General features: G+C 61.3%; 53 protein-coding genes (2 of these 53 running past the window's edge). 37 read left to right on the top strand and 16 right to left on the bottom strand.

What is annotated here, in order from left to right:
• Together AAC029_RS02500 and AAC029_RS02495 are read left to right on the top strand one after the other, a co-directional pair.
• On the top strand, positions 1–1297 hold the 3' portion of the coding sequence (locus tag AAC029_RS02500) for a 2-oxoacid:acceptor oxidoreductase subunit alpha (RefSeq protein ID WP_339743603.1). The gene continues 533 nt to the left of window position 1, outside the view; only the last 1297 of its 1830 coding nucleotides appear in the window; the start codon falls outside the window, past its left edge; its stop codon occupies positions 1295–1297.
• Position 1298: 1 nt separating this feature from the next.
• Positions 1299–2351: a 2-oxoacid:ferredoxin oxidoreductase subunit beta gene (locus tag AAC029_RS02495; protein WP_339743601.1), complete on the top strand. Its 1053-nt coding sequence runs from the start codon at positions 1299–1301 to the stop codon at positions 2349–2351.
• A 103-nt stretch (positions 2352–2454) separates the two neighbouring features.
• On the opposite strand, the gene AAC029_RS02490 is transcribed toward AAC029_RS02495, so the two are convergent.
• From AAC029_RS02490 to metK, 3 genes are all read right to left on the bottom strand, one after another.
• Complete coding sequence (locus tag AAC029_RS02490) at positions 2455–3633, bottom strand: DUF3644 domain-containing protein (protein ID WP_339743599.1); 1179 nt, start codon at positions 3631–3633, stop codon at positions 2455–2457.
• 1575 nt (positions 3634–5208) lie between these two features.
• The gene (gene ahcY, locus AAC029_RS02485; protein WP_339743597.1) at positions 5209–6618 is read right to left on the bottom strand and encodes an adenosylhomocysteinase; all 1410 of its coding nucleotides are present in this window, start codon (positions 6616–6618) and stop codon (positions 5209–5211) included.
• Between the two features lie 81 nt (positions 6619–6699).
• Positions 6700–7866 (bottom strand): methionine adenosyltransferase, encoded by a 1167-nt coding sequence (metK, locus tag AAC029_RS02480; protein WP_339743595.1) that lies wholly within the window; start codon positions 7864–7866, stop codon positions 6700–6702.
• Between the two features lie 268 nt (positions 7867–8134).
• Here metK and metF point away from each other — a divergent pair, with 268 nt between their 5' ends.
• The 10 genes from metF to tkt all read left to right on the top strand — a co-directional run bounded on the left by metF (position 8135) and on the right by tkt (position 21337).
• Positions 8135–9046, top strand: coding sequence for a methylenetetrahydrofolate reductase [NAD(P)H] (gene metF / locus AAC029_RS02475; protein ID WP_339743593.1), 912 nt, complete (start codon positions 8135–8137; stop codon positions 9044–9046).
• Entirely contained in the window at positions 9043–10104 is a 1062-nt protein-coding gene (locus tag AAC029_RS02470) for a homocysteine S-methyltransferase family protein (protein ID WP_339743591.1), read from the top strand. Before metF ends, AAC029_RS02470 begins: the two co-directional genes overlap by 4 nt.
• 12 nt (positions 10105–10116) lie before the next feature.
• On the top strand, positions 10117–12774 hold the full coding sequence (metH, locus tag AAC029_RS02465; protein ID WP_339743589.1) for a methionine synthase: 2658 nt from the start codon (positions 10117–10119) through the stop codon (positions 12772–12774).
• 87 nt (positions 12775–12861) lie between these two features.
• Positions 12862–13680: a TIGR00282 family metallophosphoesterase gene (locus tag AAC029_RS02460; RefSeq protein ID WP_339743587.1), complete on the top strand. Its 819-nt coding sequence runs from the start codon at positions 12862–12864 to the stop codon at positions 13678–13680.
• Positions 13681–13992: 312 nt separating this feature from the next.
• Positions 13993–14262 (top strand): hypothetical protein, encoded by a 270-nt coding sequence (locus AAC029_RS02455; RefSeq protein WP_339743585.1) that lies wholly within the window; start codon positions 13993–13995, stop codon positions 14260–14262.
• Between the two features lie 268 nt (positions 14263–14530).
• On the top strand, positions 14531–15616 hold the full coding sequence (locus AAC029_RS02450; protein ID WP_339743583.1) for a mannose-1-phosphate guanylyltransferase/mannose-6-phosphate isomerase: 1086 nt from the start codon (positions 14531–14533) through the stop codon (positions 15614–15616).
• A 93-nt stretch (positions 15617–15709) separates the two neighbouring features.
• A complete protein-coding gene (locus tag AAC029_RS02445) occupies positions 15710–16471 on the top strand; it encodes a YebC/PmpR family DNA-binding transcriptional regulator (RefSeq protein WP_339743581.1) in 762 nt (253 codons plus the stop codon).
• Positions 16472–16505: 34 nt separating this feature from the next.
• Positions 16506–17660 (top strand): AGE family epimerase/isomerase, encoded by a 1155-nt coding sequence (locus tag AAC029_RS02440; RefSeq protein WP_339743579.1) that lies wholly within the window; start codon positions 16506–16508, stop codon positions 17658–17660.
• Positions 17661–17743: 83 nt separating this feature from the next.
• On the top strand, positions 17744–19297 hold the full coding sequence (gene pgi / locus AAC029_RS02435) for a glucose-6-phosphate isomerase (RefSeq protein ID WP_339743577.1): 1554 nt from the start codon (positions 17744–17746) through the stop codon (positions 19295–19297).
• 57 nt (positions 19298–19354) lie between these two features.
• On the top strand, positions 19355–21337 hold the full coding sequence (gene tkt, locus AAC029_RS02430) for a transketolase (protein WP_339743575.1): 1983 nt from the start codon (positions 19355–19357) through the stop codon (positions 21335–21337).
• 68 nt (positions 21338–21405) lie between these two features.
• On the opposite strand, the gene AAC029_RS02425 is transcribed toward tkt, so the two are convergent.
• The 4 genes from AAC029_RS02425 to AAC029_RS02410 form a co-directional block, all read right to left on the bottom strand.
• Complete coding sequence (locus AAC029_RS02425; RefSeq protein WP_339743573.1) at positions 21406–22593, bottom strand: cupin domain-containing protein; 1188 nt, start codon at positions 22591–22593, stop codon at positions 21406–21408.
• 134 nt (positions 22594–22727) lie between these two features.
• Entirely contained in the window at positions 22728–23408 is a 681-nt protein-coding gene (locus AAC029_RS02420; RefSeq protein ID WP_339743571.1) for a hypothetical protein, read from the bottom strand.
• A gap of 95 nt (positions 23409–23503) precedes the next feature.
• Positions 23504–24199, bottom strand: a complete 696-nt coding sequence (locus AAC029_RS02415) for a hypothetical protein (protein WP_339743569.1) — start codon at positions 24197–24199, stop codon at positions 23504–23506.
• Between the two features lie 112 nt (positions 24200–24311).
• Positions 24312–24653, bottom strand: coding sequence for a hypothetical protein (locus tag AAC029_RS02410; protein WP_339743567.1), 342 nt, complete (start codon positions 24651–24653; stop codon positions 24312–24314).
• Positions 24654–24946: 293 nt separating this feature from the next.
• Here AAC029_RS02410 and ruvC point away from each other — a divergent pair, with 293 nt between their 5' ends.
• The 16 genes from ruvC to AAC029_RS02330 all read left to right on the top strand — a co-directional run bounded on the left by ruvC (position 24947) and on the right by AAC029_RS02330 (position 38770).
• The gene (ruvC, locus tag AAC029_RS02405; protein WP_339743565.1) at positions 24947–25456 is read left to right on the top strand and encodes a crossover junction endodeoxyribonuclease RuvC; all 510 of its coding nucleotides are present in this window, start codon (positions 24947–24949) and stop codon (positions 25454–25456) included.
• Positions 25453–26100 carry a Holliday junction branch migration protein RuvA gene (gene ruvA, locus AAC029_RS02400; protein ID WP_339743563.1) on the top strand — a complete coding sequence of 216 codons (648 nt, stop codon included), beginning with the start codon at positions 25453–25455 and terminating at the stop codon, positions 26098–26100. The genes ruvC and ruvA overlap by 4 nt, the downstream gene beginning before the upstream one ends.
• Before the next feature lie 55 nt (positions 26101–26155).
• Positions 26156–27211 (top strand): Holliday junction branch migration DNA helicase RuvB, encoded by a 1056-nt coding sequence (gene ruvB / locus AAC029_RS02395; RefSeq protein ID WP_339743561.1) that lies wholly within the window; start codon positions 26156–26158, stop codon positions 27209–27211.
• A gap of 4 nt (positions 27212–27215) precedes the next feature.
• Entirely contained in the window at positions 27216–27674 is a 459-nt protein-coding gene (gene ybgC, locus AAC029_RS02390; protein ID WP_339743559.1) for a tol-pal system-associated acyl-CoA thioesterase, read from the top strand.
• 273 nt (positions 27675–27947) lie between these two features.
• Entirely contained in the window at positions 27948–28616 is a 669-nt protein-coding gene (tolQ, locus tag AAC029_RS02385) for a protein TolQ (protein WP_339743557.1), read from the top strand.
• 3 nt (positions 28617–28619) lie between these two features.
• Entirely contained in the window at positions 28620–29054 is a 435-nt protein-coding gene (locus AAC029_RS02380; RefSeq protein ID WP_339743555.1) for a biopolymer transporter ExbD, read from the top strand.
• A 10-nt stretch (positions 29055–29064) separates the two neighbouring features.
• On the top strand, positions 29065–29904 hold the full coding sequence (locus AAC029_RS02375) for a hypothetical protein (protein ID WP_339743553.1): 840 nt from the start codon (positions 29065–29067) through the stop codon (positions 29902–29904).
• Positions 29905–29928: 24 nt separating this feature from the next.
• On the top strand, positions 29929–31290 hold the full coding sequence (gene tolB, locus AAC029_RS02370) for a Tol-Pal system beta propeller repeat protein TolB (RefSeq protein ID WP_339743551.1): 1362 nt from the start codon (positions 29929–29931) through the stop codon (positions 31288–31290).
• 130 nt (positions 31291–31420) lie between these two features.
• The gene (pal, locus tag AAC029_RS02365; RefSeq protein WP_339743549.1) at positions 31421–31936 is read left to right on the top strand and encodes a peptidoglycan-associated lipoprotein Pal; all 516 of its coding nucleotides are present in this window, start codon (positions 31421–31423) and stop codon (positions 31934–31936) included.
• A 163-nt stretch (positions 31937–32099) separates the two neighbouring features.
• The gene (gene ybgF / locus AAC029_RS02360) at positions 32100–32978 is read left to right on the top strand and encodes a tol-pal system protein YbgF (protein ID WP_339743547.1); all 879 of its coding nucleotides are present in this window, start codon (positions 32100–32102) and stop codon (positions 32976–32978) included.
• On the top strand, positions 32975–34318 hold the full coding sequence (gene tilS, locus AAC029_RS02355; RefSeq protein WP_339743545.1) for a tRNA lysidine(34) synthetase TilS: 1344 nt from the start codon (positions 32975–32977) through the stop codon (positions 34316–34318). Before ybgF ends, tilS begins: the two co-directional genes overlap by 4 nt.
• Before the next feature lie 93 nt (positions 34319–34411).
• Positions 34412–36298: an ATP-dependent zinc metalloprotease FtsH gene (gene ftsH / locus AAC029_RS02350; RefSeq protein ID WP_339743543.1), complete on the top strand. Its 1887-nt coding sequence runs from the start codon at positions 34412–34414 to the stop codon at positions 36296–36298.
• Positions 36299–36433: 135 nt separating this feature from the next.
• A complete protein-coding gene (locus AAC029_RS02345) occupies positions 36434–36916 on the top strand; it encodes a hypothetical protein (RefSeq protein ID WP_339743541.1) in 483 nt (160 codons plus the stop codon).
• Positions 36917–36960: 44 nt separating this feature from the next.
• A complete protein-coding gene (gene folP, locus AAC029_RS02340; protein WP_339743539.1) occupies positions 36961–37785 on the top strand; it encodes a dihydropteroate synthase in 825 nt (274 codons plus the stop codon).
• Entirely contained in the window at positions 37782–38429 is a 648-nt protein-coding gene (locus tag AAC029_RS02335; protein WP_339743537.1) for a glutathione S-transferase family protein, read from the top strand. Before folP ends, AAC029_RS02335 begins: the two co-directional genes overlap by 4 nt.
• Positions 38426–38770 (top strand): multidrug efflux SMR transporter, encoded by a 345-nt coding sequence (locus AAC029_RS02330; protein ID WP_339743535.1) that lies wholly within the window; start codon positions 38426–38428, stop codon positions 38768–38770. The genes AAC029_RS02335 and AAC029_RS02330 overlap by 4 nt, the downstream gene beginning before the upstream one ends.
• Here AAC029_RS02330 and AAC029_RS02325 read toward each other — a convergent pair.
• The 4 genes from AAC029_RS02325 to AAC029_RS02310 all read right to left on the bottom strand — a co-directional run bounded on the left by AAC029_RS02325 (position 38767) and on the right by AAC029_RS02310 (position 42557).
• Positions 38767–39969, bottom strand: coding sequence for a Xaa-Pro peptidase family protein (locus tag AAC029_RS02325; protein ID WP_339743533.1), 1203 nt, complete (start codon positions 39967–39969; stop codon positions 38767–38769). The two genes, AAC029_RS02330 and AAC029_RS02325, sit on opposite strands and share 4 nt — an antisense overlap.
• 68 nt (positions 39970–40037) lie before the next feature.
• The gene (locus AAC029_RS02320; RefSeq protein ID WP_339743531.1) at positions 40038–40802 is read right to left on the bottom strand and encodes a cupin domain-containing protein; all 765 of its coding nucleotides are present in this window, start codon (positions 40800–40802) and stop codon (positions 40038–40040) included.
• An 85-nt stretch (positions 40803–40887) separates the two neighbouring features.
• The gene (locus AAC029_RS02315) at positions 40888–41547 is read right to left on the bottom strand and encodes a TetR/AcrR family transcriptional regulator (RefSeq protein ID WP_339743529.1); all 660 of its coding nucleotides are present in this window, start codon (positions 41545–41547) and stop codon (positions 40888–40890) included.
• Positions 41547–42557, bottom strand: a complete 1011-nt coding sequence (locus AAC029_RS02310; RefSeq protein ID WP_339743527.1) for an RluA family pseudouridine synthase — start codon at positions 42555–42557, stop codon at positions 41547–41549. The genes AAC029_RS02315 and AAC029_RS02310 overlap by 1 nt, the downstream gene beginning before the upstream one ends.
• A gap of 98 nt (positions 42558–42655) precedes the next feature.
• Here AAC029_RS02310 and AAC029_RS02305 point away from each other — a divergent pair, with 98 nt between their 5' ends.
• Positions 42656–44359 (top strand): alkaline phosphatase D family protein, encoded by a 1704-nt coding sequence (locus tag AAC029_RS02305; RefSeq protein WP_339743525.1) that lies wholly within the window; start codon positions 42656–42658, stop codon positions 44357–44359.
• Positions 44360–44363: 4 nt separating this feature from the next.
• On the opposite strand, the gene AAC029_RS02300 is transcribed toward AAC029_RS02305, so the two are convergent.
• From AAC029_RS02300 to folE, 3 genes are all read right to left on the bottom strand, one after another.
• Entirely contained in the window at positions 44364–45677 is a 1314-nt protein-coding gene (locus AAC029_RS02300) for a type II toxin-antitoxin system HipA family toxin (RefSeq protein ID WP_339743523.1), read from the bottom strand.
• Entirely contained in the window at positions 45674–46027 is a 354-nt protein-coding gene (locus tag AAC029_RS02295; protein WP_339743522.1) for a helix-turn-helix transcriptional regulator, read from the bottom strand. The genes AAC029_RS02300 and AAC029_RS02295 overlap by 4 nt, the downstream gene beginning before the upstream one ends.
• Before the next feature lie 135 nt (positions 46028–46162).
• A complete protein-coding gene (gene folE / locus AAC029_RS02290; RefSeq protein WP_339743520.1) occupies positions 46163–46762 on the bottom strand; it encodes a GTP cyclohydrolase I FolE in 600 nt (199 codons plus the stop codon).
• Positions 46763–47009: 247 nt separating this feature from the next.
• Here folE and cysS point away from each other — a divergent pair, with 247 nt between their 5' ends.
• The 7 genes from cysS (at position 47010) to AAC029_RS02255 (ending at position 53855) form a co-directional block, all read left to right on the top strand.
• The gene (cysS, locus tag AAC029_RS02285; RefSeq protein ID WP_339743518.1) at positions 47010–48401 is read left to right on the top strand and encodes a cysteine--tRNA ligase; all 1392 of its coding nucleotides are present in this window, start codon (positions 47010–47012) and stop codon (positions 48399–48401) included.
• Complete coding sequence (locus tag AAC029_RS02280; RefSeq protein WP_339743516.1) at positions 48401–48697, top strand: hypothetical protein; 297 nt, start codon at positions 48401–48403, stop codon at positions 48695–48697. The genes cysS and AAC029_RS02280 overlap by 1 nt, the downstream gene beginning before the upstream one ends.
• 67 nt (positions 48698–48764) lie before the next feature.
• Complete coding sequence (locus AAC029_RS02275; RefSeq protein WP_339743514.1) at positions 48765–49217, top strand: iron-sulfur cluster assembly scaffold protein; 453 nt, start codon at positions 48765–48767, stop codon at positions 49215–49217.
• A 199-nt stretch (positions 49218–49416) separates the two neighbouring features.
• On the top strand, positions 49417–49740 hold the full coding sequence (gene yidD, locus AAC029_RS02270) for a membrane protein insertion efficiency factor YidD (RefSeq protein ID WP_339743512.1): 324 nt from the start codon (positions 49417–49419) through the stop codon (positions 49738–49740).
• On the top strand, positions 49737–51671 hold the full coding sequence (thrS, locus tag AAC029_RS02265) for a threonine--tRNA ligase (protein WP_339743510.1): 1935 nt from the start codon (positions 49737–49739) through the stop codon (positions 51669–51671). Before yidD ends, thrS begins: the two co-directional genes overlap by 4 nt.
• Positions 51672–51693: 22 nt before the next feature.
• Positions 51694–52902 (top strand): O-antigen ligase family protein, encoded by a 1209-nt coding sequence (locus AAC029_RS02260; RefSeq protein ID WP_339743508.1) that lies wholly within the window; start codon positions 51694–51696, stop codon positions 52900–52902.
• Positions 52902–53855 (top strand): glycosyltransferase family 2 protein, encoded by a 954-nt coding sequence (locus AAC029_RS02255; protein WP_339743506.1) that lies wholly within the window; start codon positions 52902–52904, stop codon positions 53853–53855. The genes AAC029_RS02260 and AAC029_RS02255 overlap by 1 nt, the downstream gene beginning before the upstream one ends.
• Here AAC029_RS02255 and AAC029_RS02250 read toward each other — a convergent pair.
• Positions 53846–54769, bottom strand: coding sequence for a hydroxymethylglutaryl-CoA lyase (locus AAC029_RS02250; RefSeq protein ID WP_339743504.1), 924 nt, complete (start codon positions 54767–54769; stop codon positions 53846–53848). The genes AAC029_RS02255 and AAC029_RS02250 overlap by 10 nt on opposite strands.
• Positions 54766–56775, bottom strand: coding sequence for a glycosyltransferase family 39 protein (locus AAC029_RS02245; RefSeq protein ID WP_339743502.1), 2010 nt, complete (start codon positions 56773–56775; stop codon positions 54766–54768). Before AAC029_RS02245 ends, AAC029_RS02250 begins: the two co-directional genes overlap by 4 nt.
• A gap of 103 nt (positions 56776–56878) precedes the next feature.
• Here AAC029_RS02245 and AAC029_RS02240 point away from each other — a divergent pair, with 103 nt between their 5' ends.
• Positions 56879–57408, top strand: partial view of a glycosyltransferase family 2 protein gene (locus AAC029_RS02240; protein WP_339743500.1) — the 5' portion only. The gene runs 205 nt beyond the window's last position; the window shows 530 of its 735 coding nt (coding positions 1–530); its start codon is at positions 56879–56881; its stop codon lies off the right edge, out of view.

Here is a 57408-nt window from a genome sequence, read left to right as displayed (position 1 = left end):
GATCGAACCGAATATGACGGCGATCAATCTCGGCCTCGATTATGTCCGTGAACACCATCCCGACCCGTTGCCGCTTCGCGTTCAGGCGATGGACGCGACCAAGGGCATGGTGCTGATCGACGGCAACACGGCTGCCGGTCTGGGCTGTGTCTACGCCGGCGCGACCTTCGGCGCCTGGTATCCGATCACGCCGTCAACCTCGCTGATGGACGGTTTCAAATTCTTCTGCGAGAAATTCCGCGTCGACGCCGAGACCGGCGAGAAGAAATTCTGCATCGTCCAGGCCGAGGACGAGCTCGCCTCAATCGGCATGGCCGTTGGCGCCGGCTGGAATGGCGCCCGCGCCTTCACCCCGACCTCCGGTCCGGGCATCTCGCTGATGAGCGAGTTCATCGGCTTTGCCTATTATTCCGAAGTGCCGGTGGTCTTGTTCAACGTCCAGCGCGCCGGGCCCTCAACCGGCCTGCCGACGCGCACCCAGCAATGCGATTTGACCCTGTGTGCCTATGCCAGCCATGGCGACACCAAGCACATCATGCTGTTCCCGGCCAATCCGTCGGAATGCTTCGAGATGGCGGTGCAGTCCTTCGATATCGCCGAGCGCTATCAGACGCCGGTCTTCTTCATGACCGATCTCGATATCGGCATGAATGACTGGATGATCCCCGAGCTCGACTGGGACGATGCCTATGTCCCTGATCGCGGCAAAATCCTCTCCGCCGCCGAGCTGGAAGAATTGCCGAAATACTATCGCTATGAAGACCGCGATGGCGACAATATCCCCTATCGCACCGTGCCCGGCGTTCACCCCAAGGGCGCCTATTTCACGCGCGGCTCCGGCCATAACTGGAAGGGCGGCTATACCGAGGACGCGGTCGAATACAAGGAAGTGCTCGACCGGCTAACCCGCAAGTGGGAAGATTCCGCCGACGCAGTGCCCGGCCCGATCATCATCGAGGCGGCGCAGAAAACCAGCCGCGCCATTATCTCGGTCGGCGGCTGCGATGGTGCCGTGCGCGAGGCGCTCGACCGTCTGGCTGAACGCGGCATCCACCTCAATTATCTGCGCGTGCGGGGCTTCCCCTTTAGCGCCGAGGTCGAGGCCTTCATGGACAGCCATGACGAGATTTACGTCGTCGAGCAAAACCGCGACGCCCAGCTTCGCGGCCTGCTGATCAACGAAACCTCGGTGCCCAAGACCAAGCTCATCCCCGTGCTCGATTATGCCGGCATGGCCGCCAATCCGGCTTTCATCATCGAGGGCATCACAACGCACCTCGTGGCCGAGGAGGCCTGACATGACTTCAATGTCAAAACCGCTGATCGAGAAGCATCTGCCGCGCAACAAGCTCGGTCTGACGGTGCGCGATTATGAAGGCTCGATGTCGACCCTGTGCGCCGGCTGCGGCCATGACTCGGTCACCGCCGCCCTGGTCCAGGCCTTCTGGGAACTCGATCTGCCGCCCCACAGCGCCGCTAAGGTCTCCGGCATTGGCTGCTCGTCCAAGACGACGGCCTATTTCATGGGCCAGAGCCATGGCATCAATTGCGTCCATGGCCGCATGCCCTCGGTCGCGACCGGGGCCAATGCCGTCAATGGCGATCTCCACTATATCGGCATCTCCGGCGATGGAGACAGTTTGTCGATTGGTTTCGGCCAGTTCGCCCACGCGATCCGCCGCAATCTCAACATGCTCTATGTCTTGGAAAACAATGGCGTCTACGGCCTCACCAAAGGCCAGTTCTCGGCTTCGGCCGATATCGGCACCAAGTCCAAGAAGGGTATCGCCAACGAGCAATCGCCGATCGACCCCTGCGTCCAGGCGCTCACCCTCGGCGCCGGCTTCGTGGCGCGCGCCTTCTCCGGTGACAAATCTCAATTGGTGCCGCTGATCCAGGCCGGCCTGATGCACAAGGGCTTCGCCCTGATCGACGTCATCTCGCCCTGCGTTACCTTCAATGACCATGCCGGCTCGACCAAGAGCTATGCCCACACCTTCAAATACTACCACCCGCTGATCCACACCGATTTCGTCGCCGAAGCCGAGGAAATCACCGCCGATACCAGTGAAGGCGGCACCATCACCGTCACCATGCATGATGGCGGCATTCTGAAACTGCGCAAAACCGCCGATGATTACGACCCGCGCGACCGGGCACAGGCGATCGAGACGCTATTGCTCGGCGACCGCAGCGGCGAGATCCGCACCGGCCTGCTCTACGTCAACGAAGACATGCCCGACATGCACGCCGCCAATCATCTGCCGAAGATACCGCTCAACGCGCTGCCGTATGAAGCGCTGAGCCCGGGCAAGGCGGCGCTGGCTAAGTTGCAGGGGCGGTGGCGGTAGGGGGATAGGCGCAACTACGTCATTGCCACGAGGTTGATAGCAACTGCCTGCCAGCAGTTCCCTAGATGTATAGCGTTTGTGCAATCTCAGTCGCGCAAACTCACTAAGTTTTTGGCTTGTGTCGTTTGAGTTTTTCAAATTCTTCATCGTTTGACGCGATGGAAATGAGCAATTCGACCCACTTATCCGAGTACGTGTAATCGCCATGGGCAGTGTGGTATTGGCAATAATCTTTCTTTGTCGCCTTCGGCTTCTTGGAGCCTGATGCGGGGCGTGCCCCAAACTTCTTCCAGGCGAGTTGGTGGTGGTGGGAATTAAATGTTGTATTTCCAGCCGCTTTAACTCGCGCAACCACATCATTCGGCTTATACGGCCACAAATCGTCACTCACGACCTTCGTTGTCAAGAATGTTTGCCTATTCAGCCCGTCGGGGTTGTTTTCGTTGAAGACGATGTTGGAATCGCCTTTTACTGCCTTTTCGAACGTGAAGTTTACTTTAAACTTATAGGCGGCGCCTTCGTTGCCGTTTTCATTTGCCGCAGCTGAGACCGCAGCATCAATCGCCTCGATCTCCGGGCTTATGTCGTATTTTTGCAGTTTGCTGAGGCCGTGTAGGTCCATTTTGCTAAATTGTATTGCAACGGACAGTTCATCGTTCAAGCCAACTTGTTCGCCAAATAGCTTCCGAAGTGCTTGGTCAAAATTCAGGCAATTCGCCTGAAAAATAGGCCAAAAATTTCTTCCAAGAGAATTCAGAGTAGTGTGTTCAACTTGGTCCCGGAGTTCTTTAGTGGCTATCAAATTCTTTTTTACATCTTCTGATAACGGGCAGTCATGTCGTGCAATCATCTGCCCTAGAAGCAAGCTTCTGCCGTCGTCAATAATATTAATCGATTTTCGAATATAGAACTCATGTAATAAATAGGTCCACGCGATTTGACTAATTACGGGAAACAGCTGAATCTTAAAAAGAAAGCTGGGGCTATTAAAGATTTGAACCGCTGCAATCATCGCCTCTCGGGCACGGTATACCCGTTCGTCGTCAATCGGAGATAAGCCAGTCCGTAGATCAACTAGTGATTTTTCATACCGAAACCTCGCTATTTCATCGTCATCAGCGGGCTCCAATTCCCAGCCTTGAGATCCAGAAATTCTACCGAAATTTACAGTCGGTTGTCTCCCGGTGTTGATTAGTTGGTGCACATCTTGGTTTCGGTCGCCGTCCGCTATCAGTCGCTTCACGATACGCTTTTCAAAATCGGTGAGGGAGGCAGTTTTCATTTGTGCACCAACAATCTGCAAGCCAATTGTGGCTCGCTTGACCTTACGGAAAACGTCTCCGACACATCAAACCAGGTGCCGTCGTCGCCTTGGCCATGGTTTGCGCCCATGCAAGAGCATTGGCATTCATGACCTCCGGCATGTCGACATCTGTACGCACAGACTTCTTGGTCTCGGTATGGTTGGATGATGTAGAGTTTGCGAAATCGGGTGAGTGCCCGCGCGACGAAATCGTCGAACCATGCCTTTGGTAGTTCCCAATACCTGTCGTCTTCGAACCAAATTGGTTTGAGCCGTCTATTGTTACGCAACCATTGATCCGGATTCTCAACGTCGGGGAGTCGGACACGGAGCTTTTCGCCCTTGCCTGTGCGGCGTAGCGCGACAGGTATGGCAGTCTGGTTCCAATTACTTTTGAGACGCGCTGAATTTTTATCTAACAATTTCAAGTGCAGAATCTCCACTCAAGCCACCTGAAAATGTATCTTGGGCCAAAACGGACTCATGTGAAGGTCATCGCTCCAATATTTTTGAAATCAATGTTGAAAACTCAATCGGACTAGATGGGCGGTAGCGTTTTGATCCGCCTCGCCAACTCCACCCCATAATTCCCTTGCCAGCCAGTGGGCCACCGGGGTTCAGCGCCGTCAAGGCCGCCTTCGGCGCCGCTTCGCGGGCATCCGCCTTGACGGCGCTGAACCCCGGTGGCGGGATCTCGGCATGCGGTCTATGGCGGGGCCTGGCCCGCGCTGGGGCCTCACCTCCCACCTATAAATCACCAAATTTTGTCACCCCTGACGGATGCCCGGACGCGTTAGCGATCCGGGCGCAGATCAGGGACCCAGACGCCCGACAGAAAACGACTCTTGTACCGAGATGGTGCGCATTTGCCCCGTCAGCCCCACGGGTTTCGCGTTGCCGGTTCTGGCTCCCTGATCTGCGCCCCGCATGCGCGGGGCATCCGTCAGGCATGACAAGGGTTTGGTTTTTGGGGTTAGTGCCGGTGGCATGGCTGTCTTATCCCCCACCAAAGCCACAAATCATCGTCATCCCAGCGCAGGCTGGGATCCAGGTTCATGCGCTGACATCTGATTGATCTGGCGCCAGTTTTCCAAGCGTATGGCTCCAGGAACTGGGTTCCAGCCTGCGCTGGAATGACGATTTATGGCGCAACTTATCCCCACCCCCCAAAGCTGCGCGCATAATCCAGCTGTTCCGGTCGCACGGGAGGCACGAGCTCAGTCATTCGCGGCGGTCGGGAGCGTGCAGCCTGTCCGGGCGAAGGGGTGACATCCCGAGCACTGGCAGGGCGTCCTTTCAGGTCTGACGGCACTAAACGCCCGACCCGAATACCTGATTGGATTGGAAACGGAGGTGGAGACGCCACGGGAAAACTGCACGTGTGGGACGTCTCGGATGTCACATAAAATTATACGCGTTACCCGGCATTCGCCGGCGTCCCACACCCTCCCATCCCTCCAGCCGGAAACGGCGTGGAGATTTCGGCGCATCCCCCAACAAAAAACGCCCCCGGCAAGCCGGGAGCGCTCTTCAATCCGAAACGGGCCGTTTGGCCTAGTAGCGGTAATGGTCGGCCTTGAACGGGCCGGTCTTTGGCAGTTCGAGATACTCGGCCTGCTCGCTCGAAAGGACGGTCAGCTTGGCACCAAGCTTGGGCAGGTGCAGGGCGGCGACTTTCTCGTCGAGATGCTTGGGCAGGATGTAGACATTATTGTCGTACTGCTCGCCCTTGGTCCAAAGCTCGATCTGGGCCAGCGTCTGATTGGTGAAGCTGGCGGACATCACGAAGCTCGGGTGACCGGTGGCATTGCCGAGATTGACCAGGCGGCCTTCCGAAAGCAGCACGATACGATTGCCTTCAGGGAAATTGATGATGTCGACCTGTGGCTTCACATTGGTCCACTCGAAATTCTGCAGGGCTTCGACCTGAATTTCATTGTCGAAATGGCCGATATTGCAGACGATCGCCATGTCCTTCATCGCCCGCATATGGTCGATGGTGATGATGTCCTTGTTTCCGGTGGCAGTAACAAAGATATCCATATCGCCGATGACATCGTCGATCGTGACGACGGTGAAGCCGTCCATGCAGGCCTGCAGGGCGCAGATCGGGTCGATCTCGGTGACGAAGACACGGGCGCCGGCGCCGCGCAGGGATTCAGCGGAACCCTTGCCGACATCGCCATAGCCACAGACGAGGGCGGTCTTGCCGGCCATCATCACATCGGTGCCGCGACGGATCGCGTCGACGAGGCTTTCGCGGCAGCCATAGCGATTGTCGAATTTCGACTTGGTGACGCTGTCATTGACGTTGATGGCGGGGAAGGGGAGCTCGCCGCGCTTGTGCATCTGATACAGACGCATGACGCCGGTGGTGGTTTCTTCCGAGACGCCCTGGATGGCGGCCTTGGCCCTGGCGAACCAGCCCGGGGTCGCCGCGATACGCTTCTTGATTTGCGCGAACAGGGCGGTTTCTTCTTCCGACTTTGGATGGTCGAGCACGGATGGATCGGCTTCGGCTTTCTCGCCGAGGATCAGATACATGGTGGCATCGCCGCCATCATCGAGGATCATATTGGCGGTTTCGCCATTGCCCCAATGGAAGATGGCGTCGGCATAATCCCAGTATTCCACCAGGCTCTCGCCCTTGGTCGCGAAGACCGGCACGCCGGACTCGGCGATCGCTGCGGCCGCGTGATCCTGGGTCGAGAAGATATTGCACGAGGCCCAGCGCACTTCGGCGCCAAGGGCGGTGAGGGTTTCGATCAGGATCGCGGTCTGGATCGTCATGTGCAGCGAGCCGGCGATCCGGGCGCCTTTCAGGGGTTGGGCTTTGCCGAATTCGGCGCGCAGAGCCATCAGGCCCGGCATTTCGATTTCCGCCATGTCCATTTCGATCCGGCCCCATTTGGCCAGCGACATGTCTTTTACGAGATAGGGTTTGTCCGCAGCAAAATGCGTCATGACCATCAGGTCCTTCTATTGGGTATGATTTTGAAACATGGGGGCAAGCGGGCCGGTCGATCCGGCCCGCTTGTAACAGATTTACGCCAGTTTGCGCAGTTCGTCGGCGAGGTCGGCCTTCTCCCAGGAGAAGCCACCCTCATTGTCGGGATTGCGCCCGAAATGGCCGTAGGCGGCGGTGCGGGCATAGATCGGGCGATTGAGCTGCAGCCGGGTGCGGATACCGCGTGGCGACAGGTCAGCCATTTGCCGCAGTGCGTCCTCGAGGCGGGTCTCGTCGATCTCGCCGGTACCGTGCAGATCGACATAGAGCGAAAGCGGTTTGGAGACACCGATCGCGTAGGAGACCTGGATCGTGCAGCGCTCCGACAGGCCGGCAGCGACAACATTCTTGGCCAACCAGCGGCAGGCATAGGCCGCCGAACGGTCGACCTTCGTCGGGTCTTTGCCGGAGAAGGCACCGCCGCCGTGTGGTGCAGCGCCGCCATAAGTGTCGACAATGATCTTGCGACCGGTCAGGCCGGCATCGCCATCGGGGCCGCCGATGACGAAAGTGCCGGTCGGGTTGACGTAAAATTCGGCTTCCGGCGGGAACCAGCCCTCGGGCAGGACTTCGGCAACGATCGGACGAACGAGTTCACGGATCTGCTCTTGAGTGACGCCGTCCTTGTGCTGGGTCGAAACGACAACCGACTCCACGCCGGCCGGCTGGCCATTGACGTAGCGCAGTGTGACCTGCGATTTGGCGTCAGGCTCGAATTCCGGGCGCGCGCCGGATTTGCGCAAGGTCGCCATCCGCTTGAGGATCTGGTGCGAATACTGGATCGGGGCCGGCATAAGCTCGGGCGTCTCGTTGGTGGCATAGCCAAACATGATGCCCTGGTCGCCAGCGCCCTCATCCTTGTTATCGCCGCCATCGACACCTTGGGCGATGTGGACCGACTGGCCGTGCAGGAAGTTCTGGAAGTTGGAATTCTTCCAATGGAAGCCATCCTGTTCGTAACCGATATCGCGAATGGCTTCGCGCGCAGCCTGTTCGATTTCATCGGCCGAGACGTCTGCGGCACATCGGACTTCACCGGCCAGAATGATCTGGTTGGTGGTGGTCAGGGTCTCGCAAGCGACGCGCGCTTCGGAGTCCTTGGACAGATAGAGATCGACAATGGCGTCCGAGACCCGGTCACAAACCTTGTCCGGGTGACCCTCTGATACGCTCTCGCTGGTAAATATGTAGGACGAACGGCTCACTGCAATATCTCCATATAAGGATTGCTTTATATCATCGAGGCAGAAAGCAGATTATTGCGCCGGGTGCAAGCCGCATTGCGAGCGCCGCGCCTGATCGAGGTGAACCTTTCCCAGTCGCAGGTGTGGTGGAAGCGATGGGCCGTAGTGAACGGGCGCGCCCCGGACGATCAGCAAATTGCTTGATTTGACAAATGATATAAAGATATACTTATGTGTATGTATGTGATTGCCTGAATGGTCGATTGCGCTGGCGGGAGGTTCAAATTCGATGAGTGTGCAAGAAGAGCCAGAAAATGGGAAACTGCCCGGCGGCGACCTGTCGATTTCGTTCGAATTTTTCCCACCGAAAACCGAGCCGATGGAAGACACGCTCTGGCAGTCTATCAGCCGGCTCGCGCCGTTGAGCCCAGCTTTCGTCTCTGTCACCTATGGCGCAGGCGGGTCAACGCGTGAACGGACCCACCGGACGGTGCACCGCATAGTGAACGAGACGGACATCCGGCCTGCAGCGCATCTCACCTGTATCTCCGCGACCCGCGCAGAAGTCGACGCCGTTATCCACGATTACTGGGACGCCGGCGTTCGTCATATCGTGGCGCTGCGCGGTGACCCACTTCAGGGGATTGGTGAAGCCTACCGGCCGGCGGCCGGTGGTTATGCCAACGCCGCTGAGCTGGCGGCCGGAATCCGGGCGATCGGAGATTTCGAGGTGTCTGTCGGCTGTTATCCTGAAAAACACCCGGAAAGCCCGACCGCCGAGCATGATCTCGACCTGCTCAAAGCCAAAATTGATGCTGGCGCGACCCGTGCCATCACCCAATTCTTCTTTGAGCCGGAGACGTTTCTGCGTTTTCGCGAGCGCGCGGTGCGGGCCGGCATCAAGATCCCGATCGTGCCCGGCATCATGCTGCAGCCCAATTTCAAGGGTTTGACCCGAATGGCGGCGCTCTGCAATGCCAATATTCCGGACCGGATCCATCGCCACTTTGACGGACTCGACGACGAACCGGACACGCGTCAGCTGGTCACCGCTCATCTGGCTGCGCAACTCTGCTCAAGCCTGCATGAATCCGGTGTCGACGACTTTCATTTCTACACGCTCAACCGGGCCGAACTCGCTCTGTCTACCTGTCACCTGCTGGGCGTGAAGCCGAGCACCGCTGCGGAGATAGCGGCATGACAGCGCGCACCGACCGGTTGGCCGCGCTCGAGCGCATCGCTCGCAATCGCATCCTGATCCTCGATGGCGCGATGGGGACACAGATCCAGGACCTCAAACTCGATGAGGCCGGCTATCGCGGCGCGCGTTTCGCTGACTGGCCAGCCCTGATCAAGGGTAATAATGACATCCTCAATCTGAGCGCCCCCGACGCGGTAAGGGCGATCCACCGTGCCTATTACGAAGCTGGCGCCGACATCGCCGAGACGAACACATTTTCCTCAAGCTCAATCGCTCAGGCCGACTATAAAATGCAGGATCTGGCGCCGGAGATCGCTCGCGAAGGGGCCCGGCTGGCGCGCGAAGCGGCTGACGAGGAAGAAATCCGGACAGGCGCCCCCAAGGGCGTCGCTGGCGCGATTGGTCCGACCAACAAGACTTTGTCGATCTCGCCCCAGGTCAATGATCCGGGCTTTCGAGAGGTCGATTTCGACCAGGTCCGGCTGAGCTATGCTGAACAGGCGCGGGCGATGGCGGACCATGTCGATTTCTTCCTCGTCGAAACAATCTTCGACACGCTCAACGCCAAGGCCGCGATCAAGGCGCTGATCGATCTGCGCACCGAAGAGGGAATTGACCGCCCGATCATGTTGTCCGGTACGATCACCGACAAATCCGGACGCACGCTGTCGGGTCAAACTGCGTCGGCCTTCTGGTATTCGGTCCGCCATGCCAAGCCGTGGGCGGTCGGTCTCAATTGTGCGCTCGGCGCCGATGAGTTGCGCCCCTATATCGCCGAGCTCTCGCGGATCGTTGATACGCGCATCCTCGCCTATCCCAATGCCGGTCTGCCCAATGATATGGGCGAGTATGACGAGACGCCGGACGAGACGGCGGCGCATCTGGGCGAGTGGGCCCGTTCCGGCCTGGTCAATATTCTCGGTGGATGTTGTGGCACAACGCCAGCGCATATCCGCGCCATCGCGGCGGTGGCCCACGACGTGCCGCCTTATCAGCCCGCCCGCCGTGAGCGCGCCATGCATCTCGCCGGCCTCGAACCGTTCGAACTATCAGCCTGAGATGATGCCGCGATGACAAAACCTGTTTCGACTTTCGTCAATGTCGGCGAACGCACCAATGTGACCGGCTCGGCGGTGTTTCGCCGTCTGATCACCGAGGGCGATTACGGCGCCGCGGTCGCCGTGGCGCGTCAGCAAGTGGAGAATGGCGCCCAGATCATCGACATCAATATGGATGAAGGTCTGCTCGATAGTGTCGAGGCGATGACTATTTTCATGCGGCTGATCGCTGTCGAACCCGATGTCGCACGCGTGCCGGTGATGATCGACAGCTCCAAATGGGAAGTGATCGAAGCCGGGTTGAAAAACACCCAAGGCAAGCCGATCGTCAATTCGATCAGTCTGAAGGAGGGTGAGGAAAGCTTCCTCAAGCAGGCCCGACTGTGCCAAGCCTATGGCGCTGCTGTTGTCGTGATGGCCTTCGACGAGGCCGGCCAGGCCGATACCGCCGATCGCAAGGTCGCGATCTGCAAGCGTGCCTATGACATCCTTGTCAATACGGTCGGATTCGCCCCGGAAGACATTATTTTTGACCCCAATATCTTTGCCGTCGCGACCGGGATCGAGGAGCATAATGACTATGCCGTCGCCTTCATCGAGGCGACGCGCCGGATCCGCCAGGAAATGCCCGGATGTCATGTCTCCGGCGGGCTCTCGAACGTCTCGTTCTCGTTCCGCGGCAATGAGCCGGTACGCCGGGCGATGCACACCGTCTTTCTCTATCACGCCATTCATGCCGGCATGGATATGGGCATCGTCAATGCCGGTCAGCTCGACATTTATGACGATATTGAACCGAAGCTGCGCGATCTGGTCGAGGATGTGATCCTCAATCGCCGCCCGGACGCGACCGACCGCCTGCTGACCGAAGCAGAGACCTATCGCGATAGCGGCGGCGCCAAGACCAAGGAGCGCGATCTGGCCTGGCGCGAGGCGCCGGTCAATGAACGCATCAAGCATGCGCTGGTTCACGGGCTTAACGAGTTCATTGTTGAGGATGCCGAGGAGGCGCGCCAGTTGGCGGTGCGGCCGCTGCACGTGATCGAAGGCCCGTTGATGGACGGGATGAATGTCGTCGGCGACCTGTTCGGCGATGGCCGTATGTTCCTGCCGCAAGTCGTCAAATCAGCCCGTGTGATGAAACAGGCGGTGGCTCATCTGATCCCCTTCATGGAAGCCGAGAAGGAGGCCGCCGGTGAGGCGCAATCCTCCGCCGGCAAAATCGTGATGGCGACGGTGAAGGGTGATGTCCACGATATTGGCAAGAACATCGTCGGAGTCGTGCTGCAATGTAATGGCTATGAAGTGATCGATCTCGGCGTGATGGTGCCGTGCGAGAAAATTCTCGATACCGCCCTGCGCGAAAAGGCCGATATTATCGGCCTGTCGGGCTTGATAACGCCGTCGCTGGACGAAATGGTGTTTGTCGCGTCCGAAATGGAGCGGCGCAATATCACCCTGCCGCTAATGATCGGTGGTGCCACAACCAGCCCGGCCCACACGGCGGTCAAGGTCGATCCGGCGCTCAGCGTCGCACCGGTGATCCACGTGAATGATGCCAGCCGCGCAGTCGGTGTCGTCTCCAAACTTCTATCCGACGAGCGCGACGCCTATGCCAAAGATGTGCGCGAGGATCTGGCGAAGATCCGGGAACGCCGTCTGGCAGCGCGTTCGAAGAAGGCCCGTCTGCCGCTGGAGAAGGCGCGGGCCAATGCGTGGGATTGCGACTGGTCGGCCTATCAACCACCCAAGCCGACTTTCCTTGGTACGCGGTCCTTCTCCCCATCGATCAAGACGCTGATCGACTATATCGACTGGACGCCCTTCTTTTTCACGTGGGAGCTCAAGGGCAGCTATCCGGCTATTTTCGACGACCCCAAGCGCGGCGCTGTGGCGCGTGACCTGTTTGCGGACGCCCAGGCAATGCTCAAGCGGATGGTTGACGAGGAGTTGCTGGCGCCACAGGCGGTCTGCGGGTTCTGGCCGGCCAATCGTGTCGGCGACGATGCGGTCCTCTACACCGATGACAGCCGCAGCAAGCGGCTCGACACTTTCCACGGTCTGCGCCAACAGGCGGCGAAGGATAATGCCCGGCCGCACCTGTCCCAGTTCGACTTCATCGCCCCGCCGGGCCATGCCGATTATCTCGGTGGTTTTGTTGTCACCGCTGGGGGGAATGAGGCGGTTCATTCTCGCTTTGCTGCGGAGAAGGACGACTATTCTTCGATCATGTTCAAGGCGCTCTCTGATCGGCTTGCCGAGGCGTGTGCCGAATGGTTGCACGAAAGAGTGCGCCGCGAGCATTGGGGCTATGCGCCGGACGAGACCCTGTCACGTCAGGATCTGATCGCTGAAACCTATGCCGGCATCCGCCCGGCCGCGGGCTATCCATCCCAGCCTGACCATTCAGAAAAGCGCACCCTGTTCGCCCTGCTCGACGCGGCCCAGGCAACCGGCGTCAGTCTGACCAATTCCTTCGCGATGACACCGGCCTCTTCGGTGTCGGGGTTGTATCTGTCACACCCCGAGAGTTGCTATTTCGCGGTCGGCCGCATCCTGCGCGACCAGGTCGAGGACTATGCCGGCCGCAAAGGCTGGCCGCTTGAGGATGCCGAACGGGCGTTGGGACCGATCCTGGATTATGTCCCGGTTGCGCCAGTTCCCGCCTGAGACAGCGACGGCGATCATCAGCGATGATTTGGACTTTGCGGTCGATATGCGCCATATCCCGCGGCTTGTTCGCGCTCGGAGTTCTACATGCGTTTCGCATTTTTCGGTGACATTGTCGGCAAAACCGGCCGGCGGGCACTGGAGGCCCATCTTCCAGACCTGCGCCAGCGCCTCGCGCTCGACTTCGTCGTCGTCAATGCCGAGAACGCGGCTGCCGGTTTCGGCGTCACCGAGAAGATCTGCGAAGGCCTGTTTGATCTCGGCGTCGATGCGCTGACGCTCGGCAATCATGCTTGGGATCAACGCGAGACGTTGACTTATATCGACCGCGAACCCCGCTTGCTGCGTCCGGCCAATTATCCGGCCGGATCGACGCCAGGCAAGGGCGCCAATCTGATCGAAGCCGCCAATGGTTCGCGCGTGCTGGTCGTCAATCTGATGGGGGCCCTGTTCATGGAAACCCTCGACGATCCCTTCGCAACGATTGAGCGCGAGCTGGCTTCCGCGCCGCTCGGACAGGTCGCCGATGCGATTATCATCGATTTCCATGCTGAAGCGACCAGCGAGAAGATGGGGATGGGCGTCTATTGCGATGGTCGCGCCAGCTTGGTTGTCGGCACCCACACCCATGTCCCGACCGCCGATGCGCGCATCCTGCCCGGTGGAACTGCCTATCAGACCGATGCCGGCATGTGCGGCGATTACGACTCGATCATTGGTATGGACAAGGAAGAGCCGCTGCGCCGGTTCACGACGCGGATGCGCACGGGCCGCTTCGAGCCGGCGACCGGCGAAGCCACCGCTTGCGGTGTCTACGTCGAGACCGATAATGCAACAGGTCTGGCGGTCAGGTGCGAGGCGATCCGGATCGGCGGCCAGCTGAGCGAGCAAGTACCGCAGCTCTGACCCGAGGCTGCATCAGCGGCCAAACTCAGTTGTAGCGCCGTGCTACCGCAAGCGGGCGAGCGCTCACTGATTCTCCCCCCTTGAAAAATTACACGTATGTCATGATCCTGATCACGGGAGGCACCCCGCTGTATTTGCCAATATGGTGACGCGCACGGCGGTGTAATCGAGGGCAGCAAGTCATGGCCACCACGAGCCGGGCAGCTGCCGAAGCACAACGTACGGGAAAGCCACAGGCCCGACTCGCGCGTGAGTTGTTGGTGCTTCATTCGAGTGTGGTCGTGTAGTATGAGTTAGTTATCGGGGGATAGCATGTTTAAACAGACGATCCGCTTTGAAAAAGCGCACGACGCTCACGTTTTCGACCAGTATTTGGTAGATTTTCTCAGAGCTTGCGAAGAAAACGATGACGATAACCAAGCCTGTGTGTTCACGACCAGTCTGCAAGAATCCGAATCCTATATCCGGGTCGTCCAGACTGATAGCGCAAGCATGCTCGGTCGCTTTCTCAATTTTTTGACCATGCGCAATTTTCCACCCGCAACTCGCGTGGTGACCGAGGGCAAGGCCGTCCACGTCTGAGGGGCCTGTGCTGACAGCTTCTCGCTGATCAGTTCACTGCCGAGTTGGGCATCCCACTGTTTGCGCCTCAATTGCCAACAGCTTCGCCGCTTGTCCTTCCAGTCGGTACCAGGGTCTGCGGGGACCGCGTGGACGCCGGAGCGCGTGTTCATATCTGCCTGAAACAGCGCGTTATCTGCTGGCAAGCCTGTGCTTTGGCGTTGTTGAATTGTAGTCTCTCCGCAGTGGAAGTCGGCTTGGAGGCAGGCTGAACCACGGGGGACGAGGAATGGCGGTGCGAATAGTCCCGGTGATTATGTCGGGTGGGTCGGGAACCCGCCTTTGGCCGCTGTCCCGAGCTGCCCACCCCAAACAGCTACACCCGCTCGTCACCGAGCTGAGCATGGTGCAGGAAACTGCCCGACGGGTCGCAGCAACTTCGAAGGACTTCAAATTCGAAGCGCCGATCATCGTTCTCAATGAAAGCCAATATATCCGTGCGCGCGGCCAGCTTGACGAGCTGGGTTGTGTGCCCGCCTGCTATGTCGTCGAGCCGGTTGGCCGTAATACCGCCCCCGTTGCGGCCGTCGCCGCAGAGCTTGTCCGACGAGAATTGGGCGATGACGTGCTCGTTTTGTTGCTGCCGGCGGATCACCACATTCGCGATATTGAGGGCTTCCACCAGGCGATTGCCCATGGCGCTGCGCTCGCGGCGCAGGGACAGCTCGTGACCTTCGGCATCGAACCTGCCGGGCCTGAGACAGGCTATGGCTATATCCGGCGCGGCGAACCGGTTTCGGCTGGCTTCCATGTCAGTGCCTTCACCGAAAAGCCCGACGTCGAAACGGCCAAGACCTTCCTGGCCAGCGGCGAATATTACTGGAATGCCGGCATTTTTCTGTTCGGAGCCGGCGCTTTGCTGGCCGAGTTGGAGCTGTATTGCTCCGAGGTCGCGCGCTGCAGCTTGGCCGCTGTGAGCGGGGCGGAAATGACCGGCACCAAGCTGACCCTTGATCTGGCTGCGTTTGAAGCCTGCCCGTCAATCTCGTTTGACTATGCGGTGATGGAACGGACCAGCAGGGCTGTCGTCGTGCCGGCCGATATCGGTTGGTCGGATGTCGGATCCTGGGATGCCCTCTGGTCGATTTCTGACAAGGACGAGCACGGCAACGCCTCGCGCGGCAATGTCAGTATCCACGCCAGTGAAAACTCCTTTGTCATTTCAGATGGCGCCAAGGTTGCGATTCATGGCGTCAAGGATCTGATCGTTGTTGCTACCGGCGATGCCGTGCTGGTCATTCATCGGGACGATGCTCAGGGCGTCAAAAAAATAGTCGATGCCCTGAAGGAAGCCGGTCATGACGATCTGCTGTGACGTGCATTGCCGGAATGTGGCGAACCGGCTCGCCTTTCGCCGTCATTCTCGCTAATAAAACCCCTCGAATCCGCAGGCATAGGGAAGCCAAACATGGCCGGACACTCCAAATGGGCGAACATCCAGCACCGCAAGGGGCGGCAGGACAAGCTGCGTTCCAAGCTGTTCTCCAAACTGTCCAAGGACATCACGATCGCGGCGAAATTGGGTGGCGGCGATATCGATGCCAATCCGCGCTTGCGTCTCGCAGTTTCGATCGCCAAGGGCCAATCCGTGCCCAAGGACAATATCCAGCGCGCAATCGACAAGGCGGTCGGCGGCGATGCTGATACCTATGAAGACATCCGCTACGAGGGCTTCGGTCCGGGTGGAATCGGCGTGATTGTTGAGGTCTCGACCGATAATCGCAACCGCGCTGCGGCTGATGTCCGCACCGCCTTCGCCAAGAATGGCGGCAATCTCGGCGAGACCGGTTCGGTCGCCTTCATGTTCGACAATGTCGGTGAAATCCGGTTTCCACTGAACGTGGCCGACGAGGACACGATGATGGAAGCGGCGATCGAGGCGGGCGCTGATGACGTCGCTGCCGAGGATGGCGACGATGATAATGAAGGCCAGCACGTCGTTTATACGGCGCGCGAGGACATGATGGATGTGGTCGCGAACCTGTCGGAGAAATTCGGCGATCCGGTCTCAGTCAATCTGATCTGGCGGCCGCAAAACCTGATCCCGGTGCCGAGCGAAAAAGTCCCGGGTCTGATGAAGATGATGGAAGCGTTCGACGACAGCGATGATGTTCAGAATGTCTACGCCAATTTCGATATCTCCGACGAGGACATGGCCACTCTTGGCTGATAAGTTGCGCCGGGCCGGTTGATCGGGGAACAGGGTGGACGGCGTAAGCACGATTGCACAATGGGGGCTACAGACTGCGCTCCCTTTCTGGGCCGAGCGGGGCTGGGACGATGTGCATGGCGGATTCCTCGAATCCATCGCCCGCGACGGGTCCGCAATCAGTGGAGATGTGCGGCGGGTTCGCGTTCAGGCGCGTCAGATCTATGTCTTCGCGCGCGCCCATCAGGAGGGTTGGCTTGATGGGCTTGAACGCGCCGAACAGGCAGCGACCCTGCTCAAACAGCGAGCTTGGCAGAGCGACGGCCAGCCTGGTTGGGTTCACGCGCTAACGGATGCGGGCGATGTCTCCGACCCGACCCGCGACCTCTATGATCACGCCTTTATCTTGCTGGCCTTGGGCCAGCTCGGCGGCGCCAGCGGTGACAAAGCCTGGTTTGACCTCGCCGACGAAACCCTGGCGTGGCTCGACACCGCAATGGCCGATCCGACGGGTGGATATCGCGAAACGCTTGCCGGCTCGCAATGGCCACGGCGACAGAACCCCCACATGCATTTGTTCGAAGCGCTGATGGCACTGTATGAGGCCAGCGGCCGATTTGAATTCCTGACCCGCGCAACCGCCATCAAGGCCCTGTTCGGTACGGTCTTCTATGATTCGGAAATGGCGGTGGTCCGGGAATTCTTCAACGCGGATTGGAGTCGTGCCACCGGAGAATTGGGAGCTGTGGTGGAGCCGGGCCATTTGTGCGAATGGGCCTGGTTGCTGCACGAATATCACCGGCTGAGTGGCGAACCGCTTGACGGGGCCGCCTCAGCCATGTTCGGAACCGCCATGCGGGTCGGCGTCAATCCCCAGACTGGCCTGCTTTATGCGGCGATCAACGCGCGCGGAGAGGTGCTGGACGGATCCTCGCGAACATGGATGCAGACCGAATGGCTTCGCACGGCGGTGCGGATGCCAGAGCAGTGTCTGCCCGGTGCCGCCGAGCACTTGGAGCGTGCCGGATCAGCGATGTTGTATCACTTCAATGACGTGATTGCCGGCGGCTGGATCGATCAGTTCGATGCCAGTGGCAAGGCTCTGTCGGACCGGATTCCGGCAAGCACTCTGTATCATGTATTTGGCGTCATCGCCGAATGCATGTCCGCCCGGACCGGCGGTGTGTCGCCGGTTCGAAAGCCGGCTTGACCGACATTGTCCCAGCTTTTCTTGTGTTCCCGCGCGGCGGGTCTTAGGTTTTTTTCATGACGGTCATCGATAGGAAAAATGCAGTGCGAACTCCAGGATTGATGGCGCATGCTGCGCGCCTCGGCGATGTCAGGCTCCGCGATTTGATGGCGGGCGACCCGCAACGCGCCGGCACCCTGTTGATGTCGCATGCCGGCATTGAACTCGACCTCTCCAAGCAGCGACTCGACCGTGCCGCCCTGGCAGCCTTGATTGCCCAGCTTGAAGCGTTTGATTTTGGCGCCCGGCGCGATGATCTACTGACGGGTGGTATCGTCAATGCGAGCGAAGGCCGTCCGGCCTTGCACATGGCCTATCGTTGCGGCGCTCATATCGAGGGTTCTGAGGCCGCGCTTCTTGTTGACCGGACGCAGGCACAAACCCGTGCCTTCGCCACCCAGGTTCGAAGCGGAGAGTTCCGGCCAGCTGGGAAGCCCGTGCGCCGGGTCGTCAACATCGGAATTGGCGGCTCCGATCTGGGGCCGCGCCTGGTGGCGGACGCGCTGAGCGATGCTTCCGAAGCTGGGCCGGAGCTGCGCTTTGCCGCCAGCCTGGACCCGACAGAACTTGAGCGAGCGGTGGCCGGGATTGACCCTGAAACTGTGCTTTTCATCATCGCCTCCAAATCCTTTTCGACCCAGGAAACACTGATGACCGGCCAGGCGGCCCGCGCCTGGATGACGAGCCATGTTGGCGTCGAACAGGCCGGCCGGCATTTTGCGGCAGCGTCGGCTGCGCGGGGCAAGGCTGTCGCGTTCGGTATTGACCCCGAGCGTGTGTTCGATTTCCCCGATTGGGTCGGCGGTCGCTATTCGGTTTGGAGCGCCGTTGGTTTGAGCCTCGAAATCGGCCTTGGCCCGGATGCATTTGCGGATTTCCGTGAGGGGGCCCGGTCGATGGATGAGCATTTCGCCACCGCGCCGCTGGAGCGGAATCTGCCGGTGATCAAGGCGCTGGTCGACTATTGGAATCGCAGCGTGCTGGGCTATCCCAGCCGCTGCGTCGCGGCCTATTCCGCCCGCCTCGGTCTGCTGTCCAATTTTCTGCAGCAGCTTGAGATGGAATCATTGGGAAAGTCGGTCACCGCCGATGGCGAGCCAGCCCGATTACCCGGCGGCGCCCTGGTTTGGGGGGGCTCGGGCACTGAGATCCAGCATTCCTTCTTCCAATGGCTGCATCAGGGCGGCGATGTGGCGCCAGTAGATTTCATCGGGATTGCCCGGCATTTCTCCAGCGCCGACCCGCGTGAGCGCGTGCTCGCGGCCAATATGGCAGCGCAAGGTGCCGCTCTGCTCGACGGAATTCAGGTTCCGCCCGGAGACGACCCCGCGCTGGCCGCGCAGAGATCCATGCCCGGCGGGCGCGTCTCATCCACTTTGCTTCTTGATGACCTGACTCCGGCCACACTCGGCGCACTGCTGGCACTGCATGAGCACAAGGTTTTCGTTGAGAGCGTGCTCTACGGCATTAATCCATTCGACCAATGGGGTGTCGAACTGGGAAAGGTGCTGACGAAGGGTATTCTGGCCGGTGAATTAAGCGGCTATGACGCCTCAACCCAGGCAATGCTTGCCAGAACAGGCTTTGTGTCGGATTGACAGCCAGGCGGCGCCGGGTGATCCGGTGTTGACCATTATGCCAAGAGAGAGACAGCCATGAACGCAATTCCCCGGACCCGTCTCGCTCAAATGGCCAATGCCATCCGGGCGCTCTCGATGGACGCGGTGCAGGCGGCCAATTCCGGTCACCCTGGCATGCCGATGGGCATGGCCGATGTCGCGACCGTGCTCTGGGCCAAGCATATGAAATTCGATCCGGCAGGACCGGGCTGGGCCGATCGCGACCGCTTCATTCTCTCGGCCGGTCACGGCTCGATGCTGCTCTATTCGCTGCTGCACCTGACCGGCTTCGAGGACATGACCCTCGACCAGATCAAGCAGTTCCGCCAGCTCGACTCGCTCACGCCCGGTCACCCGGAATACGGCCACACCGTTGGCGTCGAGGCGACGACTGGCCCGCTGGGGCAGGGGATCTCGATGTCGGTCGGCTTCGCCTTGGCCGAGCGCATGCTCAATGCGCGCTATGGCGATGCCCTTGTCGATCATCGCACCTGGGTAATCGCGTCAGACGGCGATTTGCAGGAAGGCATCAGCCATGAAGCGATCTCGCTGGCCGGGCATCTCAAGCTCAACCGCCTGTGTGTGTTATGGGACGATAATGAAATCTCGATTGATGGCCCGACCGGTCTTTCCGAATCGACTGATACCCTAAAGCGTTTCGAGGCGGCAGGCTGGGCAACCAGCCGGGTCGACGGTCATGATATCGATGCGGTAGATGCGGCGATCACCGCAGCGAAGACCAGCGACCGGCCGGTCCTGATCGCCTGCCGCACGACGATTGGTTATGGCGCGCCGACCAAGGCCGGCACTGCTGGCAGTCATGGCGCGCCCCTCGGTGCAGACGAGATCGCCGGCACACGCAAGGCGCTCGGCTGGACACATGGCCCGTTCGAAATTCCCGATGAGATTTATGCCGACTGGCATGCCGTGGGCTCAGCCGATGCCCATGCTGCTTGGTGTGACCGGCTTTCCGCGTCCGATCTGGTTGGCGAGTTTGTCTCTCAACTCTCCGGCGACGCCGGCGAAGCGGAACGGGCCGCGCTGACCGCTTGGCGCGCCAAGGTCGCCGAAGATCGTCCCGATCTCGCCTCGCGTGCCGCATCCGGCAAGGCGCTTGCCGCAATTATTGACCAATGGCCAAGCCTGGTTGGCGGCTCGGCCGATTTGACCGGATCGAACCTGACCAAGACACCGGGTGTCGGTGTCGTTTCGGCTGAGTCCTATGACGGGCAATACATCCATTTCGGAATTCGTGAGCATGGCATGGCGGCCTGCGCCAATGGCATCGCGCTGCATGGCGGTTTTCGCGCCCATGTCGCGACCTTCCTGGTGTTTGCCGATTATTGCCGGCCAGCGATGCGGCTGTCCGCGCTGATGCAACAGCCAGTGGTTTACGTGTTCACGCATGATTCGATTGGCTTGGGCGAAGACGGTCCGACGCACCAGCCGGTCGAGACGCTGGCTTCGCTGCGCGCGATCCCGAATATGCATGTCTACCGTCCTGCAGACGCATTGGAAACGGCCGAGGCTTGGGAAATGGCACTGCTGCGCCTCGACGGGCCGACCGTTCTGGCCTTGTCACGGCAAACCTTGCCCTTCCTGCGCGATGATGATGGCGAGGAGAATCGGTCAACCCGTGGGGCGTATATCCTGCGGGATACCAACGGCGCACCGGATATCAATCTGGTCGCAACCGGGTCGGAAGTTGGCCTTGCCGTGACCGCCGCCGAGCAGCTTGCCGCCGTCGGCATCGCGGCACGGGTCGTCTCGGCGCCGTGTATCGACGTGTTTCTCGAGCAGGGCCGGCGTTATCGCGACGAAATCCTGCTGCCCGGCGTGCCGTGCATCGGTGTTGAGGCTGCCTTGCGTTATGGCTGGGATTCGCTGATCGGGGTCGATGGGGATTTTGTCGGCATGACCGGATTTGGCGCCAGCGCACCGGCCGAGCAATTGTATGAATTGTTTGGCATTACTGCCGACGCCATCGTCAAGAAAGCCCGCGAACGCCTGGCGCGATAATCGCCAGACGTCCTTGTACGACCCTGAACCGGGTCGCGGAAGGCATTGCTGAATAGTCGGCTGCGCCGTCAGTCGACCGGTTCGGCGATCCCGAAGGCGAAGAGTTTCTGCAGGGTTTCCAGCACCAGTTCCTCGCTGAGGTCCGGGAAGCTTTCGCTGGAGATTTCGCCACCATCGAGCAGGATATGCAGCCCGGGTTCGGCGGCGGCGGGAAAGCGCACTTCGCCGCCAGCGGTGATTATCACCACTTCTTCGCCATCTTCGGCCAATCGCCAAGGCACGAGATTCCGGAGGCAATAGCGCTGATCGGCTTTGCCCGGCGTGTCGTAATTCACGACCGTGCCGCGTGTATTCGGTGTTCGGGACCGGATGAAATTGTCGACAAAAATATCGAATGAGGAATCCAGATCGGCCTCGCTGACGAGCGCATCGATCAGGCCCTTGAACTGGACGGCGCTGTTTGAGCGGTCGAAGTCGGGACGGGCAAAGCCGACGGGCAAGGCGTGCCTGAATTCCGGGCGCCGCAGAGCGACATCCGAGACGACTTCGAGCATCAGATCGGCCCAGGTCTTGACGATCAGGCCGACCGTGATGTGCAGCGACATGGCATGGCCGTGGGTTGAGGCATCATGCATCATACCGCGCGGGACATAGGCGCACTCGCCGGCCCGCAGGACAAATTCCTCAACCGGTTCACCGACCTCATGCGCACCGGGCTGGAAGCCTTCCCCGCGATAGGGATTTTCGACCGGCGTGTCGTACAGCCGCCAGGATTTGGAGCCCTCGACCTGCAACACCAGAACGTCGTGATCGTCGTAATGGGTCTTGAAGCCCTGGGCGTCCGGTGGCGTCAGGTAGATATTGGTCTGGACGTGGCAGGAGAGCAGGGATTCGATCGAACGTGTGAAGCCCGCCAGTGTCGGGTCGACCTGATGCAGCTGTGGCAGAACGATGGTCGCGCCTTGCTGAAAATGTCGTGCGACGGCGCCGCGGTCGATCATCCCGCTGTCGAAGCTGTAATCGGCGCGTGAAATCGGCGGATCCGACCGCGCCATGTCGAGCGAGCCGGCCTGGAAATCCATGCTGGAAATCAGATCATCGATCCGCTGGATCGAGAGCAGTGGACGATAGCGTTCCGGATCATCGCGGTGGGCGATAAGGGCCTTCTTCTCGTGATAATCCCTGAAGAAGTCCTCGGCACTCATCGGATCCAGCAAATACCCGATGACGTCATGCATCCACTGTTGGTCGCTCATATGTCCCCGCCCAGTCCCGAAACGCACGTAGCGCCGGGATTTTGCATAGAATTGTCAGCCCTGCAGGGCATTGAATTGCCGACACGGCATGCCCGGCGGTGAAGCCGGGCATGCCGCGTCGTGCTGTCTTGAAATCAGCGGCCCCGGCCTCGCCCGGCAGGATCGGCATATGCGCCGGAATCGCTATCGGTCACGCCAGAGCGGCCACTGCGACCACGTCCCTGTCCGACGGGATCGGCGTAGCTGCCGCTGTCATTATCGGTCACGCCGCCGCCCCGGCCGCGCCCAGCTGGATCGGAATAGGCGCCGGTGTCGCTGTCGGTGGCGCCTGAATTACCACCGCGGCCACGGCCCGGCGGATCAGCGTATCGGCCGGAGTCGCTATCGGTAACGCGATTTCCGCCGCCACCACCGCGACCACGGCCGACGGGGTCAGAATAACTGCCCGTATCGCTGTCGGTAATGCCGCTGCTGCCGCGTCCGCGGCCAACAGGGTCTGCGTAATTGCCGGTATCGCTATCGGTCACGCCGCCGCCGCGTCCTCGGCCGACAGGGTCAGCATAACTGCCCGTATCGGCATCGGTGGTGCCGCCGCCCCGGCCGTATCCAGCCTGGTCGGCATAGCGGCCGGTATCGGCATCGGTTGCGCCGTTCCCGTTCCCGTAACCGCCACCGCCGGCCGGATCATAGGGGTCAGAGTCGGAATATCCCGTTGTCGCGCAACCCGAGACAATCCCGGTCGCACCGACGGCGAGCGACGCGCCTGCCACGCGGGTCAGAAAGGACCGGCGGCTCAGTTTTCCACGTTTGGCCATTGCTTGTATCTCCCTCTTGAGAAGGTTGGGCGTCAAGAAATTTGGGCGAGCCAGCTAGTTTGGCTCGCCCGCAAATTCAGTCGCGAGCAATGGCGCTAATAGCCGGGACGGCCGCGCCCGCCGGGATCAGAACACCCGCCGGAATCGCTGTCGGACGCACCTTGGCGTACCGGCCCACGACCGCGTCCACCTGGATCGGAACAACTACCGGAATCGCTATCCGTGAAGTTCTGTGAGCCACGTCCATTCCCGACCGAGTCATTCGGGTCGGAATCTGTTAGCCCCGTTGTGCCGCGCCGTGAGCCACGTCCGTTGCCAACCGAGTCATTTGGATCTGAATCGGTCAGGCCCGATGAGCCGCGGCGCGTCCCACGACCTCGGCCAACTGGATCCGAGTAATTGCCGCTATCGCCGTCGGTCACGCCGGTCCGACCGCCGCGTCCGCGATTGGCAGGGTCAGCATAGCTGCCCGAATCGCTGTCGGTGACGCCGGTATTGCCCCGACCGCGGCCCGCTGGGTCACGCCAGGTACCCGTATCGTTGTCGGTATAGCCCGTGCTGCCACGGCCATGGCCGACACCGTCGGCGTTTGACCCGCTATCGCTGTCGGTCAAACCAGTATGGCCATAACCGGCGCGGTCGGCATGATTGCCGGTATCGCTGTCGGTGCGGCCGGTATAGCGCTGAGCTTCAGAGCCGCCCGTGATGACGGCGGCGGCGCCAGTGGCCACTGCTGCGCCCGCCACGCTCGTCAGAAACGAACGGCGGCTGAGCTTTCCCTTTTTTGCCATGCCAAATTCCTTTGAGATCAGTTCCGGCGCCTCCCCAGGGGCCGGCATGCCATCCCTCGCAAGATGGGCGGGCCCGTACGGTTAAACTGTACGGGCCCGAAATTCGTTTGCCTTAACGGCTTGGCCCGCGACCGCGGCCACCTGGGTCGGAGCAGTTTCCGCTGTCACTGTCAGTGTAGCCGGTATTGCCGCGACCGTGACCGCCGGTGTCGGCGCAAGAGCCGCTATCGCTATCGGTCAGGCCGGTATAGCCGGTGCCGTGGCGCGCTTGATCATTTGGATCGCTATCGGTGATGCCAGTTCGGCCATTGCCACCGGAATCGGATGGGTCGGCATCGGTACTGCGCTGCAGCATCGTCGCGCCCGCGACCGCGCCGACTGCGCCGACTGCAACCGTGCCGCCTGCAACCCGCATCAAAAAGGAGCGCCTGCTCAATTTACCCTTTTTCGCCATGAAATCTTCCCCTTGAAACTCACCGTGAACCCAACGTTCGCCGGCGTTAAATATGTTTCTTATCCTAGCGGGGGCGTGGGAAGGTCGTCAAACGAAACAACTAAATAAAAAAACGAGTAATTCCAATGAGATAAACATGAATAGTGCGAGTTATTCGCAGCATTTCTGAGACTGCGAAGCGCTCTCATAAGGGTGCGGTTCGAAAACACCCGTATTGCGAGCATGACTTCGGTGATATTTTCTGTTCCCCTCTTGTTCTTTTTCATCGTTCAATGCTAAGTCATTGATCAAAGGTGGGCGTTATTGTGGCTTCGATCAGAATTCTGGGAATTGACCCTGGCCTTCGGCGGATGGGATGGGGCGTTATTACCGTCGATGGGAGCCGTTTGGCAGCCGTCGCGCACGGCGTGGTTACCCCACCGACTGACGCGCCCCTAGCCATGCGTCTCAACCACATTTTTGATGCCGTCAGCGAGCTGGTTCGCATCCATCAGCCGGATGAATCCGCGATTGAGGAAGCCTTTATGGCCAAGAATGCGGCTTCGGCACTCAAGCTTGGCCATGCGCGTGCAGCGGCTCTGCTCGCCCCGGCCCAGGCAGGATTGCCTGTTGCCGAATACGCGGCCCGGCTGGTCAAGAAATCGGTCGTCGGCACCGGCGCCGCCGACAAGGCGCAGATCGCAGCCATGGTCTCAATCCTGCTGCCCGGCACCAAAGCAACCGCTGACGCAGCCGATGCGCTGGCCATTGCGATCTGTCACGCCCATCATCGCCGGGCGCGCAGCATTGGGAGCTTGGCATGATCGGCATGTTGAAAGGGATCGTTGAAGCGATCGGGGCCGAGGAGGCCGTGATCGACGTCAATGGCGTCGGCTATCTGGTCGGGTCGGGTACCCGGACCCTGTCGCGGCTGGAACCGGGACAGGCGGTGGTTTTGCACATTGAAACCCATGTCCGCGAAGACGCCTTCAAGCTCTATGCCTTTACCGATGATCTGGACCGGGCCTGGTTTGTCAGGCTGCAGGAAATCCAGGGGGTCGGCGCCAAGGCTGCGCTTTCCATTCTCGATGTTCTGCCGCCGCATGAGCTCGCCAATGCCACAGCGCTGGGCGACAAGGCGGCCTTCAGCCGCGCCAAGGGCGTCGGTCCCAAGCTGGCGACCCGGATTGCCACGGAGTTGAAAGACAAGGCGCCGCCGTTGGGCCGCAGCTTTTCGATCGGTCTGCCGGTTCATGGCGAAGCCAAGACCGGCGCCGATACCGCCTCCTCGCCACCACTGCCACCCTCGGCCGGTGCGGCGCGCGATGATGCAGTCTCGGCCCTGCTCAATCTGGGTTATCCCGAAAGCATTGCCCGTCAAGCCGTCGCGACCGTGATGCGCGATGCCGGCGGCGATGCGCCGCTCTCCGATCTGATCCGGCTCTCCTTGCGCGTGCTGGCACCATGAGCCCGGCGCAGCCGGTCATTGCTGGGTTTGCACGGTTCAGGCTAAAGCTTCCATCATGACGGACGCCTTTTCCGAACCCTCTGACGATCGCCTCGTCGATCATGGCCCGCAGCCGGGCGATAGTCGCGACAAGGCCCTACGTCCGCTGTCGTTTGACGATTTCGTTGGGCAGAAGGCCTCGATCGCCAATCTGAAAGTTTTCGTCGACGCCGCCCGCCGCCGCGAGGAAGCGCTCGATCACGTTTTGCTCTCCGGCCCGCCCGGGCTGGGCAAGACGACCTTGGCGCAGATCGTGGCTCGCGAAATGGGTGTCGGGTTTCGCGCGACATCGGGGCCGGTGATCGCCAAGGCTGGCGACCTCGCCGCGATCCTGACCAATCTCGAACCGCGCGATGTGCTCTTTATTGATGAAATTCATCGCCTGCCACCCATCGTCGAGGAAATTCTCTATCCGGCGATGGAGGATTACTGCCTCGACCTGGTGATCGGCGAGGGGCCCTCGGCGCGGACCGTGCGGATCGAATTGCCGCCCTTCACCCTGGTCGGCGCCACGACACGGGCCGGATTGCTGGCCAATCCGCTGCGGGACCGTTTTGGTGTGCCGGTGCGGCTGGAGTTTTATGACGAGGCCGAGCTTGGCCTGATCGTCAGCCGGGCGGCCAACAAGCTCGGCATCAATGCCAGCCCTGATGGCGCCCGCGAGATCGCCCGTCGCGCCCGCGGCACGCCGCGCGTCGCCGGCCGGCTGCTGCGCCGGGTGCGCGATTTCGTCGAGGCCGACGGCACCAATGAAATCACAGCCGTAACCGCCGACCAGGCGCTGCGTCGGCTGGAAGTCGATGCGCTCGGGCTCGACAGCCTCGACCGGCGCTATCTCAAGGCGCTTATGGTCAGCTTCGCCGGTGGCCCGGTGGGGGTGGAAACCCTGGCGGCGGCTTTGGCCGAGGCACGCGATGCGCTGGAAGATGTGGTCGAACCCTTCCTGATTCAGCAAGGTTTTTTGCAACGCACGCCGCGCGGCCGCGTCGCGACAGCCCGCGCCTGGGATCATCTCGGTCTGACACCACCAGCCGCGCCCGCTACGGGTGCGCCGGGCCTGTTCGGGAAGTAAGGCGATGACCGACAACCTGCTCCCGACTTCAGGCGCTTTCGGCACTGACCGCATTCACCGCCTGCCAGTGCGTGTTTATTACGAAGACACCGACTTTTCCGGCGTGGTCTATCACGCGCGTTATCTCCACTTCTTTGAGCGCGGCCGCACCGACAGCCTGCGCAATCTCGGCATCAGCCATACCGAGCTTGCCAGTCAGGACGATCCGCTGGCCTTCGCCGTGCGGCGGATGAATATCGAGTTTGTTCAGGCGTCCAAAGTTGATGATGCGCTTGTGGTCGAGACCATTTACCGGCCGCAACAGGGTGCGCGTCTGATGATGGACCAGATCCTGCGCCGCGATGGCGAGATCATCGCCACTGCAGCAGTCCAAGCGGTTTGCATGGATCCGGCAGGGCGCGCCAAACGGCCACCGAAATCCATGGCACAGGCCTGGTTGCCCTTCGTGATTTCCGAAATCTGACTCGGCTGCCAGCAGAAATAACTCAGCGATTTTCAGTTTTGCGGCCCGGCAAGGCTTGAAATGCCCGCGATCTGCGTTGAGGGTCGCACTGAAATTCGCCAAAACGGTCGCTGGCGCATCTGAAATTTGCCGCAATCACGCTGCATAGCGCTTTTGCCGCGTTGGGTGCTTGGGGCGTTCCGTCGGTGATCGGGCTTTGGCCTGCAATGTGAATACGGATGTCAAAGCCAATCGCCCGGCGTGTCGTGCCGGGACGAAGTCGAGGGAAAATTCATGGATGCAACGATTGTAGACGTGGCTCAGGCGGTTGAGGGCTTCAGCTTTCTCGCCCTGTTCCTGCGCGCCGACTGGGTCGTGAAAGGTGTGATGTGCATTCTGGCCTTCATGTCGGTCTGGTCGTGGGCGATCGCTATCGACAAGGCGCTGCAATTGCGCGGCCTGCACGCCAAGGCGAAAAACTTCGAACGCGAATTCTGGTCGGGCCGTTCGCTCGACGCCTTGTCGGATCAATTCGCCAAGACACCGCGCGAGCCGTTCAGCCGTACCTTTGCCGCTGGCCTGCGCGAGTGGAAGGGGGCCCATCCAGGCGGCCGTGTCGCCAAGGCTGCCGGCGCCGAAGCTGGCCGTCAGCTCGCCGATACGGAAAGCGGGCTTGGCGTGCTGGCAACAATTGCCTCGGCGGCTCCATTCGTCGGTCTCTTCGGCACGGTCTGGGGCATCATGAATGCCTTCCGCGCTATCGCCGCCTCGCAGGATACCAATCTGGCCGTCGTCGCACCAGGCATCGCCGAAGCGTTGTTCGCGACTGCATTGGGTCTCCTCGCTGCGATCCCGGCCGTTGTCTTCTTTAACGTGCTGTCGGCCAATCTGGCCAAATACGGATCGCGCCTCGACGGTTATGTCGATGAATTGTCGGCCTTGGCCGACCGCGACGAGCATTGAGCGATGGCGAGCTCGCTCGATAACGGACGTTCCGGCCGCGGACGCGCCAAGTGGAAGCCAAAGGCGGAAATCAACGTCACGCCCTTTGTTGACGTGATGCTGGTGTTGCTGATCGTCTTCATGATCACGGCGCCACTGCTGACCGTCGGTGTGCCAGTCGATCTGCCGCAGACCGAAGCGCGCAACCTGCCCGCCGGCGAGGAGCCGTTGACGATCAGCATTACGAGCGATGGCGAAATCTATCTGCAGGAAACTGTGGTGACACTGAGCGAACTGGCACCGCGCCTGACCGCCATCGCCGGAACAGGCTATTCCAGCCGGATCTTTATTCGCGCCGATGACGGCGCCACCTATGGCGATGTCGCCCGGGTGATGGCACGGGTTAATGCGGCGGGCTTCACCAATCTGGGTCTCGTCACGGACCCGATCGAGCGATAGCGGCGAGCGCGTGCGTGGTTTTTTCCTCTCCCTCGTCGTTCACGCCAGCATTATCGCTGCAGGGCTGATCTATCTGCCCCGTGCGGCGCAAATGTTCGATGTCGCACCGATCATTCCGATCGATATCGTGACGCTGGGCGAAATGACCAGCGTCCGCGCCCGGGCGCCCGAGCCCGTACCGGTGCCCGAAGAGGCCGTTGAAGTAGCCACAATCGAAGACGAAATCGCCGCCCCGCCGCCAGCGCCCGAACCCGAGCCTGAGCCGGAGGCCGCACCGGAGATCATAGATATTGCGCCGCAGAGTGTGCCCGAGCCGGTTGTTCCGGAACCCGAACCCGAACCTGAGCCCGAACCCGCGCCTGCACCCGTGAGGCCGCAGCCGCAGCGTACGGTGCAGCCGCCGCCCACGCGCCCGGCCGAGCCGTCGCTGGCCGATCTGCTGGGCAATCTGGAACGGCAAGTCGCCGATGCACGCAGCGATTCTGGCGCCCCCGACCAAGGCGCCCAGCGCAGCGCTGTCGGCAGCGGCACCAGTGATACCGCCGATCTGGCGACCTTGATCCGCTCGCAGACCTATCGCTGCTGGCGCACCGTGGCCGACATGCCCAATCCGGAAAATCTCGGCGTCGTGGTTGAGGTGCGCCTCAACCGCGATGGCAGCCTGTCCGGTCCGCCGCGGGTCAAGGATCTCGGCCGCATCCAGGCCTCGGGCAATTCATTCTGGCTCACCGCCGCCGAGCGGGCGCAGACTGCCGTGCTCGATTGCGCGCCTTACAATCTGCCCGGCGACCGTTATTCGCAGTGGCGCCTTATAGAAGTCAATTTTCACGTCGATCTTACGGCCGGTTAGTCCGCAGTCCTGGAGCAAGAAAACATGACCCGATTGTTGCGAGCCATTTCTATCCTCCTCGTGAGCCTTGTGTTTGCGACGGCGGCCAGCGCCCAGGAACCGCTGCGCGTGGACGTCACGCAAGGTAATCTCGACCCGCTGCCGGTGGCATTGCCCGATTTCATCGGTGCCAGCGACGAGGCAGCAACGCGCGGCGCCGACATCACCCGGGTGATCACCAATGATCTGGCCAGCTCTGGCCTGTTCGCGCCGGTCGATCCGGCGGCCTATATCGAGCAGATTGAGAATATCGATCTGCGTCCGCGATTTTCCGACTGGCGCGTGATCAATGCCTCGGCGTTGCTCGCCGGCCGTGTGACGATCCAGGATGACGGACGCCTTCTGGTCGCTTTCCGGCTTTGGGATACGCGCCTTGAGGACCAGTTGCTAGGTTTGCAATTTGTCACCGCGCCGGAAAACTGGCGCCGCGTCGCACACAAGGTCGCCGACGCCGTGTACCAGCGTCTGACCGGTGAATCGGGATATTTCGATACGCGGATTGTCTACGTCTCCGAGGGACGTGGCACCGAGGACGAGCCTGTGCGGCAATTGGCGATGATGGATCAGGATGGCGCGAACCCGTCCTTCCTGACCGATCGCTCCTACATGGCACTCCTGCCGAATTATTCGCCCAACACCCAGGAGATCACCTATGTCTCCTTCATCGAGGGCCATGCGACGACCTATCTCTACGATCTCCAGACCGGCCGTCAGGAAGCGCTTTTCGCCTCCGGCGGCCGCGGCACCGCAGCGCAGATCGACCCGAACGGTCAGAGCCTGTCGGCGCGCTTTTCGCCCGACGGATCGCGCCTGGCGGTTTCGATCGAGACGCGTGGCGGCCACGATATTCACCTGTTCGACCTTCGCACCCGCAGCCTGGTCCGGCTGACCGATCACCCGGCTGACGATGTCGAACCGTCATTCTCGCCAGACGGTGAGCGGATCGTCTTCTCCTCGGCGCGTGGTGGTGGCTCGCAGCTTTATGTCATGAATGCCGACGGCTCCGACGTGCATCGCGTCAGCTTCGGCGAGGGTCGCTATACGACGCCGGTTTGGTCGCCTCGCGGCGATTTGATCGCGTTTACCAAACAGACGGGCAATCAGTTCTCACTGGGTGTCGTCCGCGCCGATGGATCGGGGATCGAACGGATTCTCTATCAGGGCTATTACGTCGATACACCAGCCTGGTCGCCCAATGGACGTGTCTTGCTGTTCACCCGCGGTGAAGCCCGCGCCACTGGCACGCGCTATGAAATCTGGAGCATCGATCTGGCTGGATTCAACCTGAGGCGGCTGGCTACGGGCGGAATGGCGTCGGATCCGGCGTGGTCGCCCTTGATTGAATAGAATATTTCTGCGTAACATTTCGCCCGGAACATGGCGCTGACAGGGATTGAACCCGGTCGCGCTGTGTTGTGTGTGCAAGGGGAATACGCCAGGTGCCATTAAGGGCTTGGTCGGATGAGGGTGTACCGTCATGAAAATGAAATTGTTTGCCATTGTCGCGCTCGGTGCATTTGCCACCGCATGCGCATCGACGCCGCCGGTGCAGGAAGCTGCACCGATCGCGCAACCGCCGGCTCAGCCGCCAGTGGTCCAGCACGTCCCAACCGGCCCGGTCGCCGGTTCGGTCGAGGACTTCGTGCAGAACGCGGGCGACCGCGTTTTCTACGGCTATGATCGTCACGATCTGACCCCGGAAGGCCGTGAAACCCTGCGCCGTCAGGCAGCTTGGCTCGCCAGCTATAGCAATACCCGCATCCTCGTCGCCGGCAATTGCGACGAACGCGGCACGCGCGAATACAATCTGGCTCTCGGCGCACGCCGGGCCAATGCGTCACGTGATTACCTGATCAGCCAGGGTGTCGATCCAGCCCGGATCTCGGTCGTTTCCTATGGCAAGGAACGTCCAACCTGCCGCAATTCCGGCGAGTCCTGCTACGCCGTCAACCGCAACGCCACGACCACGATCACCGGTGGCTTGACCAACTGACCGTGAGTGACGTCCTGAAATGAGGGGACGCCCGTGACAGCAATGTCACGGGCGTTTTCCATTGCCCAGATATGTTCCGGACCGGCTTGCCCTGGTACGGGCTTTCCGTCCTTGACCGGGCAAATGCCGCAATTCTGCCCTGCTTTCGCGTTAGGTGCGCATCATGATCCGATCCGTTTGTCTTACCGTTCTTGCCGCCGCGCTGTTCGCGGTCGCACCGGCTCACGCCCAATCGCGCCGCGAAATGACCGAGCGCATCGATGCCACCGAGGTGCGCATTGGCCAACTCGAGCAAAGCTTCATGGCCGGCGACCCGGTCGCCGATACATTGATGCAGCGGCTCGACGCACTGGAATACCAGGTGCGTGAAATGACCGGCGAGATCGAGCGGCTTTCGTTTGAGAACCGTCAGATGCGCCAACAGCTCGACCGGCTTCAAAACCCGCCGGCCGTCGCCCAGCGGGTAGTCAACGTGGAAAACCCGCAGATCGACGATGAGGCAGCGGCCTGGATGCAGGAAGGTCTCGACGATACCGGCAATGGCAACAGCTCCGCCGGCGTCGCGGTCGTGAACCCCGACGACCCCTATGCCAGCGAACGCGCTGCAGCGACCGGCGTGCTCGGCGGTGCTCCCGGCGCGACGGCCATGCCCGCGTCCGATCCGAACGCGGTCTATGATGATGCCCGCGCCCGCCTGCTTGATGGCGATTTCGACGGCGCCCAGGCCGGCTTTGAATCCTTCGTGAACAGCCATGGCGATGACCCGCGCGCCGGCGAAGCCTGGTACTGGCTCGGCGAGACCTTCTTCGTACGCAATAATTTTGCTGAATCCGCCGATGCCTATATCGCCTCCTTGCGGGCGCAGCCGACCGGGGCCCGCGCGCCGGACGCGCTGGTGCGACTGGCAGCGTCACTACATGGGCTCGATCGGACGCGTGAAGCCTGCGACACGCTGGCCCGCTTCGGCAACCAGTTTCCCAACGCCTCCGCCGCTTCGCGTGACCGGGCGTCCCGGGAATCGGTCCGCGCCGGCTGCCGGTGACGGCGGGCGCCGATCTCGTAACGCGCATTGATGACTGGCTCGACCGGAACCATTCCGGTTCAGCCGCGATCGCTCTGGGATATTCCGGTGGCGGCGATTCCCACGCTTTGCTTTGCATCACGGCCAATTGGGCTCACCGACGCGGCGTCGAACTGCATGCCCTGATCGTTGACCATGGCCTGCGGGTCGAGAGCCATGCCGAAGCCTGCCTTGCGGTCGAGGCAGCGCAAGGTCTCGGCGCCCAAGCCAGCCTGCTATCCTGGCAGGGCGACAAACCGGCGACCGGTGTTCAGGCGGCGGCGCGCCAAGCGCGGCATGTCTTGCTGGCTCAGGCCTGCCGGGCCCGCAATATCAACCATCTTTTGCTCGCCCACACCGCCGACGATCAGGCGGAAACCGTCTGGATGCGACTGCAGGCCGGCGGCGGTTGGCGTTCCTGTGCCGCCATGGGCGAACAGGCTCCTTCGCCGGTTTGGCCACAGGGTCGCGGGATTGAAATGCTGCGCCCTTTGCTTGGTGTCCGGCGCGCCGAACTCCGGGCGTTTCTGATAGAGGCCGGCGAACGCTGGATTGATGACCCCTCGAACGAGGACACCCACTACACCCGCATCCGCACCCGCCAACGGCTCGCCACGCTCGAACAGGCCGGCTTCGATCCGGGTCAGCTGACCGGTTGGGCGCACGATATTGCGGCGATTGATCGCAGCGAGCGCCGTGCCGTGGAGGTTTGTAGCCGTGATATCGTTCGCTTCCACGCTTGGGGTGGTGCAGAGCTGGATATCGAACAATTCGCCAAGGCCCAGCCAGCCATCCGGCGGCGTTTAGTACAGGCGCTGGCTCTGGCCATCGCTGGCCGCACCGCGCCGCCCAGCCGGGCGGCACTGGACGGGCTTGTCGACAGTGTGCTGAATCGAAGGCCGGGCAGTGCGGCCGGTGTTCAAACGATCATCTGGCGCGGCGCGAGCTGGATGTTCCGCGACCCCGGCGGGGTGCTCGGACGGGTCGATCATCCGGGCCGCAACTTTGCCCGCTTGCTGCAAAATACTGCACACATCTGGGACGGTCGTTACGAGATTGAAACCTCGCTCGTGAATATCATCGCCGAACCCTTGGGCAAGGCCTATAAGGGAATTGGTGATCGTGGCGATCTGGACCTGGTACCCGGTGCGGCCCGTTCCGGTTTGCTGGCGCTACGCTGTGAGGGCGAAGTTCTGGCGATTGCCGGTGTCAGGCCGCATCCTCAATTGAGGGTTTTGCCCTTGATCGAGCACAGATATTGCACAGGTTTGCTGTGCGGCGCGACACTGACACAGGGCGAGGGCCATCCGGCTCTGGCTTGAACAGACCATCAGGCTGCAGCTGCGACTCGCAACTCTGGCCTTGAATGCCCATATCAGGTCTCAGATGACCGCTAATTTGAACGGATGATCCGCATGCAAATGAGAAATATCCTGATTTGGGCCGTCGTGTTCGTGCTCTTGCTCGCACTGGTCCAGCTTGTCAGCCGTTCCGGCGAACCTGCCTCGCCGACCAGCCAAGTGACCTATTCGGAATTTCTCGGCCGCGTCGAACGCCAGGAAATTTCCTCGGTGACGATCCAGGGCGACAAGATCCGAGCTCAGAGCGGTACCGGACAGATGATCGAAGCCATGCTGCCACCACAGGACAATCAAACGGTTGGCCTGTTGCGCGATGCTGGCGTCAATATCGATGTCGAGCCTGTCGACACCGATGGCAATTTCTTCGTCAATATCCTGATCAACTACTTCCCCTTCCTGCTGCTGATCGGGGTGTGGATTTTCTTCATGCGCCAGATGCAGGGCGGCGGACGTGGCGGCGCGATGGGCTTCGGCAAGTCGAAGGCCCGCCTGCTGACCGAATCCCATGGCCGCAAGACCTTCGACGATGTCGCTGGTGTCGATGAAGCCAAGGAAGAGCTGCAGGAAGTCGTCGAATTCCTCAAGGACCCGAGCAAATTCCAGCGCCTCGGCGGTAAAATCCCCAAAGGCGTGCTGCTGGTGGGCCCTCCGGGTACCGGTAAAACACTGTTGGCCCGCGCTGTGGCCGGCGAAGCGAATGTGCCCTTCTTTACCATTTCTGGTTCCGACTTCGTGGAAATGTTCGTTGGTGTCGGCGCATCGCGCGTCCGCGACATGTTCGAACAGGCCAAGAAGAACGCCCCCTGCATCATCTTCATCGACGAAATCGATGCCGTCGGCCGCTCGCGCGGTGCCGGTATTGGCGGCGGTAATGACGAGCGCGAACAGACGCTCAACCAGCTTCTGGTCGAGATGGACGGGTTTGAAGCCAATGAAGGCGTGATCCTGATTGCCGCGACAAACCGTCCTGACGTGCTCGATCCGGCGCTGATGCGTCCGGGCCGCTTTGACCGCGAAGTCGTGGTCAGCAATCCTGATATTGTCGGCCGTGAGAAGATCCTCAAGGTTCACATGCGCGATGTGCCACTCGCGACCGATGTCGATCCGCGCGTGATTGCGCGGGGTACGCCGGGCTTCTCCGGTGCTGATCTCGCCAATCTGGTCAATGAGGCCGCATTGCTGGCAGCGCGCCGCAATAAGCGCGTCGTCGCGATGGCCGAGTTCGAGGACGCCAAGGACAAGGTCATGATGGGCCCCGAACGGCGCTCGATGGTGATGACCGATGCCGAGAAGAATCTGACGGCCTATCATGAGGCTGGCCATGCAATCGTCGGGCTCAACATGCCGCAGCATGATCCCTTGCACAAAGTGACGATCATTCCGCGCGGCCGCGCCCTGGGCGTCACCTTCAGCCTGCCGGAAACCGACCGGCTGAGCTATTCGCGCCAGTATTGCATCTCCAACCTGGCCTCCCTGTTTGGCGGCCGCGAAGCGGAAATTCTCGCTCTGGGTCCGGAGAATGTCACCAATGGTGCGATGAGCGATATCCAGCAGGCGACCCGCATGGCGCGGGCGATGGTGATGGAATGGGGCATGTCCGAAAAGCTCGGCCGCGTGCGCTATCAGAACCAGGCCTATGAGGCCCCGCAGATCTCGCCTGACACGTCCGAATTGATCGACAAGGAAGTCCGCTCCCTGATCGAGGAAGCCGAGACCACAGCCCGCCGGATTCTGACCGAGCACCGCAAGGAGCTCGATGTTGTCGCCGCTGGTCTGCTGGAGTTCGAAATTCTCACCGGTCAGGAAGTGCGCGACTTGCTTGAAGGCAAGCGGCCGACGCGTCCCGACGAGCCGACGAAACCCAGCTCGCCGCCGCCATCAAGCGCGGTGCCGACAACTGATGATGGTCCTGCCACTGATGCGGAGCCGCAAGGCGCCTGATCCGGTTTCGGCAATGACAGATGACAAACCCCTGGTGCTCCGCGCCGGGGGTTTTGTTTTGCCACTTGTCAATGGCGACAAATCACCTGCAAGTTGCATCAATATCCTGATGGCGACCTGCTGGAGAATCTTCTGATGCGCCTTTTGCCTCTGGTCTCGCCCCTTGCGCTGCTGGCAATGTCGGCCTGCACCCCCACTTCCGTTGAGCAAGTCATGGTGCCGGGTTTGAACGTTAGCTATGAAGCCACTTTCGACTCCATGCTCCCGCGTGAGGGGCACTACACCCGCCAGACATCGCAGGTCGTGATGGTGCCCGGTGAAGGCTTCGAATTTACCCTGCCGGACCTTCCCGACGCGGCCTTCGATCTCGGACAGATCGGCACTGGGCAACGGCTCGACCTGCATGTCAATCTGACCGCTGCCCCGCTTGAGAGCGGCGAGATCCGCTATGCCGTCCGGCTCACGACCCAGCCTGTCGGTGGCGGTGATGCCTCTCTGCTGGCCGAGCCAAGCCTGGTGGTGGCAGATGGCGAGACTGCGACCGTGCATCTCGGTCAGGATGGCGGCGAATTCCACACCAGTTTTACCCTCGACCTGACTGGCGCACGGGTACAATAGCGCAACGCCTTGCCATTCGATGACGGGCAGACTAGCAGGGTTGAATGCGCAATCCCCGAACCCGCCGTGGCATTCCCTTCATCATGGGTGTTCTCAACGTCACGCCCGACAGCTTTTCCGATGGTGGTGATTTCATCGACCAGCAGGCCGCCGTCGCGCGCGGGCTGGACATGCTCAAGAATGGTGCCGACGTCATCGATATCGGCGGAGAATCGACGCGTCCCGGTGCAGCGCCGGTCGATGCCGCCGAGGAGATGCGCCGCGTCATCCCTGTGATCAAGGCGCTGCGCGAACAAAGCGCGGCGCGCATTTCCATCGACACATTCAAGCCCGAGGTAGCGCGTGCGGCCGTGGCCGCGGGGGCTGATATCTGGAATGATGTGATGGCGCTGCGCCAGGAGGGCGCAGTCGAGACTGCAGCTGAACTTGGCGTGCCGGTGATCCTGATGCACATGGCCGGTACGCCCGCGAGCATGCAGCAGGCGCCGCGTTACCAGGATGTCGTCAGCGAAGTGTGCGATTTCCTTACCGAGCGCGCCGATATCGCGATGGCGGGCGGCGTCGATGCCGGCAGTATCTGGCTCGACCCAGGGATCGGTTTCGGCAAGTCGCTCGATCATAATCTAGCCCTGATGCACGATCTCGATCAGGTCATCGCACTGGGTTACCCGGTGCTGTTCGGCGCCTCGCGCAAACGCTTTATCGCCGCCATTGATGAGGGTGCAGCCGAGACTGAGCGGCTTGGCGGCTCGCTCGCGGCGGCCTTGCGCGCTGCCCAAGCTGGCGCGGCCATGGTGCGCGTTCACGATATTCGCATGACGTTGCAGGCGCTCAAGGTCCAGGCGGCCATTCGCGAGGGCAAGGCATGAGCTACACGCTCTATGGCCAACAGGGTTTCGGCTCGACCTGTGTTGAGGCGGCGCTGGAACTGCACGGCATTGCGTATGATTTCGAGGAGGCCGATCCGCTGGACGGGGCGCAGGGTCTGGCGCGGGTCAAGTCAGTCAATCCGGTTGGCCAAGTGCCCGTCCTGATCCTGCCCAATGATGATGTGATGACCGAGAGCGCCGCGATCCTGATCTGGCTCGGCGATCTGGATGGCCAATACCGTTTTGCGCCGAGCCCGGATGCGGCGGAGCGTGCCGAGTATCTGCGCTGGATGATCTTCATGTCGTCCAGCTTCTATTCGACCCTCACCATCACCGACGGTCCGGGGCGTTTCCATCCCGACCCGGAGACCCACAAGACGCTGCTGCACCAAGCCGTTGAGCGCCGCAAACAGATGTGGCGCATTATCGATACCGCCTTCAAGGGCGCGACCCGGCCGTATCTGCTCGGCGAGACGATGAGCCTGCTCGACGTTTATGTCGCGATGATGAGCCATTGGTCGCCGCGCGGCGGCTGGTTCCTGCAGCATTGCCCCAATCTCGCCGGCGCCGTGCGGGCGACCGAAAAACACCCGGTCATCCGCGAAGTCTGGCGCCGCAATTTTGATCTCGAGGTTGAAGCATGATCGCGTTTCTGACCGGGCCCTGGTCACTGCTGGTGATGGGCGGAATTTTCGAGATGGCTTGGGCCCTCGGCTTCAAATATGTCGACCGCCAGGCGCCGCTCTGGCAGCACGCAGCCGTGCTCGCAGCGCTGGTCGCCTCGATGGTGTTGCTGTTTGCGGCGATGAAACATCTGCCCGCCGGCACCGCCTATGCCGTGTGGACCGGGATCGGCACGCTCGGTGTCGCCACCATCGGCATCCTGGTGTTCAAGGAACCGGTGACGATCGCGCGCATCCTGTTTCTCACCCTGATTATGATCGGGATATTGGGCCTGCGGCTGAGCGGCGACACCTCACACTAGCCGAAGGGATCCTCGATCGATTTCGACGGCTCCGTAAACCAGCGCGGGCCTTCGGCGGTCATGTAGAAATGATCCTCGAGCCGGATGCCGAATTCGCCCGGAACGCAGATCATCGGCTCGTTGGAAAAACACATCCCGATATCGAGCGGCGTTTCATCGCCGCCGACCAGATAGGGCGCTTCATGGATGTCGAGCCCGATGCCGTGGCCGGTGCGGTGCGGGATGCCGGGCAATTGATAGCCCGGTCCAAAACCGCGAGCTTCAGCCTCGGCACGAGCCGCCGCATCGACGCTGGCGCAGGTCTGGCCCAGCTGTGCCGCCGCAAGCGCCGCGATCTGGCAGGCCTTCTCCGCATCCCAGACTTCGCGCTGGCGCGCAGTCGGCTCGCCGAACACATAGGTGCGCGTGATGTCAGACTGATAGCCATGGATGGCGCAGCCGGTATCGATCAGAACGACATCGCCCTTATCGAGGGTCTTGGGGCGAGCGACGCCATGCGGGAAGGCTGTATCGGGGCCGAACAATACGATGCAGAAGGTCGAGCCGCCGGGCGCGCCAATCTTCTTGTGAGCGGCATGGATGAATTCGGTCACTTCGCCGGTGGTGATGCCCGGCCGCAGGATCGCACCAGCCGCCTTGTGGACCTCGATTGTTGCGGTCTTGGTCGCCTGCATCAGTGCCAGTTCAGCGGCTGATTTGCGGGCGCGGGCGAACAGGATGACATCGCCGGCGTTTGTGGTCCGGCCACCGAGGGCTTCGCTCAGACCAGTGACGGTGAAATAGGGGGTCGCCGGATCAATCCCCAACTTCGCACCAGAGGGCAGGAGCGAGGCGACGCAGGCATAGGGGCTCTCATGCTCCTCCCAGCCGCGCAAGGGCGCCTCGACGCCCATATAGAGCTTCAACGTGCCTTCCTCGAAGGCGGGGCCGACATAGGTCACGCCGCCATCGCTGTTGACCAGGGCACCCACCAGGCGCTCCGAGGCCCGCCATTTCATGCCGGTATAATAGGTGAGGTTGCTGCCGGCATCGAGCCAGACCGCATCGACGCCAGCCTTGGCCATTCGCTGTGCCAGACCGGTCAGCCGCCCCCGGTGCTCGTCATGGCTGATCGGCTGGCAATCGCCCAACATCGGTTTCAGGCGAGCCAGTTCGGCTGCTGCGGTCGAGCCGCCGACGCCGCGTGTGAAGTTCGACATGATCAGACACTCCTTCGATCCCAAGGGGTATAAAGGACCGAAGGAGCGCCTGTCGTCCATGCCTTCGATCAGGCGCCTTCGCCAAACATGAAGAGCAGGAATTGCGCGGGTTCGTCATAGGGGTTGAGGAATTCATGCGTCATGCCGGCGGGGATATAGATCGCCTGGCCGCCATGCACCTCTTGGTCGACGCCATTCAACCGGGCGGTTGCACGGCCATCGAGGAAGATGATCAGCGTCTCGAATTCATTCGTACGGCTGCGCTCATCCTCATTGACGTGCTGACCCGGCATCACATAGCCGAAGCCGCTGCGGAATCCCGGCTGGTAATAGAATATCCCCGCATTGCCGCCGTGCACGAAACGGGTCTGGAGATCGTTGAAATTGATGATTTCCGGATTGCCGCGCGTCCAGAAGTGGAAGGCCTGCGCCAGCATCGCCGGATCAAAATCCGCGCCCTCCATCAGGTCCATATCCATCGGCGAAACATCGGTTGAGAAGGCCTTGACCATCGCGGTCAGAGCCGTCATCTCGCCGCGGTCGACCTGACCAAGCACCTCGGCTGTCGCCGGGAAGTAGAGGGTCGGCGTCTCGGGCTGGGCATGGGTGACGCGGTAACTGCCGGCGTCGTGGTCCATGCTCACCGTCCACCAGTCATCGCCATCGACGAGGACGCCGAATTCGATGCTTTGATTGAATGTGAAGTCTTGCAGATAGTCCGCCGCGAAGCGGTCGAGGATGTCGCCGGTATCGTCAGCCAAGGCCGGGCCGGTGAGGGCGAATATTGCGGCAGCGCTGGCCACGATGTGTCGGATATTCAGTTTCGTTTTCATGAGTTTATCGTCCCAAAATTGCGATTGAAAAACCGCCCCTTCGAGCCATAACTATCTCATGGGATAATTACCGTCAATCGATATTTTATCGTAAAACGATATTTCTTTCGCCGATGCCGTCGAGCAGCAGGGTCCGCAAGTGCCGGGCGAAGTCTGCCGCTTCCAGACCGGGATCGGGTTTGACGCCCTGGGCCGCAGCGGTGGCACGAAAACGAGCCGTGAGTGAGAAGAAGGCCGCATTGCTGACAATCGACAGATGCAGCATGTGCGGATTGAGCTCGCGGAAGATGCCGGCGGCGCGGCCGGCCTCATAACGCATCCGCGTCTTGGCCATAAATTGCATCAGGGTCTGGGCCGTCGCCGGCCGCGACATCAGATCGCCATCGAGATAATCGCGCACCAGCATGCGCGGAAAGCTCGGGCGCGAGATGATGGCGGTGGCGAACGCTTCGATGAAATCCGCCATCGAGCCACGCGGATCAGCCTGTTCAGGCAGATTGGCCTCGAGCTGCGCCAGCACTTCGCTCACAACGGCATCGATCACGGCGGCATGCAGTCCGGCCTTGTCGCCGTAATAATAACGGACCATCGCCTTGGTGACGCCAGCGGCCTCGGCGATCGAGGCCGTGGTCGCGCGCTCAAATCCCCGGTCGGAGAACAGGGTTTCGGCCACGCTCAGCAGACGGGCTCGGGTCTCGTCCGCATTGCGGCGCTTCGGGCGCTTCTTGGCTTTCGCCTCTGCCATCACAGCAATTCCAGCACGCGTTCCAGCTCTTTCATGTCGTCGGGCAATTCGCTCTCGAAGCGCAAATCCAACCCGGTCACCGGATGTTTGAAACCGAGCACGGCGGCATGCAGCGCCTGGCGGCGAAATTCGCGCAGAAAGGGGTCGCAAATCTCCGAGCCGAGCAGGCGGCCACGCTTGGAGCCATAGACCGGGTCGCCGAGCATATGGCAGCCGATATGCGCCATGTGGACGCGGATCTGGTGCGTGCGTCCGGTCTCGAGCCGGCACTCGACCTTGGCCGCCAGCCCGGCGCCGATCGAGGCGTGCGGGTCCTGGCCATAGCGCGCCAGGGTGACGTAATTGGTGATCGCATGCTTGCCGGCGGTGCTGTTGGGATCGTGCGGCACTTCGAATTTGGTCCGGTCGCGCGAGGAGCGCATCAATTGCGTCTCGATGCGACCATCCTTCGGATTGGGCGAATGGCGGGTGAAGGCGATATAGGCGCGCTCGACCGTGTGGCGCGAGAACTGGATCGTCATCCCCTTGTGCGCCGCATCCGATTTGGCCGCGACCATCACGCCGGACGTATCCTTGTCGAGCCGATGGACAATGCCCGGCCGCTCAACGCCGCCAATCCCCGACAGACTGCCGGCGCAATGATGGAGCAGGCCGTGCACCAGCGTGCCCGACCAGTTTCCCGGCGCCGGGTGGACGGCGAGCCCGACGGGTTTGACGAGGACGACCAGATCATCATCCTCATACAGGATATCGAGATCCATCTTTTCCGGGATCGGATCGGCGGCGACCGGCGCCGGCACAGTCAGGGCATAGACCGCGCCCGGGATCACCTTGGCCGAAGGATCGGTCAGCGGTTTGCCATTGCAGGTCAGCTGGCCACTATCGATCAAGGCCTTCAGGCGCGAACGGGAGAATTCTTCCAGCGCGTCGGTCAGCCAGCGATCAATGCGCTGATTGATCCGGTCGTCTTCGGCGGTGAGGGTGCGGATATCCGGGATTGCTGTGCTCATCCACAAGCGAGTAGCCTTGCTGTCGCGAACACGCAACAATCGCACGCTATCACGGATGCAGAAGAGCGGCGCTGCGAGCCGGTTTCGGAGAGAGTTAAATGAGCAAGATCAATCTGACACGGCGCGCCGCGCTGTTGGGCGCGGCTGGCGCGACCTTGGCTGTCGGGGCTTGCGCACCGCGGATCGAGGCCTTTCGCCCGGCCAGCAGTGATGGCCCGTTCCGCCATGGCATTGCCTCGGGCGATCCCGACCAGACCAGCGTGATGTTGTGGACGGCCCTGACCAATGATGGCGGTGGCTATCGCGGCGTTGAAGTCGCCAGCGATGCAGAGTTTGAAAATATCGTGTTCGAGAGCGGCGAAGATATTCGCTACATCATGATGCAGCCGCTCGGGACGCTGAAAATCCTCGCGACGGGGCTGGAGCCGGGTCAAAGCTATTTCTACCGTTTCCGGCTCGGCGAGACCTGGTCCCCGACGGGCATCACCCGCACCCTCCCGGTGGGCCGTGTCGACAGCTACACGATCGGTGTCCTGTCCTGCGCCAATTTCCCGGCCGGGCATTTTAACGTTTACCGTGAAGCAGCGGAGAATGGCGGCCTCGATCTCGTTCTGCATCTTGGCGATTATCTCTATGAGTACGCGATGGGCGAATATGCGACCGAAAATGCCGAGGCGCTCAATCGTGTGCCTGATCCGGTACATGAGATGATCACGGCGGCCGACCAGGTCGCGCGCCATGCCCAGTACAAGACCGATCCCGACTTGCAGGCCTTGCACGCCGCTGCGCCCTGGATCATGACCTGGGATGATCATGAAACGGCCAATGATTCATATCGCGATGGTGCTGAGAACCATAATGAGGGCGAAGGCAGTTGGGAGGCTCGGCGCATATCGGCTCTGAGAACCTGGTATGACTGGACTCCGACGCGCGAACCGGAAGGTGATAATCGCAGGCGCTTCGGTGCCTATGAAATCGGTGATCTGGCCACCCTGGTGATGCTGGAATCGCGGCTGATTGATCGCGATGAACAACTCTCCCTGGACAGCTTTCCTGTGCCCTCCGATGCCGATGAAAACGATCCGGAAGTGCTCGCGGCCGTCGCCGCCTGGAAGCGCGATGTGGTCGGCGATGAGAGCCGAACTTTGATCGGGACGGAGCAGATCACCGGGATTCGCGATGCCTGCGCCGCCTCGCTCGCGGCGGGCAAGCCCTGGCGCATTCTCGGCAATCAGGTGATTATGGCGCAGGTGAATTTTCCCAATTTCGCGACGGAAATGCCGGCCTGGCTGCGCTGGTATGCAACCCGCGATAATGAGTATGCGCGCTCAATGATCATGCGCACGCGCTTCCAGTTGCCGTTCAATCTCGACATGTGGGATGGCTATTCCGCCGAGCGCGGCCGACTTTATGCCGCGCTGCGTGACGTCGGTGCCGATGTCATTACCCTGACCGGGGATGTTCATTCTTTCTGGGCCAATGATCTCATCGATACTGACGGCTTTCGGATTGGCACCGAGTTGGTGGGCTCATCAGTCACCAGCCCGTCGCCCTTCTCGACGTTTGCGGCACCGGGCGTCGACTATGGCAAGATGATGCGCGAGGCCAATCGCGATGTCGCCCAGTGCAATATGGTCGATCACGGCTATGTCCGCCTGACGCTGACGCCCGATGAGGCACTGGCCGATTTCGTCACCGTCTCGACCATCGAAAGCCGCGATTACCACGCCGGGCTGGACAGCCAGTGGCGCATTGCGCGCGCCGAGGGCGGTGAAGCGCCTGTGGCCGAGCGCGTGGGGTAGGGCATCAGAAGCTGAGCCTGAAGCCGGCCTGCGCCCGGTTGGCGAGGCTGTCCGGCACACTGGCCGCTGCGGCGTGGCGGTCCCAATTGGCGGCTGCATCCAGGATATCGCCCAGAATCCGCTTGAGCTTTGCCGGCTTGAGGTCGGCATAACGGCCGAACCGGATCAGATCCTCCAGCTCGAAACTCCGGGTTTTACCGGCCAGTGACATCTGGTGCTGGTGGGTCCATTGGCCGTCGGGATTGTGGGCGTAGACAACGTCATAGGCCGGCGAGAGCCGCCACTGGCCGGTCTTGTCCATCAGATAGGCGATATTCTTGACGTGGTCGTCCTGGTTGCGGATGACGATATTGAGCAGGGCGCGGCGCACCTGTTGCTCGATCGCGTCCGGGCCGAGGCCGAGCAGGCGGATGGTCTCGATCGCCTGTTCGTAGGAATAGGCGCGCGGCAGGTTGAAATCGAAATGGCGCATTGAGCAGAGTGACTGCATGTGCAGCTTTTCGCCGCTCCCAGTGCGGTCGAAACGCCGGGTCATGAAATGGGCCCGGCCGCCTTCTTCGTGCAGGCGTGAGCGGCTCATTTCGACACCGGCCTCCAGCGCCAGTCGATAGCAGGCATATTCCAGCCGGCCATAACCTTGCGGGTCGGCGACCTCCTTGTCGGCATTGCCGCTGACGCCGTCGAATTTCATCAGCCAATGGGTGAAGCCCGATCCGGCTTCGACCTGGCCGGAGTGGAATTCGCCCGTGCGCTCATTCCAGGCCAGTACTGCTTTGGCGCGGGCGCCGCCGGCCGAGGTGCCGACGCGCAAGATGTCGCGCAGCGCCTCGCGATCATCGCCGCCATCGAGCGTGCCGTCGAGTGCTTCGCGGTCATGGATCACGCGCGCGGCCAGCTCGACCAGGGGTGCGATATCGATGGCCCGTCCGGCCTGGCCCGGCGTGCCGCGCGTGGGTTCAAACTCCAGCGCGCCCATGCCGCGCGTGCCGGTATAGCAAAGCCGTTCGACCGGGTTGAAACTGTCTGGCGTGCGCCCCTGTTCGGCCAACCAGCGATCAATCAACAGATTGCCGAACTTGTCGGGCAGGCTGTCGGCGAGCAGGCCAGGCAGGCCCTTGAAGGTTTCGCGCGGCAGGGCCGGGAAATCATAGACGCCGCGCCGAAGCGGCATGGTCAGTGGCGCCACCTCGATCCGGGAGGCGGCAAATTCCGGCGTGTATTCGAATACTGCGATATCGCGCCCGCTGTCCCAGACGACGGCCCCGATCATCCGACCCCACAGATTGACCTTGGCGCGGGTGTTCGGTGTGGCGCTCATTTGCCGGGCTCGTCATCCCAGCTCCACGGCGCCGCGTCGGTCTTGCGATCGCGTACGCGCAGGCGGCGCTGGCCGGTTTCGCTCATGGGGTCGAGCGGGCTGAGGGCGGCGTCGGGGACGAGATCAGACAAGCGGTCGGTGAGATCCAGCGCCTGCAGCACCCGGACGAGGCTGTCGATCGTGCCGCTGGTGCCGGCTTCGAGTCGCATCAGGGTGGAGCGGGAAATTCCGGCCTTGGCCGCCAGATCAGCTTGCTTGATGCCGCGCGATATCCGGTAGGCCTCAAGCCGGATGCCGAGATCTTCGACGATCCGGTTAATCGGTTGGATGTGCTCTGATTTATGTTCCATAATTGCCACTTTAACCCAATTCACGGCGTTAAGGTAGCAAATAAGGTGCATTTATTCAATCATCATAATGATTGAATATTGACGCATTAACACGCAATTCGGAGTTAATGCGTCATATATAAGGCTTTATGTAACTCAAGCCTTCTCGGCCAAGCGCATGAAGCGGTCGCGCAGATTGGCGTCATGCTTGAACTCGCCGGTGAAGGTCGAGGTGATGGTCGAGACATTGGGGTGATGCACGCCGCGTGTCGTCATGCATTGGTGCTTGGCGTCAATCAGGATCGCGACACCGCGCGGGTTCATCGCATCCATCAGGGCGTCGGCGATCTGGGCGGTCATGGTTTCCTGCGTCTGCATGCGCTTGCAGAAAATCTCGACAACGCGGGCAATCTTGGAAATCCCAACCACGGCGGCCGAGGGCAGATAGGCGACGTGCGCCACGCCCATGATCGGCGCGAGATGGTGTTCGCAATGGCTCTCGACATCGATATTGGTCAGCATGACCATATCGTCATAGCCCTGCACGTCCTCGAAAGTCTTGCCGAGCGCGGCGGCCGGATCGGCGCCATAGCCGGAGAACCATTCCTCCCACGCCCGGGCGACGCGCTTGGGCGTGTCGAGCAAACCTTCACGCGCCGGGTCATCACCGGCCCAGGCGATCAGGGTGCGCACGGCCTCCTCGGCTTCGTGACGGGAAGGTTTGCCAGCGGCCAGGCGAGCAGATTCAGGTGTCATAGCGTCCATCTCCATGGATCCTTTCGTTGTCGGGTCGGCTCTGCCAGTTAGATGCAGATTCCGTAGTGCCGGTTTCCGGATCGGGGATGTTTTGGCTGCTGCTTTCGCAGTCAATACCTTATACCCGCCGTGTCCACGCTCGCGCGTAGGAAGCATTTAGGCCTTCCCTGAGGCAATTCCAATGATATGACCGCATCCGAATGATACTTTTTTCAGCACCGACCTATTGAGCGAACGGAATATTCCCATGGCATCCCTCACCCTTTTCGACACGATGGCCCGCCACAAGCGCCCATTCGAACCGATCGATCCGGACCGGGTGACAATGTATGTCTGTGGGCCAACTGTTTATAATTACGCGCATATCGGCAATGCCCGGCCTGTGGTCGTGTTCGATGTCCTGTTCCGGATCCTGCGCCGCGAGTTCGGCGCCGAACACGTCACCTATGCGCGTAACATCACAGATGTGGATGACAAGATCATCGCCGCCGCCAAGGAGCTCGGGGAGCCGATTTCCGAGATCACCGAAAAATTCGCCGCGATCTACAGCGCCGACATGGCGCAGCTTGGCGCCCTGACGCCGACGCTGCAGCCAAAGGCGACCGAGCATATCGGCCCGATGATCGGCATGATCCAGTCCCTGGTCTATGGCGGTCATGCCTATGAATCCGAGGGGCATGTCCTGTTCGATGTCGACTCCTATGACAAATACGGCAAGCTCTCCAATCGTGAGCTCGAGGACATGATCGCCGGCGCCCGCGTTGAAGTCGCGTCCTACAAGCGCAATCCGGCCGACTTCGTGCTGTGGAAGCCCGCCGCCGATGACGAGCCGGGCTGGGACAGCCAGTGGGGCCGTGGCCGTCCGGGCTGGCATCTGGAATGCTCGGCCATGAGCGCGGCGCATCTGGGCAAGACGATCGACATTCATGGCGGCGGCATCGATCTGGTCTTCCCGCACCATGAGAATGAAATCGCCCAGTCGGTCTGCGCCCATGACGGCCAGCCGATGGCCAATCACTGGATCCATAACGGCTTTCTCACCATGGGCACCGACAAGATGTCGAAATCGCTCGGTAATGTTCAGCTCGTCCACGATCTCGTCCAGCATTACACCGGCGAAGTGCTGCGCTATGCCCTGCTGACGGCGCATTATCGCGCGCCGTTGAGCTGGACCAGTGATCTGCTGTCCAAATCGCGCCGCTCGCTCGACCGCGTCTATGGCGTGCTGCGCCGGCTGGCCGACGTGACACCGCTCGAAACCGAAGCGCCCGAAGCCTTTCTCGAAGCGCTGTATGACGACATCAATACGCCCAAAGCGCTGGCCGAAATCTTCCAGATCGCCGGCGAAGCCAACAAGGCCGCAACCGGTGAAGACAAGGCCCGTGCCAAGGGTGAATTGCTCGCCGCCGGTGCGCTGCTCGGGATCGGCCACGGCGACCCGGACGAATGGTTCGGCCTGACAGCTCTGGACGCGAGCGAACGCGATGCGATCGATGCGCTGATCGTCAAGCGTCAGGTTGCGCGTGAGACCAAGGACTGGGCTGCTGCCGACGCCGTGCGCGCCGAGCTGACCGCGCTCAATGTCCAGGTCGATGATGGCCCGGAAGGCTCGACCTGGCGCAAGCTGGAGCAGGGCTGATGGCACTCACCGGCTTCAATGTCCTGGTCCAGATCGAGGATGCGGTCGGTGAGGGTTTCGTCACCTATGGCGTCGTCGCCGCCGACAAGGACCAGGCCTGCAAGCTGGCCGCCGGTGCGGCGCAGGCCGAGGGCTTCTGGAATGTTGCGATCGACGAAGCCTGGTGTCCCGACGGCGTCGACCCGGCCGATCTTGGCGACATTCCCGAAGTGCTCGGCCGCACCGAGCCGACCTATCTCGACGAGGATGAGCTCGACGAAGCCGATGAGCTGGCACCGGATGATGACGAGGAATAGACGGCTGGACTGACCGCCAGCCGGCTCTCTGGCGTCACCACGCAAAAATGCTTATATTCACCTCAAGATGAGTGACGATCTCTACTCCAATGCCGTTTTGCGGCTCGCGGCAGATATACCGCGCATCGGACGCTTGGCGCGCCCGGACGCTTCCGTGCGCAAGGTGTCGCGTCTGTGCGGCTCAGAGGTGGAGCTCGATATCATGGTTCAGTCGGGCCATGTCGCTGATCTGGCGCTGCGGGTTAAAGCCTGTGCGCTGGGGCAGGCCTCGGCCGCGATCCTGGCCCGCGCCGCCATTGGTGCCTCGCTGCGCGAGCTGGAACTGGCGCGCGACAATCTCAAGGCGATGCTGAAACAGTCTGGCCCGGCCCCGCGCGGCCGTTTCGCTGAATTGCAACTGCTGCAAAGCGCCCGCGCCTATCCAGCCCGGCATCAGTCAATCATGCTGGCCTTCGACGCTGCCGTCGAGGCGGCGACCAAAGCGCGCACCACCCGTATCGCAACCCCGCTGACCGGCTAGGGTTGTCCGCTCCTGCCCAGCCGGCAGGACAGCGCGGACAGCCCGTAAAAAGCAGGCAAACCCGAACCCATTTCAATGCGGCCGGCCTCGCCCCTCTCATCTCCATGGTGGACAGGGCGCGGTCCGGCGTTAAAAGGCTTGAATCCAAATGTGTTCGAGCGACGGGATAAATCAGGCCAAGGGGCCGATGGGATGGCTGATGGTGGGCGCGATTCGCGTCTACCAATACAGCCTGTCACCGGTCTTCTATGCCTTTGGCGTGCGGTGCCGCCATGAGCCGACCTGTTCGGCCTATGGTATCGAGGTGATCCGCACCCAGGGTGGCTGGCGCGGCTTCTGGCTGACCTTGGGTCGGCTGGGGCGCTGCCGACCGGGGGGGAGCCATGGCTTCGACCCGGCCCCGACCGTTCGCACGCAAGTGCCCTGGTGGGCGGTCTGGCGTTTCAGATCCCGTCCCATCATCGACACTTTGGACAAGCTTCCGCCGGCAGGCCGCGCCGACGACAAGGACGAAGACCAATGATCAATATTACGCTTCCCGATGGTTCCAGCCGCGAATTGCCCGATGGCGCAACGCCGATGGACCTCGCCGAGAACATCTCGAAATCCCTCGCCAAAGTGGCGATGATTGCCAAGGTGAATGGCGATGACTGGGATTTGATGCGGCCACTGCCCGGCAGTTGTTCCGTAGCGCTGGTGACGCGCAAGGATGAGGAGGCCCTCGAGGTCATCCGTCATGATACGGCGCATATCCTCGCCCAAGCGGTGCAGGAGCTTTTCCCTGGCACGCAAGTCACGATCGGCCCCTCGATCGAGGACGGCTTCTATTATGACTTCGCGCGCGACGAACCCTTCTCGACGGAGGATTTCGACGCGATTGAAAAACGCATGGGCGAAATCGTTGATGCCGATTTGCCGTTCGAGCGCGAGGAGATGGACCGCGATGCCGCCATCGCCATGTTCGAAAACATGGGTGAACTCTACAAGGCCGAACTGATCCGGGATCTGCCCGTCAGCGAGACGATCACGATTTATCGCCAGGGCGAATGGTTCGATCTCTGCCGTGGGCCGCATTTGCCCTCGACGGGTAAGATCGGCAAGGCGTTCAAGCTGATGAAGGTGGCCGGGGCCTATTGGCGCGGCGATCATCGCAACGCCATGCTTCAACGCATCTACGGCACGGCCTGGGGCGATGAGAAACAGCTCAAGGCCTATCTCTTCCGCCTCGAAGAAGCCGAAAAGCGCGATCACCGCCGTCTCGGCCGCCAGATGGAGCTGTTCCATTTCCAGGAAGAAGCCCAGGGCCAGGTCTTCTGGCACCCGGCGGGCTGGCGCCTCTATCGCACGGTGACGAGCTATATGCGCCGGCGTCTGGAAGCCAATGGCTATCAGGAAATCCGCACGCCACAGCTGATGGACCGGAAGTTCTGGGAGGCTTCGGGCCATTGGGACAAGTATCGCGAGAACATGTTCATCTCCTCGATCGACCAGGAAGAAAAAATCCTGGCCGTGAAACCGATGAATTGTCCCTGCCATGTCCAGGTCTTCAATCAGGGCCAGAAGTCCTACCGCGACTTGCCGCTGCGCCTGGCCGAATTCGGCTCCTGCCATCGTTATGAGCCGTCGGGCTCGCTGCATGGCCTGATGCGCGTACGCGGCTTCGTGCAGGACGATGCCCATATCTTCTGCACGGTCGATCAGATCGTCGACGAGGTGAAGGCTTTCTGCGAATTGCTGAAATCGGTCTATGCCGATTTTGGCTTCGAAGAGCCGCGCGTCAAATTCGCCGACCGTCCGGAACAGCGCGTCGGTTCCGACGATGTCTGGGACCAGGCAGAGGCGGCGCTCCGGGCCGCGGCCGAGGCTTCCGGCCTCGACTTCGAATACAACCCCGGCGATGGCGCCTTTTACGGCCCCAAGCTCGACTTCGTCGTCAAGGATGCGATCGGGCGTGAGTGGCAGACGGGCACGATCCAGTGTGACTTCCAGCTGCCCGAGCGTCTCGATGCCCATTATATCGGCGACGATAATGACAAGCACCGACCGGTCATGCTCCACCGCGCCATCCTCGGTTCGCTGGAACGTTTCCTCGGTGTGTTGCTGGAAAACTATGCCGGCAAGCTGCCTTTCTGGCTGGCGCCGCGTCAGATCGTGATCGCAACGATCACGTCCGATGCCGACGCCTATGCGGTTGAGGTTCTCGCAGCGATGAAGGCGGCCGGGCTCAATGCCGAGACGGACCTTCGCAATGAGAAGATCAACTACAAGGTCCGCGAACACTCGGTCGGCAAGATCCCGGTGATTGCCGTGGTTGGACGCAAGGAAGCCGAGGAGGGCACGCTCGCGCTGCGCTTCCTGGGCGAAGAGGGTAATAAGCAGGAAGTCCTGCCACTGGCCGAAGCGATTGCACGATTGTGCGATGACGCCATGGCACCTGATCTAAAACGCATCTGATCGGCCGCGGGCGGGACTGGCGATGGCACAGGGGGAAAACAGGGTAGGCTGGGTTGGCGTTTTGACCTTCGCCCTTGCCTTGCCCTGGTCTATCGCTGGCGGCGGCCTGTTGCCGCCAATGGCGGTCCTGCTCGCCATCGCCGCCTTTCCCGTAGACGCCAATTACTGGCGGCCGCGAACGCCCTCCGTGCCGCTGGTGTTGACGGGATTGTTTCTGGCCTGGGTTGGGATCAGCTTTCTGTGGTCGCCTTATAACAATCCAGAGCAACTCCCCAAAACGCTGATTGGCGTCCCGCTTTACATCCTGCTCGCCCTGCGCGTCGGTGGGCTGGAGGGCCGTTGGCGGTCGCGTTGCGAGGCCTCGGTGATATTCCTTGTGATCGCGTTGGGGCTCTTCCTGCTCGCCGAAACCCTAACCGGTGGCGCGATGACCCACGCCTTCAAGATCGCCGTCGAAGGCTATGGCTCCATGTCAGAAGATGATGTGATGACCTTCGTCAATCGCAATCTGGGTCATGCCGCCGTACCGCTCATGTTGCTCGCTGCACCGGCGGCGCTGCTCGCCCACCGTGCCGGCGGGTTGCTCGTTGGTATTGTGGTGATGGGGTTGGCCGCGATAGCGGCCTTCAGCTTCGACACCGAAGTCAATGCGCTGGCCTTCATACTGGCCTCAGTCGCCGCAGTGCTGACAGCCTTTTGGCCCCGTCCGATGATCGCCGGTGTGTTCGGTATTGTCGCCGGCGGCGTGCTTGTGGTGCCGGTCGTGCTGCCGGGCATCATCGCAGCTCTGCCGCAGGGACTGCAGGACCGCCTGCCGATGTCCTGGGTCTGGCGGCTGGAAATCTGGACCTATGTCAGTGACCTGATCAAGGACAAGCCATTGTTCGGTTATGGGCTCGACGCTTCGCGTCCGCTGAACGGCGAAATGGTGCTGGACGGCTACCAGATCGAAACCCTGCCCATGCATCCCCACAATGCCAGTTTGCAGGTCTGGCTGGAGACCGGTCTGATCGGTGCGGCCCTGCTGACCTGTCTGCTGGTCTTTACCGGCGGACGTATCGCCAGCGCCCCCCGACTGAGCCGGGTCCAGGCCATTGCGACATCATGGGTGCTGGTCACCTATGTATCACTGGTTTTATTCTCCTATGGTGTCTGGCAAGAGTGGCACCAGGCCGCTATGGCTCTGGCGGTGCCTGCCGTCCTGTTCTTGGGTGCCCGGAAACCGGCTTGATGAGTAATTCGCGACTCAGCGTTGTAACAGTCTCCTGGAAGACCGGTCCGCATCTGATGGAGGCGGCGACCGCCGTGCTTGGGGCGCAGGGCGTCGACGAATTCGTCCTGGTCAGCCATGAAAACCCGCCTGAAGTGCTCACGGCGCTGCGCGAACTGGCGGCCCGACACGCCAACTTCATCCTGATCGAGACTGGCGAAAATATCGGCTTCGCGAAGGGTTGCAATATTGGCGCGCTGGCGGCGAGTGGCGAGCTCATCCTGTTTCTCAACCCCGACGCGATTCTGGCGCCGGGCTCGAGCACGCAGCTCAAACAGTCGGCCTTGATGGCCTCGAAGCGTCCATGGGTCATCGGCGCGTGCATTCTTAACTCTGACGCCAGCGAGCAGGCCGGCGGTCGTCGGGGCGAACTGACACCGCGCGCGGCGATGATCAGCTTTCTGCGCCTCGATCTCTTGTTCCCCAGACTGCGCAGTTTGCATTGGGAGCGCGACGTATTGCCGGAGACGATGGTGAAGGTGCCGAACGTGTCGGGGGCTGCAATGATGATGCGCCGGGACGACTTTCTCGAACTGGGCGGATTCGACGAACGCTATTTCCTGCACGTGGAAGATCTCGATCTTTGCCGCAGCGTGCGGGAGGCCGGCGGCGATGTCTGGTTCGAGCCTCGCGTTCAAATCCTGCATTTCGGCGCGACCAGCCAGGCCAGTCCGCTCCGGGTTGAGACCCACAAGGCGACCGGATTCGTCAAGTATTTCTGGAAATTTTATCCCGGCCCGGTGCAGCGTCTGGTGACGGTCCTGTTGATCGGGCCAATTTACGGCGCGCTGTGGGCCCGGGTGTTCTGGATTGCTTTGCGCGGCGCGATACACAATCGGAGCCGCAAACTGCAGGCTCGGGTGCGGCTGTTGCGTTGGCGCCGTTCGCGCCGAGGCCCCGACAATCAGGCCTGAGTCTTGTCGGCCAGTGCGCCGGGAAAACCGCCCGCACGTTTGAGCGCCGATTCAACCGGATGTTTCAGCGCCACATCCTCGAGCCATTTCGCTGTTGCGATCATCCGGTCCAGATCGATGCCGGTTTCGAAGCCGCCGCGCTCGAGCATGTAGATCACGTCTTCGGTCGCGACATTGCCTGTCGCTTTGGGCGCAAACGGGCAGCCACCAATCCCGCCACACGAGGCATCGATGACATCCACGCCGGCATCCACCGCCGCCGCGATATTCGCCAGCGCCGTATTGCGCGTATTGTGGAAATGCATCCGCAGCCGCATATCGCCGCTCTCACGCCGCACAATATCGAGCGCCTTGCGCACGCTCCACGGATCGGCAACGCCAATCGTGTCACCCAGGGCGAATTCACAGGCACCCGCCGCCTTGGCGCGCGCCGCCAGTTCGCCGAGAATTTTCGCATCGACTTCGCCATCGAACGGATCGCCGAACGCGACCGAGACCGTCACCGAGACCGGCACGCCTTCGTCATGGGCCAGGATGGCGATCTTGTCGAACAGGTCGGCGGTCTGCTCCGGCGTCGCGTTCTGGTTCCTCAGCCCGAAGCCGGGCGAGGCGACCATCACATAATTGATCTCGTCACAGCCCGCTTCGAGCGCACGTCGCAAGCCGCGCTCATTGAGCGCCAGACCAATATACCTCACCCCGTCGAGCCGCGGCACCAGAGCCATCACCTCGGCGCTGTCGGCCATCGCCGGCACCAGCTTGGGATGGACAAAGCTCGCCGCCTCCATCCGGTTCACCCCGGCATCGATCAGCCGCGAGATGAATTCGATCTTCATCTCCGTCGACAGCAGGACCGGGTCATTCTGGAGGCCATCACGCGGCCCGACTTCAACGATTTCAATCTTGCGGGTCATTGGGGTGTGTCCTCGGATTCGCCCGGAACACGCTCTTCGACTGCTTCAGGCATTTCAGAAGGGACTCCAAACAGCTCGCCGTACGGCTGAGAATAGGGCGCGTATTGCCGAACTCCAAGCTGGCCGCAGCGAGTGAACAGCACAATCAGCACGGTCTCATCCCCGCGCGAGTAATTGGTACCCGACGCCAAGGCTCGATGACAGACATTGAGCTGCATCATCAAGGTATCCCATATCCAGCGGGTCGCGGTGTGGTCGATCCACGCGGCACCGAGCTCATCGGCGAAAGGCTCCATGCTCTCGAATAGTGCCTCGACATCGGAGGCCGGGGCCAGACGAGCGATATCGGAGACAGCTTCGTCTGTCAGGGGCTGGTCGGCGAGTACCGCCCGCAGCGCCGGGAAGCGCGACAGGTCCAGCACTACCATGGTCGGCTCTTCGCGGCTCTCAGCAAAGGCCAGCGCTTCTTCCGCCGTGCCGAGCATCGTGTCGGTCCCCAGCGAGAAGACCAGGCTCGGCTCGGTATAGCTTGAGGCCGTGACGATATCCTCCGGCGCGATCCCGGCAATCGTCTGCGAATAGCTCCGCGCCGCGCGCACCTGGTCCGCCAAGCGGACGGCATAGGCGTTCGGTGCCGCCGCGCCGCGCGCCATCACTTGCCAACCCAGACCGGCCGCCACGGCGAGGCAGAGCACCAGCACAACCGAGCGACCGCGCGCCGCCATCAGCGCGGCTCCGGTCAGGCCGGCGAATAGCGCCGCGGTCAGGAAGACAATGGCCGCCGTCTTCGGGTCGAGCCCGAGCTGGAAGCCGCCCTCGAAACCGGCCAGTGAAAGCCGCACGGCATCCCAGCTCGCATTATTGCCATAGACGATGAACAGCACCGGCAGTGCGATCGCGAACACCAGGCCGGCGAAGGCGAACAGGGCCCAGCTGACCCATTTCTGCCAAGCGGTAGCCTTGGCCAGTTCCATCAGACCCCAGCCGGCGATCAGCGCGAGGGCGGGATAGGCGGGAAGGACGTAATGGGGGAGTTTGGTTGGCAGAAGTTCAAACACCAGCCAGACCGGAATCGCCCAAGCGAGGAGAAAACGGGCTGCGCTGGCCGTTTTATTGTCGGTCCGGCCACGCAGCGCTGACGAGAGATAGCCCAGTCCGGGTATTACAGTCAGTGTAGCGGGGAATAACAATAGGGGAGCGAGCAGCAAGTGATAGCCGAACAGGCCGCCATGACGCTCGGCGGCGCCGGCCAGTTTCGGGGCCAGATCATCGCCGATTGCCTGACGCAGAAAACCGCCATCCGTCGCGATCTGGATCGAGACCAGCCAAGGCAGAACCATCGCGATAGCGAGCAGTGGCCCCGGCCAGAAGCCCAGTGGTTTCAACCAGTTCGCCTTGCGCTCCCAGATCACCAGTACCAGCACCGTTAGCCCGGCGACCATCGGTGTCACCGGCCCCTTGATCAGCGCGCCCAGCCCGACCGCAAACCAGAACAGGATGGCGGTTTTTTTGCCGCCCTCACCGAAGCGCAAATTTGCCAAGGCAGCCATCGCCAGCGTGGTGCAACCCACTAACATCGCATCAGTTTTCGCGATGCCGCTTTCAATGCCCAACAGCACCGTCACCGCAAAAAGTGCCGCCCCCGCAAAGGCCGCCTCGCGTCCGACCAGTCTTTGCCCACCCCAGAAACAGGCCAGCGCTGCCAGGATCGCACCGAGCATGGAGGGCAGGCGGTAGGCCCAGATTTGGCGCGCTTCAACGCTTGAGAATGTCGCGACGCTGGCGGCTTGAAGCCAATGAATTCCAACGGGTTTCTTGTTGCGCGCCTCGTCGAGAAAATTGATCGAGACGAAATCCCCCGTCTCCAGCATTTGCGCTGTCGCCTGGGCGAACCGGCTCTCATCGCGGTCGAGTGCCGGCAGAGTGAAAATGCCCGCGATCGCCGACAGGGCCGTCAGCAAGCCTATGATAATATAGGCGCGAATTCCCTTGGCTAGCTCGGACATGCCCGTCTCCAATGGTCGCAGGGCTGTGAAAGCGCTCGCGTCATGTGCTAAACGCGGTATTTAAAGCAGACCCGATTTTCCGCAAGCACAAGCAGAGCTTCTTATGAGTCAGACCCCTGATATTTCTATTGTTGTGCCCGCCTATAACGAAGCTGGCAATGTCGTACCGCTGGCGCGCGAGATCGCTGCTGCGCTCAAGGGCCGCAATTTCGAGATGGTGTTTGTCGACGATAATTCGACCGATACCACCCGCGCCGAACTGGTTGCCGCCAAAGACGAATTGCCGATGCTGCGGGTGATCGGCCACCGCCATAATGCCGGCCAGTCGCGCTCGGTCCGGACCGGCGTCATGCATGCGCGCGGCGCAATTATCGGGACACTCGACGGCGATGGTCAGAACCCGCCGGACGGCCTGCCGATCGTGATCGATGCCCTGATGCGCCCCGATGCACCGGAAAATCTCGCTCTGGTCGGCGGTGATCGCAGCCAGAACCGTCAGGACTCGGCTTGGAAAAAATTCGCCTCGCGTTTCGGCAATGGTATCCGCAAGCGCATGCTCAACGATAATTGCAACGATACGGGCTGCGGCCTCAAGGCCTTCAAACGGCAGGTTTATCTGGAACTTCCCTTCTT

This window comes from uncultured Maricaulis sp., from assembly GCF_963975345.1.
Taxonomy (GTDB): domain Bacteria; phylum Pseudomonadota; class Alphaproteobacteria; order Caulobacterales; family Maricaulaceae; genus Maricaulis.
This window is presented reverse-complemented; position numbering and strand designations above follow the sequence as displayed.

Coding starts and splice junctions, on each gene's coding strand:
- AAC029_RS02495 (WP_339743601.1), top strand. CDS start 1,299: ATGACTTCAATGTCAAAACCGCTGATCGAGAAGCATCTGCCGCGCAAC.
- AAC029_RS02490 (WP_339743599.1), bottom strand. CDS start 3,633: ATGAAAACTGCCTCCCTCACCGATTTTGAAAAGCGTATCGTGAAGCGA.
- ahcY (WP_339743597.1), bottom strand. CDS start 6,618: ATGACGCATTTTGCTGCGGACAAACCCTATCTCGTAAAAGACATGTCG.
- metF (WP_339743593.1), top strand. CDS start 8,135: ATGAGTGTGCAAGAAGAGCCAGAAAATGGGAAACTGCCCGGCGGCGAC.
- AAC029_RS02470 (WP_339743591.1), top strand. CDS start 9,043: ATGACAGCGCGCACCGACCGGTTGGCCGCGCTCGAGCGCATCGCTCGC.
- metH (WP_339743589.1), top strand. CDS start 10,117: ATGACAAAACCTGTTTCGACTTTCGTCAATGTCGGCGAACGCACCAAT.
- AAC029_RS02460 (WP_339743587.1), top strand. CDS start 12,862: ATGCGTTTCGCATTTTTCGGTGACATTGTCGGCAAAACCGGCCGGCGG.
- AAC029_RS02455 (WP_339743585.1), top strand. CDS start 13,993: ATGTTTAAACAGACGATCCGCTTTGAAAAAGCGCACGACGCTCACGTT.
- AAC029_RS02450 (WP_339743583.1), top strand. CDS start 14,531: ATGGCGGTGCGAATAGTCCCGGTGATTATGTCGGGTGGGTCGGGAACC.
- AAC029_RS02445 (WP_339743581.1), top strand. CDS start 15,710: ATGGCCGGACACTCCAAATGGGCGAACATCCAGCACCGCAAGGGGCGG.
- tkt (WP_339743575.1), top strand. CDS start 19,355: ATGAACGCAATTCCCCGGACCCGTCTCGCTCAAATGGCCAATGCCATC.
- AAC029_RS02425 (WP_339743573.1), bottom strand. CDS start 22,593: ATGAGCGACCAACAGTGGATGCATGACGTCATCGGGTATTTGCTGGAT.
- AAC029_RS02420 (WP_339743571.1), bottom strand. CDS start 23,408: ATGGCCAAACGTGGAAAACTGAGCCGCCGGTCCTTTCTGACCCGCGTG.
- AAC029_RS02415 (WP_339743569.1), bottom strand. CDS start 24,199: ATGGCAAAAAAGGGAAAGCTCAGCCGCCGTTCGTTTCTGACGAGCGTG.
- AAC029_RS02410 (WP_339743567.1), bottom strand. CDS start 24,653: ATGGCGAAAAAGGGTAAATTGAGCAGGCGCTCCTTTTTGATGCGGGTT.
- ruvA (WP_339743563.1), top strand. CDS start 25,453: ATGATCGGCATGTTGAAAGGGATCGTTGAAGCGATCGGGGCCGAGGAG.
- ruvB (WP_339743561.1), top strand. CDS start 26,156: ATGACGGACGCCTTTTCCGAACCCTCTGACGATCGCCTCGTCGATCAT.
- ybgC (WP_339743559.1), top strand. CDS start 27,216: ATGACCGACAACCTGCTCCCGACTTCAGGCGCTTTCGGCACTGACCGC.
- tolQ (WP_339743557.1), top strand. CDS start 27,948: ATGGATGCAACGATTGTAGACGTGGCTCAGGCGGTTGAGGGCTTCAGC.
- AAC029_RS02380 (WP_339743555.1), top strand. CDS start 28,620: ATGGCGAGCTCGCTCGATAACGGACGTTCCGGCCGCGGACGCGCCAAG.
- tolB (WP_339743551.1), top strand. CDS start 29,929: ATGACCCGATTGTTGCGAGCCATTTCTATCCTCCTCGTGAGCCTTGTG.
- pal (WP_339743549.1), top strand. CDS start 31,421: ATGAAAATGAAATTGTTTGCCATTGTCGCGCTCGGTGCATTTGCCACC.
- ybgF (WP_339743547.1), top strand. CDS start 32,100: ATGATCCGATCCGTTTGTCTTACCGTTCTTGCCGCCGCGCTGTTCGCG.
- ftsH (WP_339743543.1), top strand. CDS start 34,412: ATGCAAATGAGAAATATCCTGATTTGGGCCGTCGTGTTCGTGCTCTTG.
- AAC029_RS02345 (WP_339743541.1), top strand. CDS start 36,434: ATGCGCCTTTTGCCTCTGGTCTCGCCCCTTGCGCTGCTGGCAATGTCG.
- folP (WP_339743539.1), top strand. CDS start 36,961: ATGCGCAATCCCCGAACCCGCCGTGGCATTCCCTTCATCATGGGTGTT.
- AAC029_RS02335 (WP_339743537.1), top strand. CDS start 37,782: ATGAGCTACACGCTCTATGGCCAACAGGGTTTCGGCTCGACCTGTGTT.
- AAC029_RS02330 (WP_339743535.1), top strand. CDS start 38,426: ATGATCGCGTTTCTGACCGGGCCCTGGTCACTGCTGGTGATGGGCGGA.
- AAC029_RS02325 (WP_339743533.1), bottom strand. CDS start 39,969: ATGTCGAACTTCACACGCGGCGTCGGCGGCTCGACCGCAGCAGCCGAA.
- AAC029_RS02320 (WP_339743531.1), bottom strand. CDS start 40,802: ATGAAAACGAAACTGAATATCCGACACATCGTGGCCAGCGCTGCCGCA.
- AAC029_RS02315 (WP_339743529.1), bottom strand. CDS start 41,547: ATGGCAGAGGCGAAAGCCAAGAAGCGCCCGAAGCGCCGCAATGCGGAC.
- AAC029_RS02310 (WP_339743527.1), bottom strand. CDS start 42,557: ATGAGCACAGCAATCCCGGATATCCGCACCCTCACCGCCGAAGACGAC.
- AAC029_RS02305 (WP_339743525.1), top strand. CDS start 42,656: ATGAGCAAGATCAATCTGACACGGCGCGCCGCGCTGTTGGGCGCGGCT.
- AAC029_RS02300 (WP_339743523.1), bottom strand. CDS start 45,677: ATGAGCGCCACACCGAACACCCGCGCCAAGGTCAATCTGTGGGGTCGG.
- AAC029_RS02295 (WP_339743522.1), bottom strand. CDS start 46,027: ATGGAACATAAATCAGAGCACATCCAACCGATTAACCGGATCGTCGAA.
- folE (WP_339743520.1), bottom strand. CDS start 46,762: ATGACACCTGAATCTGCTCGCCTGGCCGCTGGCAAACCTTCCCGTCAC.
- cysS (WP_339743518.1), top strand. CDS start 47,010: ATGGCATCCCTCACCCTTTTCGACACGATGGCCCGCCACAAGCGCCCA.
- AAC029_RS02280 (WP_339743516.1), top strand. CDS start 48,401: ATGGCACTCACCGGCTTCAATGTCCTGGTCCAGATCGAGGATGCGGTC.
- AAC029_RS02275 (WP_339743514.1), top strand. CDS start 48,765: ATGAGTGACGATCTCTACTCCAATGCCGTTTTGCGGCTCGCGGCAGAT.
- yidD (WP_339743512.1), top strand. CDS start 49,417: ATGGTGGGCGCGATTCGCGTCTACCAATACAGCCTGTCACCGGTCTTC.
- thrS (WP_339743510.1), top strand. CDS start 49,737: ATGATCAATATTACGCTTCCCGATGGTTCCAGCCGCGAATTGCCCGAT.
- AAC029_RS02260 (WP_339743508.1), top strand. CDS start 51,694: ATGGCACAGGGGGAAAACAGGGTAGGCTGGGTTGGCGTTTTGACCTTC.
- AAC029_RS02255 (WP_339743506.1), top strand. CDS start 52,902: ATGAGTAATTCGCGACTCAGCGTTGTAACAGTCTCCTGGAAGACCGGT.
- AAC029_RS02250 (WP_339743504.1), bottom strand. CDS start 54,769: ATGACCCGCAAGATTGAAATCGTTGAAGTCGGGCCGCGTGATGGCCTC.
- AAC029_RS02245 (WP_339743502.1), bottom strand. CDS start 56,775: ATGTCCGAGCTAGCCAAGGGAATTCGCGCCTATATTATCATAGGCTTG.